Source organism: Nocardia sp. NPDC059229 (genome assembly GCF_042754165.1).
Classification (GTDB): domain Bacteria; phylum Actinomycetota; class Actinomycetes; order Mycobacteriales; family Mycobacteriaceae; genus Nocardia.
The window spans coordinates 222034-277314 of the sequence record NZ_JBHZAK010000006.1 but is presented as its reverse complement, the minus strand read 5'-3'; the positions used below and the strand labels follow the sequence as shown (position 1 = coordinate 277314).

Here is a 55281-nt window from a genome sequence, read left to right as displayed (position 1 = left end):
GAGCCTACGCCACCGCCCCGCACCCGGGCCAAACCCAGCCACAGCCACCCACCCGCCTCCGACAACCGCCTCACGGTGTACTACCAACCGGCGTCGCGAGCGAAAGTCAGGCGGTGGGTGGGGATTCGACGGCGGCGTGGCAGATTTCGACCGGGTCGGTGACCACGGTGATGCCGGTGGCGGCGGAGTGGGCGGCGGCGGTGTAGGCGGGGTCGTCGAGGATGCGTTTGACGGCGTCGCGGACGGCTTCGGGGGTAACGGGGCGGACCAGGATCGAACTGCCCTGGCGGGCGGCGCGATTGGCGAGTTCCCACTGGTCGCCGCCGCCGGGGACGGTGACGATGGGGACGCCGGCCAGCAGGGATTTGGCGAGCAGGCCGTGGCCGCCGCCGCCGATCACGACCGAGGTGTGGCGCAGGATCTCGTCCTGGCGGCCCAAACCGGCTGTGGCCCAGGATGGGAGGTCGGCGGGCGGGGTGTCGAGCATGGAGACGGCGACCCGGACGCCTGCGCCTTCGAGCGCCTCGAGGGCAATGTCGGCCAGGCCCGCCGTACCGGTCTGGGCGGTCGAGGGGGCGACCATGACCAGGGGGGCGTCACCGGGCGGTAGATCCAGGATGTGGTCGGTCGGCTCCCAGAGCAGCGGGCCGACGAGGTGCGCATTGTCCGGCCAGTCGGGGCGCGGCACCTCGAGGGCGGGCAGGGTGGCGACCAGGCGGGCGGTCGGGCCCGGGTCCTCCGGTGGCAGGCCGATACTGGCGCGGGCCTGCTCGCGTTGCAGTTCCCCGCGCCGGATGGCCCGCGACGTCAGCCCGCGCAGGACCGAGTCCCGGGCGCGCCCGCGCATGCCCTCCCCCGCGGCGAGCCCACTCCCGATGGGCGGCAAGCCCTTCGACGGCAGGTACAGCGGGTGCGGTGACAGCTCCACCCAGGGCAGCCGCAACCGCTCCGCCGCCATCCCGCCCCCGACGGTGAGCACGTCCGACACCACCAGTTCCGGCAGCATGGCGCTCAGATCGGGCAGGATCTCGGTCGAAATATGCGCGGCCCTCTGATGAATCCTGGCGCCCGCGTCACTGTCGTCGTCCTCGGCCCGGGGTGCGAGGCCCTTCAGCCGCCGCACCCCGATCCCGGCCTCCCTGGCCGCGTCGAACCACCGCGGGCTGGTGAACAGCACCGGCTCATCGCCCGCGGCCAGCAACCGCTGACACAACGCCATCGCCGGAAACGCATGCCCCGGATCAGGCCCGGCCACCACCGCTACTCGCACGGCCCCAGGGTGCCACACCCGACCGACGCCCCCGGCACCTTCACCCACTGTGGTGGCCCGTGTCACTCGACCACCAGCGCGCCCGGCGCTGGGACCGGCCGTCGGGCCCGGCCGCTCAGCCCGCGAAGTGGTAGAGCTCGAAGGTCAGGGCGTGGGCACCGGGGACGCCCTCCTTGGGGCCGGCGGTCATTTCCAGGACGGCGCGGGCCTGGGTTTCGGCCGGGTCGGGGCTGAGGGCCTCGAGGTAGCGGCGGTGGGCGGTGAGGGATTCGACGGCGGTCTCGAAGGTGTCGGTGACGTCGAGCCCGTGGCTGCCGTCCGGGACGCCGTAGACGGCGGCCCAGCGTGGCGACCAGGCGGGCAGCTCGGCGAGCTCGGGGTGGATCCATTCGTTGCCCGCGTCGGACACGGCGTCCAGGGCGGCGCGGCCGACGGCGCGGTGGTCGGCGGAGTTGGCGTAGCCGCGGGCCCAGGTGTCGCCGAAGTTGAACAGCACCACCATGTCCGGGCGGTGGCGGCGGATGGCCGCGGCCAGATCCCGGCGCAGGGCCAGGGATTCCTCGATCCGCCCGTCCGGGTGCCCGAGGAATTCCACCTCGCTGACGCCGACGATCTTGGCCGAGGCCCGCTCCTCGTCCTCCCGCAGCGGCCCGCACTCGGCCGGCGGCAGCCCCGCGATCCCCGCCTCGCCACTGCTGACCAGCACGTAGCGAATGTCCTTGCCCTGCCTGGTCCAGCGCGCGACCGCGGCGGCCGCACCGTATTCGATGTCATCGGGATGCGCGGCAATGACGATCCCGCGCTGCCAGTCCTCGGGAAGCTGCTCCATGTCCTGCATTCAACACCAGCCGCCACCGCCCACACATGGCCGACGCGAACTTCGCACCCCACCGCCACGCCGGGGCGTCACAGCATGGCGAGTACGCCCTCGAAGGCCGCTTCCGCCGCCCCGAGCAGCTTCAGATCCGGGCCCAGACGCGACTTTTCGATGCGAACCCCGCCGAAGGCGCGGCTCACCATGCTGCGGCGGTGGACCTGATCACGGACCCGGGTGATGGCCGGTTCGGGGAGCGCGGTGAAGAGGTCGCCGAGCACCACCAGTTCGGGCCCGAGGATATTGACGACATTGACCAGGCCCAGGGTCATCCAGTCGAGGTAATCCGCGAGCCTGGCTTCCCAATCACCCTGCAGCTCACGGAGTTCGGCGACGATCGCCCCGCGCGGGCCGTGCTCGGGCATGCCGAGGGCGCGGCACAGCGCGGCCTCGCCCACCTCGGTCTCCCAGCAGCCTTCGTTGCCGCAGTAGCACTTTCGCCCGCCCGGCCGCACCGTCATGTGGCCGATCTCGCCGAGATACCCCGCGGATCCGCGCAGCAGCGCGCGCTGCGCGATGAGCCCGCCGCCGACCCCGACATCGGCGGAGACGAAGACCGCATCGGCGGCCGTGCGCCCGACACCCCTGGCATGCTCTGCGAGCGCACCGAATTCGGCGTCGTTGCCGACGGTGACGGGCAGGTCCAGCACCGCGTGCAGCCGCTGTCCCAGCGCCACCTCACCCCAGCGCAGGTTGGCGGCATTGTGCACCAGGCCGTCCGCGCGCCGCACCACACCGGGAACGCACACGCCCGCCGCCACCGGCCGCAGGCCCAGATCCTCCGCGAGCATGGCCGCCGATTCCGCGACGTGGGTGATCACCTCGTCCGGTTCCCGTTGCCGCCCACGCAGATTCCAGCTGTTGCGTCCCATGACCTGCCCGCCGAAGCCGACCAGCGCGATCCCCACGTGCTCGACCTGCACATCCACCGCCAGCACCACCGCCGCCTGTGGTTGCGGCAGCACCAGCAGCGAGGGCCGTCCGGCGCCGCGCGCCAGCCGTGGCACCTTCTCCTCCACCACCCCGTCCTCGGCGAGCCCGTCGACGAGCATCTTGATGGTGGACCGATTGAGCCCGAGCTCGACCGCCAGCGCCGCCCGGGTGGCGGGGCCTCCGATGTGTAGCAGCCGCAGGAGGCTCGACCGGTTGAACCGGCGCACCTCGTCCGGTCGGGCGACGGTCATGGACTCGGTAATACCATTGCGCGGCTCAACGGCCCGTAATCGCCACGCGCCGTCTCGAGAGCGCGTCGACGGTCGCGGCGAGCAGCAGCACCAGCCCGGTCACGATGGACACCACGGCCGCGGGCTGTCGCAGCAGGCCCAGCCCGTTCGAAACCACGGCCAGTACCGCGCCGCCGATCACCGCGTCGGCCACCCGGCCCCGGCCGCCGAACAGGGAGGTGCCACCGATCACGGCCGCGCCGACCGCGAACAGCAGGGTGTTGAGCCCGCCCGCCTGCGGATCGACCGAGCCGACCTTCGAGGAGTAGACGATGGCGCCGACCGCCGCGCAGGCCGAGCAGATGACGAAAACACTTGCCCGCAACTGGGTTACGTTGATGCCCGCACGCCGGGCCGCCTCCAGGTTCCCGCCGACGGCATAGATGTGACGGCCGTAGGTGGTGCGGGTCAGCACATAGGTCCCCGCGATCAGCAGCACCAGCACGATCGGAACCACATACGGCACACCGGAGATCACGATCAGCTTGCTGGGTGAACGATTCACCGTGAGCAGCGCCGTCACCACGATCGCGAATCCGCTGAGCGCCACCACTTTCGCCACCACCAGCGGCGTCGGCGACGTGACCAGCCCGCGACGCCGGCGCCGCAGATGCCCGCCCAGCGTGACCGCCGCATAGCCACCGGCCGCCACCACGCACAGCACCCAGCTCCCGGCCGTGGACAGATTCCCGTTCGCCACCGCGTTGAGCACGTGCGAGGAATTGATCCCCAGCACCCCGCCCTCGCCGATGAGCTGCAGGATCACCCCCTGCCACGCCAGGAACAGCGCCAGCGTCACCACGAACGACGGCATCCCGATCTTCGCGATCAGGAACCCGGTGATGCATCCGATGGCCGCGCCCACACACACCGCGAGCAGCATCTCGATCCACGGATTCGCCTGAAACCCGATGACCGTCAGCACGATCCCCAGCACCGAGAACGCCACCCCCGGCCAGATCCGCAGCAGCCCCGCCAGGATCGCGGCCAGCACCAGCATGGCGTTGAACACGAAGAACACCGTGGATCCCATGCCGGTCAACAGGTTCCCGTTGTCGACGTAGTGCATGGCCAGCACCGCCCCCGCCACCCCGGACGCCGTGCCCGCCGACAGATCGATCTCCCCGATCAGCAGCACGAACACGATCCCGATGGCGATGATGGTCTGCCCCGCCCCCTGCGCCAGCAGGTTCGCAATATTGTTGAGCGAGAAGAACACATCCGACATCAGCGAGAACAACACCACCAGCGCGATCAGGCCCAGGATCGCGGGCAGGGACCCGATATCCCCGGCGCGCAGCCGGGCCGCGTAGTCGCGCACGGCTTCTCGCGTCGACCGGGTCGTGGTGTCGATCCCGAAGTCGGTGATGGCGGTACCCGGTTCGGCCGCCGCCGATTCCGAAACATTGGTCATAGCAGTGGCTTCCTCACAGCACCGCGGCTTCCGGCCGCGCCAAGCCCAGATCGCCGGAACGCCCGGCGGTGATCAACTCCACCACCTGGCCGGTGGTGACATCGGCGGTCCGCACCTGCGCGGCCATCCGGCCCAGGTACAGCACCGCGATCCGATCGGCGACCTCGAACACGTCGGCCAGGTTGTGGCTGATCAGCACCACCCCCAGCCCCTGTTCGGCCAGCCGTCGCACCAGATCCAGCACCTGCCGGGTCTGCGCCACCCCGAGCGCCGCGGTGGGTTCGTCCAGCAGCACCAGATTGCTGTTCCACAGCACGGCTTTCGCGATGGCCACGGTCTGGCGTTGCCCGCCGGACAGGGCTGCGACCGGGGTGCGCACCGATTTCACGGTGCGCACCCCCAACGAGGCCAGGGTGCGCCGCGCCGCCTCCTCCATGCTCGCCTCGTCCAGCAGCCACGGCTTGCCGCGCTCCCGGCCGAGGAACATATTGGCCACGATGTCGAGGTTGTCGGCCAGGGCCAGGTCCTGGTAGACGACCTCGATGCCGAGCGCCGCCGCATCCTTGGCGCCACGCAGGTGTACGGGTTCGCCACGGAATCGCACTTCGCCGGAGTCGGCGGCGTGGATTCCGGCAACACATTTCACCAGCGTGGATTTGCCCGCGCCATTGTCCCCGACGAGTGCGGTGACCTCTCCCGCCGGCACGGTGAGGTCCACGTCGTGCAGCACGTGCACCGGTCCGAAACTCTTGTTCAGGCCGGTGATCTGGAGCAGCGGCTCACTCATGTCTCTCGATCCTCAGGCGATGCCGAGTTCGGTGCAGGCGGACTTCACGTCGCCCGAGCAGACGTCGGAGGCCTTCACGAAGCCCGAGTCCACCACCTGCTTGACCTCTGCCCTGGTGATCAACTGCGGCTGCAGCAGCACCGATTTCACGTCGCGCTTGCCCTTGGGATCCTGACTCACGCCCTGCGCCAGGGCATCCGCGGCGGCCTTGTCGCCCTTGGCCAGGGCCACAGCGAGTTTCGCCGCGTTCTCGGCCTCCTCCTTGATGGGCTTGAACACGGTCATGTACTGGTCCCCGCGCAGCACCGCCTTGAGGCCGTCCACGGTGGCGTCCTGACCGGTCACCGGTACCTTGCCATTGAGGCCGTTCTTCTTCAGCACCGTGATCACCGCACCGGCCAGGCCGTCATTGGCAGCGACCACACCGTCGACCTTGCCGTTGGCGCCGGTGAGGATCTGCTCGAAGGTGGTGCCGCCCTTCTGGTTGTTCCAGTCGTCGATGGCCTGGCTGCGCACCAGCTTCAGCGCGCCCGAGTCGTACAGGGGCTGGAGCACCTGCTCCTGACCCTGGTGGAACAGGGTCGCGTTGTTGTCGGTCGGCGCGCCCTCGATCTCGACGACCTGCGCGCCCGGCTTGTCCTTCAGCGCGGTGGCCAGTCCCTGGCCCTGCAGGGCGCCGACCTTCACATTGTCGAAAGACACGTAGTAGTCGGAGGATCCGCCGAGGTTGAGGCGGTCGTAGTCGATGGTCGGAATGCCGGCGTGCTTGGCCTTGGCCGCGACCGCGCTGCCCACCTCGCTGTTGATGGAGGCGATGAGCAGCACCTTCACGCCCTTGGCGATCATGCCGTCGGCCAGGCTGGAGAACTTCTGCACATCGCCCTGCGCGTTCTGCACGTCGGCGTCGAATCCGGCCTCGTTCAAGGCTTTCTGCAGCAGCGGCTTGTCGAAGGATTCCCAGCGGGCCGAGGTGGCGGTCTCGGGGAGGATGACCCCGACCGTCCCATTGGCGCCGCCGCCCGACGGCGCACTCGACGAGGAGGTCGTGCTGCTGGAATTGGATCCGCAGGCGGTGAGGGTGAGCAGGCCGGATAGTGCGAGCGCGGCGGCGGCGTAACCCCGTCGGCGTCCGGACTTCGTCGGCGGGAGCGCGCTTTTCGTCCTCATCAGGGTGACCTTTCACGCGGCGGTCGCTGGGTTGCGACAGCACACACGGCATATGTTGTGGGCAACAACATATGCCGTGTGAGTCACTCATATGGGACGTTTCGCCAAATCGATGTGGCCCGGTTCAGGGCAGCAGGATGACCTTTCCACCCGCGTGCCCCTCGATGACCAGCTCGTGCGCCGCGGCCGCCTCCGACAGCGGGAACGTCTTGGCGATCGCCAGATCCAGCTTGCCCGTGGACAATAGCGGCAACAACTCACGCCAGGCATTGCCGCGGATCTCGGTGCCCGGATCGGCCCCGGGACCCATACCGAGGGCCTTGAACCCCTCCGCAGCCGCCCGATCGAAGGCCACGATGGTCGCGATCCGGCTCCGGTCGGCCACCAGTTCCAAAGAGACGTCGATCGCCTCCTCGGTGGCCACCGTGTCGAGCGCAACATCGATTCCGTTGGGGGCCAACGCCTTGACGCGATCAGCCAGCCCCGGGCCGTACGCGACCGGCTCGACACCATAGGCGCGCAAGCGTTCATGCCGGCTCGGCGAGGCCGTGCCGATCACCCGCGCGCCCCGCGCCACCGCCAACTGCGCGGCCAGCGCGCCGACGCTGCCCGCGGCACCGTGGATCAGCACGGTGTCCCCCGGCCCGACGCCGGTCGCGGCGAGCAGATGCACCGCGGTCCCGCCGACACTGAGCACGCCGGCCGCATGCTTCCAGTCCACATCGGCGGGTTTGGGCACGACCCGGGCGGCCGGCACGGTGACGGCGGTGGCGTAGCCGCCGCCCACCGTTGCGATCACCTCGTCGCCGACCGAGATCGGCCCGGCCGGCCCCTCGGCGTCGGGACCCACCGCGGTGACCACTCCGGCCACCTCCAGGCCCAGCCGGATGGGCAATTTACTGGGATCGGTGCCGAACGCACCGCTGTAGAGCTTGTAGTCGAAGGGATTCACCCCGGCGGCCCGCACCGCAATGCTGACCTCACCCGGCCCCGGCTCGGGCACCTCGACCTCGACCAGCGACAAGACTTCCGGTCCACCGTACGCGGTGGCAACGACAGCAGTAGCCATCCCGCGATCATACGAAAAAAGGACCGCCCGTCCCCGCTACCCGGGGCTGGACGGTCCGAAAGTTTCGACCGATCAGAACTTGCTCAGCGGCGACTTGTCCTTCGAGCCCGACACCGCCTTGTACAGCACGTACAGACCGAAGACGATGGCGCTCACCAGCAGAATCGGGAACAGTGCCTTGATCAGCCACCCGAGCACCGCGAAGGCGATCCACACGAGGACGACGACGCCGAGAATCTTCCAGAACATTACTGACCTCCCTAGTCTCCGAACCGCCGTCCGCGCGATCCGACACCATCCATACTGCGTCGCCCGCCTGAGAAAATCACCAGGTCAGCAGCGAAATCCGGGACAGATCAGGGTTCTCCCCGAGTCCCCCGGCCGAGGCAGCAGGCCGCGTTCGCCGGGGCCGCAGCCCGCCGACCTGCAACAGCTCGAGCCACGCCCCGGGAAAGCCCGGTTGACAGCGATGCGGACAGGTCAGGGATTGGCGCGGAAGCGCTGGTCGGCCAGATCGGTGAGGGCCTGGGCCCAGCCGTCGAGGCGGTCGGCGGCGTCGCGCAGGCCGACCATGGCCCAGCCGAGATCGTCGGCGATGGCCGCGCTCTCGGGGACCGCCAGCACCCGGGCCGCGGCCGCGACCATGCCCTCGTATTCGACGACTCCGCCGTCAAGGCGGGTGGAAACGGCCCGAACGTGCTCGCCCAGTGGCGAATTCGCGCCGAGCGCACCGGCGGCCCGCTCCATCGCGACCACATCCTGTGCCAGCGCGTGCAGTGCGGCGGCTCCGGACACGGCTGTTTCCAGGGTGTCGTTGAGATCGTTCTCGGGAAGCCGGCCCGTCCGCGCGATCTGCGAGTGCAGCCCGTGCAGCGCCCGCTCGGCCCGGACCAATCGGGCGATCGACGCTCGCGCCGCGGACCGGATCGGCGGCAGCTTCCGAGGCACGAAAGCGGCCTGCGGCAGCGGCTCCCGGCGCATCACCAGATACCGCCGGGCCGTCACCGCGGTCCCGGTGACCAGCGCGACCGCACCACCACCGACCACGACCACCGCCCAGGCCGGCGCCGAAATCAGCACCAGTCCAACGGTTCCGGCCGTCGTCAACCCCGAAGCCGTTCCCAGCCGGAAACTCCGACGCCGTGCCCGGCGCCGCTTCCGCAGCTCACGCTCCCGCGGATCCGCCCACTTCCGCACGGCCACCAACGCCTGTTCCCCCACACCCCGCAACGTATCCGGCAGCCGCTGCGCCAACTCCTCGGGCTCGAACCCGGTGGGCGCCAACACTTCTCGCACCGCCTCGGTGGCCCGCTCCCGCCGCGCCCGCTTCCGCCGGCCGCCACCCGCAGCACCTGCGCGTGGGCCGCGTCCGGACACGGGTTGCGAGTGAACCGGTGGCTGCACCGTGGATTCACGCGGCGCGTGACCAGCACCCAGTGGCGATCCGCGGTCGATTCGCGGCGCCGTGGATGGCTGCGGCACCGGCGTAGCGGATGCCGAGTGATCAGTGGACCCGGCCGGATGGGGCGAGTGGTGCTCCGGCGCTGACGAAATACTCGATGCCGGTGTGGAAGCCGTTTCAGGCCCGGCGGTTTCGGAGTGCGCCGGAGGCTGCGCGGTTGCGGGCGGCGGGAACGGGGAGGGGAAACCCGGGATGGGGTCGGCGGTTCTGGTGCGGGTGCGGCGCAGAAAACGGGCAGGGGAGGTCGCGGGACTGTTGTCGGCCCGCGATCTCCCCATCGTGCACTACCTTTCGCGCAGCAGTTACTGCTGGGCGGCCTGGCCCTTGTTGAAGTTGGGCTGGGCGGCCGGCTGCGCGGGCTGGCCCTGCGGGATCTGCTGCTGGGTGCCACCGGCGGGCAGCGAGTCGCCGCGCATGGAGGCGCGGATCTGCTCGAGGCGGTTGTGGCCCGCCATCTGGACGCTGGCCTGCTGAACCTCGAGCATGCGGCCCTGGACCGAGTTGCCCGCCAGCTCGGCGGCGCCGAGCGCGTTGGCGTAGCGGCGTTCGATCTTCTCGCGCACCGCGTCCAGGCTGGGGACGGCGCCGGGGGCCGACAGGGTGGAGTCCATCTGCTGCAGCGAGGCCGAGACCTGCTCCTGCATCTTGGCCTGCTCCAGCTGCGAGAGCAGCTTGGTGCGCTCGGCGACCTTCTGCTGCAGCAGCATGGCGTTCTGCTCGACCGCCTTCTTGGCCTGCGCGGCGGCCTGCAGCGACTGGTCGTGCAGCACCTTCAGGTCCTCGACGGACTGTTCGGCGGTCACCAGCTGGGCGGCGAAAGCCTCAGCGGCATTGGTGTATTGGATGGCCTTCTCGGTGTCACCGGCACCGCTGGCCTGGTCGGCCAGCATAACCGCCTGGCGCGCATTGGCATTGAGCTTCTCGACCTCGTCCAGCTGGCGGTTGAGCTTCATCTCCAGCTGGCGCTGGTTGCCGATCACCGACGCGGCCTGCTGCGACAGGGCCTGATGCTGGCGCTGGGCCTCCTCGATGGCCTGCTGGATCTGAACCTTCGGATCCGCATGCTCCTCGATCTTCGAATCGAAGAGGGCCATCAGGTACTTCCAGGCCTTCACGAACGGATTAGCCATCGATTGATCCCGCCTCCATATGACGTGCCGCGCCCCGTAGCGCGACAGTAGTGCGCGACCGTCGCGCACCCCTGTTGTCCCATATCTCCACTGTGCAACGGCCGTTCCGGAGATTTCGGCAACAGCGCGACGCCTCCGGCACGAAGCCTACAGAGAATTTATCCCTTTCGGCTCCACAGCACAGTGATCACTTGGCAGCCACCAGCACCAGACGATCCGACTTCGGGGCCGGAATCACAATGCGGGGGCCGAAAGTTCCATCCCCTGCCAGGGCCACGTCGCCGTCGCCACCCCTCGGGGTAACCTTCGCGGCCACCTTGGCGAGCCCGGCTTTGGCGGGCACTTTGCCGGCTCCCACACCCGCGGTGGCCTTGTCGGCGGCCAGCGCGGTGGCCTTGTCGGCGTCGGCCATGGTGGAACTCACGTCGAAGAGCACCTGCGCCAGTGGCACGTCCAGCGCCTGGCAGATGGCGGCCAGCAGTTCACTGGACGCCTCCTTGCGGCCGCGCTCGACCTCCGACAGGTACCCCAGACTCACGCGCGCGGAGGTCGAGACCTCACGCAGCGTCCGGCTCTGGGCAACCCGAGCGCGCCGCAGGCTTTCCCCGATGGCTTCTCGCAGCAGCGTCATCTCGTTCTCCTCACACTCGTCTCGCCGGACCCAGCGTTTGACTGGACAACGTCCGGCGTCGGCCGCGCGTTCCCGGCCTCGTCACTCGTCCCTGACGATGCGGACGAGCTCGGTGACCGCGGCGCGAACCGCGCCCACCCTGATCGTCCACCGGTCCCCCGACAACTTCAACCGAAGTACCTCGGTGGACTCCGGACCCGCTATACCAAGGAATACCGTGCCGACCGGTCGCCCGTCCTGTGGTTCGGGTCCGGCGACTCCGGTGAGCCCGATTCCCCAGTCCGCTTCGCAGCGGTGACGAGCCCCGACGGCGAGCTGTTCGGCGGTGGTCGCGGATACCGGTCCGTCGGCGGCCAGGGTGTCGGCACTCACACCGGCGAGCGACTGCTTGAGGTCGGTGGCGTAGACGATCAGTCCACCCCGCAGCACCGTGCTGGCGCCCGGAATTCCCGCGATGGTGGCGCTGAGCAGTCCCGCAGTCAATGATTCCGCGGTGGCCACGGTCTGACCGGCGGCGGCGAGCGCGGCCACCAGCTCGGCGGCAGGCGCCGAGGTGACGAGCGGGTCGGGCGGAATGGGCGGAACGGTGGCTACGCGGGACAGCGCGGCCTCGACGTCGGGCCGCACGTCACGCGGCACGGCTGCCGCCCGGCGAGCGGAACCAGAGGCGGGCCGCTTGCACGACGTAGTCGAGACCGGTGACAACCGTCAGCACGACGGCCACATACATCAAGTCCATTCCGGCCGAAGCGAATCCGCCGGAGAGCGGCAGCAACAGCACGGCAATGGCGACGGACTGCACCAGCGTCTTGAGCTTGCCGCCCCGGCCCGCGGGAATCACCCCGCGCCGGACCACGGCCAGCCGCAGCAGGGTCACGCCGAGTTCGCGGGCCACGATGACGATCGTGATCCACCAGGGCAGATCGTGCAGCATCGACAATCCGACGAGCGCGGCCCCGACGAGCGCTTTGTCCGCGATCGGGTCGGCCAGCTTGCCGAAGTCGGTGACCAGGCCGTATTTGCGAGCGAGTTGCCCGTCGATGCGGTCGGTGATGGCGGCGACGCCGAACAGCCCGGCCGCGATCCAGCGCCACTCGGTGTCGTGCCCGCCGTGGGCGAACAGCGCCAGCAGGAACAGCGGCACGATCAGGATGCGCAGCACCGTCAGCACATTGGCGATGTTCAGCAGTGGCACGGCCGGCGGTTCCGCCGCCTCCGGACGGGGCACGGGGGCGAATCCCGGACGCGCTGCGGGACCGGCATCGGTCCAGCGACCCTCCAACTCGTCACGTTGCACGGTCACCAGCGCCCCCACCGGCCGAGACACCGGCCATGGTTTCCGGACCATGCCGGTATGTGGGAGAGCTGGATGTGCGACACACCGATAAGCCTATCGGTACGCGGGCCGACTACTGTGCACCCCATGACAACACGGGCACCTGACAGTGGTTCGATCGGCGGGCATGCGGCGATGGCGCCGATCGTCCGCCGAGCGCGAACCTCTGACGTGCCCGAGATCAAGAGCCTCATCGACATCTACGCCGGCCGGATCCTGCTCGAGAAGAACCTGGTGACGCTGTACGAGGCGGTCCAGGAGTTCTGGGTGGTCGAGCGCGACGGCCAGATTCTCGGCTGCGGCGCGCTGCACGTGCTGTGGGCCGACCTCGGCGAGGTGCGCACGGTCGCGGTGCATCCGGACATCAAGGGCACGGGCGCGGGGCGGCTGATCGTGGAGCAGCTCATCGCGGTCGCCCGCGAGCTGGAGCTGAAGCGGGTGTTCGTGCTGACCTTCGAGGTGGATTTCTTCGCCCGGCACGGGTTCGCGGAGATCGAGGGCACGCCGGTGACCGCGGAGGTGTACGCCGAGATGTGCCGGTCCTACGACACCGGTGTCGCCGAGTTCCTGGATCTGTCCTACGTCAAGCCGAACACGCTCGGGAATACCCGAATGCTGTTGACGCTCTGACCTTCTCCGTATCAGTACCGACTTCGATCAGGAGCGAGAGCCCATGGCCGTCTTCGCCGTCCACTACGTCTACTCCGAGGCCACCGTCCCCGGCCGCGACATCCACCGGCCCGACCACCGGGCCTGGCTGAACAGCCTGGTCGACGCGGGCACCGTGCTCACCAGCGGTCCGTACCCGGACGGGTCGGGCGCGCTGATCCTGGTCCAGGCCGACGACCTGGAGGCGGTGACCACGCTGTTCGAGAACGACCCGTTCAACCGCGAGGGTCTGCTGACCGACAAGCGCATCGTCGAATGGCAGCCGACCATGGGCGCGTTCGTGTCCTGATCAGGCTTCGACCGCCTCGCGCCGGCCGGAGTCGGCGCTGCGGCGGATGACGTCCAGGACGCGATGCATGTGCAGGCCGGTCCCGAAGGACGGGACCAGGTGGAGGTTGCGGCGGAGGTCGCTCGCCAGACGGTCGTAAAGCCTTGCCACATTGCGGGATTCGATCGGCAGCGTCGCGAAGGGTCCGGCCTCCTCGGGGGTCAGGTCCTGCCACGCGCCGCCCGGGCCGTTGGATCCCAGCAGGCGCAGGTCGCTCATCTGGATGCCGCCCGCTCCCGAGGGGCCGTCGCCGACAATCACCAGATCGCCGTCGGTGCCGGAGATTTCGATGCGGGTGCGGCCGTCGGTGACCTTGCCGTCGTGGATGTGAGCCGATACCGGTATGCCGGTGTCGGTGCGGCCGGTCAGCAGCAGGTGGTCCGGGCTGGTGACCGATACCCGCTCGCCGGTCTCGTCGATGACGGCGAGCGGGTGGCGGATCGCGAGCTCGGCCGAGACCTCGGTGAGCGGGCCGACCAGGGATTCGACCGTCGCGAGGGTGTGACCGCCCGCGACCTCCAGCATTCCCGCGCCATTGTCGCGGTCCAGGGTGTAGGCCGCCCACTGCGGGATGCGGCCGCCCGCGCCCTTGCCGCGGGCCGCGTAGACCGTGACCGAAACCACCTTGCCCACATAGCGACTGTTGACCATCAAGGTTCGCGCGCGCTGGACGGCGGGGGCGAGCCCGGCCTGCAGTCCGACGACATGCAGCCCGGGAACGTCGGCGGCCGCGGCCACGATGGCCTCGGCTTCGGCGGTGGTCCGGGTGAGCGGCCATTCGGAGTAGACGTGCTTGCCCGCGGCCAGCGCGGCGCGGATCAGTTCGGCGTGCGCGGGGACCTTCACGGTGATGACGACCAGGTCGACGTCGGGATGCTCGGCCAGTTCGCGCGCGTCGGTGAAGGCGTGGTCCGCGCCGAAGCGGCGGGCGGCGCGTTCGGCGCTCTCGCGACGGCTGGTACCGACCGCGGTCAGCTCGTAGTCCGACAGGGCCTGCAGGGCCGGGACGTGGGCGCGGGTGGCCCAGCCCCGGTCCGGGTTCGCGCCGATGATTCCCACTCTGATGCGGTCCGACATCACTCACTCCTCCATCAAGCGGACTCGATGCGTCCGCTTTGGACGCTAGTCAAACGGACTCGGAAAGTCCACTTTTGCTAGAGTGCGGTCATGACAGCCGTCGATCGCCTGCTGGCCCGGGATGCCGCGCCGACTCCCCGCGCCGATGCCCGCCGCAACCTCGAACGGCTGGTCACGGCCGCGCGGGCAGCAGTGGCGGAGGTCGGGGTGGCGGTCACCGCGCAGGAGATCGCGCAGCGGGCCGGGGTGGGCAAGGGGACCTTCTATCGACGGGTGCCCTCGCTCGACGCACTGCTGACGGCAGTGCTGGAGGAGGTCCTCGACGAGGGCATCGCCGCCGCCGACCGCGCCCTCGCCCAGCCGGACCCGTGGCAGGGGTTCACCGAATTCGCCGGCGTGTACGTGGGTTTGCGGGCGGAGAGCTGCGGGGTCAACGATGCACTGGGCGGCGCGGGCAGCGGCGAGGTGGACCGCTGCATCGGCGATCTGCGCGACCGGCTGCGCGAATTGGTCGGCAGGGCACAGCAGAACGGCTCGATGCGGGCCGATATCGCCTGGGAGGACGTGGCTTTCGCGCTGGCCGGGGTCGGCACCGCCGATCACACCGTCGGCCTGCGGGCGGCCCCGGATCAATGGCAGCGCACGCTGCGCATCGTGCTGGACGGGCTGTCCGCACGCCGGTGACGACCGGTCCGGCGGTGGCGCACTACGACCGGCGGTCTACCGTCGATCTCGTGCGATCGGATGATGCCACGGCTCTGTCCAGGTTCCGCGCCGCCCGGGTGGCGCGGCTGGCCACCGCCGATGCCATAGGCGTGCCGCACCTGGTTCCCGTCACGTTCGCGGTCTCCCCCGCCGATTCGCCGCTGCTGGTGGTGATCGCGATCGACAACAAACCGAAGACCACCACCGATCTCCGCCGCCTCCGCAATATCGCCGCCAACCCTCGCGTCTCCGTCCTCGCCGATCACTACGACGAGGACTGGAGCCAGCTGTGGTGGACGCGTCTCGACGGCATCGCCGACATCCTCGACGACACGGTGGACCGTGAGCTGCCGCTCGGCTGGCTGGTCGCCAAATATCCGCAGTACCAAGCAGATCCGCCCACGGGGCCGATCATTCGGATCGCGGTCGACTCGGTGCGCGGCTGGTCGTACGCCCGATGACGTAGCCGCTCGCCAGGATGTGGAGCAGGACATAGCAGCCCGCGTAGGTCGGCACTGTGATGTACGCGAACCACACCGAGTTGTCGGCGCGCGGCATCATGAACAGGCCGATTCCGATGGGGTGCGGCGAATCCTCCATGGGCGGCCGGTCGGAGAAGGTCCACCACCAGCTGAAGGCGACCAGGACGACGACGGTCGGGGCAAGCCAGGTCCAGCGGGTAGCGGCGGTACGGGCGTGATGCCAGGCGAGAATCAGCAAGGGCACGAACCACACCCAGTGGTGGCCCCACGAGAACGGTGACGCGCACGCGGCGGTCATGCCGGTGACCGTGATCGCCAGCAGCTCCCGGTGGGCGCGATGGGCAAGCGTCGCCGCGGTGAGCCCGAGGGCCACGACCGGGAGCAGCGCGAGGAGCCACATCCAGGTGGGCGGCTGGAACACGGTCGCTCCGAACGCATTCGACGCGTAGCGCTCGACGTCGAAGAACCGCAGCAGCTGCGCGAGCAGCCCGTTGACGGACTGGTTGCCCGGCGAATCGACCGCCCCGACGCGGCCGGCGGCGGTGACCTGTCCGCGCCAGTACGAGTACGCGTCGGCGGGCCGGGCGAGGAAGCCGAGGGCGATGGTCGCGGCGAACGCCCCGGCCGCCACGCCCAGCGTCCGCCATTGCCGGGTGCAGGCGAGATAGACGAGGAAGAACGCGGGTGTCAGTTTGATCCCGGCCGCGATGCCGACCCCGAGACCGCGCAGCCGGGCCGCCGGCGGGCGGGTGAGGTCCCAGACGATGAGCAGGACCAGGAAGACATTGATCTGCCCGAGCCAGATCGTGGACCGCACCGGTTCGAGCACCGTGGAGATCACCGCCAGCACCAGTGCGAACATCCAGGTGCGCAACGTATTCGGGTATTTCAGGGTGCGCAGGCAACACCCGGTCAGCGCAATCAGGGCCAGTACGATCGCGGCGGACCACAGCGCCTTGGCGGTGACCAGGGAGATGCTCGTGAGCGGAACGAAGACCAGGGCCGCGAACGGGGTGTAGGTGAACTCCATGCCGAACACGACGGGCCCGTCGTAGAGCCCGGTCCGATTCCGCAGGGCCGCTCCGCCCGCCTGATACACGTCCAGATCGAGCCCGTTGTTGAACAGGCCGTAGTACGGATTGCCGATGGGTATGGCGAAGACGTGCCACAGCAGCGCGGCCACCATGAGGATGAGCCCGCCGACCAGCATCCGGTCGGTGACACAGGGTTCGGTGCTCCGGCGACCGATCCGGATGATATCGCGCTGCCCGGTGAACTCCTCGGCAAACTCCTTGGCCCCCAAAACCATCTGGCTACCATAACCAAGCCCGCCTCGGCGGATCCTCCCAATCACGGTGCTACACCACGGTTCTCGCGGCGGAACCGGCTGCGATCAGCTCGTGGGCGCCGGCTCGGTGGTGGTCGATGTCCCGCAGACCGCGGGCGGGCTGCCCTGCACCCGCAGCAGGTCGCAGAAGGTCTGCTCAGTGACCTTCCCAGCCGCCGTCGACGTGCAGCGCCGTGCCATGGTGGCTGAGCAGCAACGGAATTCCGTGCTTCTTGATGGTGAAGGTCACCGCGGCGACGCGAACTCTCCGCTCTTCGGCGGTAAAACCGCTGGGAAGCACGGGTATTCGGAAGGCGGGCAGACTGTTAGGGTCGGCGGATGAGCGATGGCACGCAGCTTCGGATCGGGATTCTCGGTGCGGCGAATATCGCGCCGACGGCGCTGATCGGTCCGGCCGGGCGAAATCCGGAAGTTGTCGTGGCCGCGGTCGCGGCACGGGACCGGGCACGGGCGGAGGAGTTCGCCCGCAAGCACGCGATCGGGCAGGTCTACGGCAGCTACGAGGCGCTGGTCGGGGCGGACGACCTGGACGCGGTGTACATCCCGCTGCCGAACGGCCTGCACGGGCGATGGATCCGCGCCGCGGTCGAGGCGGGCAAGCATGTGCTGTGCGAGAAGCCGTTCACCGCCGATGCCGGAGAGGCGCGGGAGATCGCCGCGCTGGCAGGCGCATCGGATCGGGTGGTGATGGAGGCGTTCCATTACCGCTATCACCCGCTGACGCAGGCGGCCGAGAAGATCATCGCCTCAGGTGAATTGGGGACGCTGCGGCGGGTGGAGACCGCGCTGTGCTTTCCGCTGCCCAAGTTCTCCGATATCCGCTACAACTACGACCTCGCGGGCGGGGCGCTGATGGACGCGGGCTGCTACGCCGTGCACATGGCCCGGACCTTCGGCGGTGAGCAGCCGGAAGTGGTCGCGGCGCAGGCGAAGTTGCGCGATCCGCGCATCGACCGCGCCATGACCGCGGAGCTGCGCTTCCCCTCCGGGCACACCGGCCGCATCCGCTGTTCCATGTGGTCGTCGGATCTGGTCCGGATCAGCGCCACGGTGATCGGCGATCGCGGCCGGATGCGGCTGCTCAATCCGGTGGCGCCGCAGTTCGGGCACGTGCTGTGGCTGAGCACCGAGAATGGCCGCAGCCTGCGGCAATTCGGGCGGCGCGCGTCGTACGACTATCAGCTCGACGCCTTCGCCGGGGCGGTGCTGCGGGACGAGCCGATCCCCACCACGCCCGCCGAAGCCGTCGCGAACATGAGCGTCATCGATGCCGTCTATCAGGCGGCCGGTCTGCCGCTGCGCCGGCCGAGCTGACATTACGACCGCCGCTCCGGGACTGGGCGGGCCCCCGGCTGCCGAGCGCGGAGCGCGAAGGCACACCATGTCCGGTGTGAATACCCAGACTTGCGACGTCATTGTCATAGGGGCCGGGCCGGTCGGCGAGAACGTCGCCGACCGCACCGCCGCGGCCGGGCTCGGCACGATCATCGTCGAGTCGGAGCTGGTCGGCGGCGAATGCTCCTACTGGGCTTGCCAACCCAGTAAGGCGCTGCTGCGCCCGGCCCTGCTGTACGGCGAGGCAGTGCGCTTCCCCGGGGTCGGCGCCGCGGTCACCGGGCCGCTCGATACCCGCGCGGTGCTGGAACACCGCGACCGCATGGCCTCCGACTGGAACGACCACGGCCAGGTCGAATGGGTCGACAAGGCCGGTATCTCACTCCTGCGCGGCCACGGCCGGCTCGACGGGGTGCGGCAGGTGACGGTGCGGACCCCCGACGGCGACACGGTGCGATTGCAGGCCCGGCACGCGGTCGCGATCTGCACCGGCAGCCGCGCGGCACTGCCGCCACTGCCGGGACTGGATGCACTGCGGCCGTGGACGAGCCGGGAGGCCACCAGCGCGTCCGAGGTTCCGGGGCGGCTGGCCATCGTGGGCGCCGGGGTGGTGGCGACCGAAATGGCCACGGCCTGGCGGGCACTCGGCTCGCAGGTCACGCTGATCGCGCGGGGTGCGCGCCTGCTGGACCGGATGGAACCCTTCGCGGCCGACCTGGTCGCCGATCGGCTCCGGGCGGCGGGCGTGGACCTGCGGTTCGGGCGGACCATCGCAACGGCCGAGCGGGCGGGTGGGCCCGATGACAGCATCCACCTCACTCTCGACGACGGTGCGCGGATCGTCGCGGATGAACTACTGTTCGCGACCGGTCGCGCGCCACGCACCGCGGACATCGGCCTCGACACCGTCGGACTGGCCCCGGGCGCGTGGCTGGCCACCGACGACACCTACACGGTGACCGCCGTCGACGGCGAATGGCTGTACGCCGCAGGCGATGTCAATCATCGGGCGCTGCTCACCCATCAGGGCAAGTATCAGGCGCGCATCGCGGGCGCGGTGATCGCCGACCGGGCCCGCGGCCGCACGCTCGAGACGGGTCCGTTCGGACGGCATTCGGGCACCGCCGATCTGGTCGCCGTGCCGCAGGTGGTGTTCACCGAGCCGGAGGTCGCGGCGGTCGGGCTCACCGCCGCGGAGGCCGCGCGCCAGGGCCGGGCCGTCGATATCGTCGACTACGACCTCGGCCGGGTTGCCGGTGCGGTGCAATACGATCCGGACTATCGCGGCCGGGCCCGGGTGCTCGTCGATCCAGAGCGCGGTGTGCTCGTCGGGGCGACGTTCGCCGGGGGCGGGGTGGCCGAGCTCCTGCATTCGGCGACCATCGCCATTACCGGCGAGGTCCCCATCGACCGGCTCTGGCACGCGGTGCCCGCGTACCCCACGATCAGTGAGATCTGGCTGCGGCTGCTGGAAACCTATCGCGATCAACAACATTCGCAGGTGCAGGCCGCCGGGGACTCGGCGTCCTGACCAAGGGTCGCGGAATCCCTAGTTGCACCACCGATTCCGGCGCCGGGCCACGGTGAGGCCCGGCGCCGGAGGCGTTTACAGGGAGCCGCGTTGCCGCAGGTTCCCCGCACGGTCGAGCTCGACGACGGTGTCGATGCCGATCCGGTGCAGGAACGGGTAGTCATGGCTGACCACCAGGATCGCGCCGCGATACTCGCCCAGCGCCTCGACCAGTTGATCGACGCTGGCGATATCGAGGTTGTTGGTCGGCTCGTCGAGGATCAGCAGCTGTGCCGGTGGATCGGCCAGGAGCAGGCGCGCCAGCGACACCCGGAAGCGTTCACCGCCCGACAGCGTCGAGACCGGGCGTTCGACACTGCTGCCGCGAAGCAGCAAGCGGGCCAGCTGATTACGGATCGTGGCCGGTGCGGTGGTGGTGGCCACCGCGTGCACATTGTCGAGCGCGCCGGCCTGCTCGTCGAGATTGTCCAGGCGTTGCGGCAGGTAGCCCACCCGGTCGGTGAGCAGGGTGCCGCGTTCCGGGTGGCGGCCGCTGAGCAGGTGCTCGATCAGCGTCGACTTGCCCGCGCCGTTGGGGCCGATCAGGGCGACCCGTTCCGGGCCCTGGATGACGATGGTGCGGTCGCCGTCGCCGAGTTCCGCGATGCGGCGGCTGCGCGGCACATCGGGGTCGGGCAGGTCGAGATGGATGTGCTCGTCGCGACGGACCCGCGCGGCCGCGGCGTCCAGGACATCCTGGGCGGCACGGACTTTGGCGTCGAGCGTGGTGCGCATGGCCCCGGCCGAGCCCTGCGCCCGGCTGGCCCGGTTGCCCGCGAGGATGCGCGGAATGCCGCCGTCCCGCTGCGTCGCACGCGCGGTGCGCTCGCGCCGGGCCAGCTTGGTCTCGGCCTCGATGCGCTGCCGCTTCTCGACCTTCAATGCCTGCTCGGCGGTTCGCGCCGCCTGCTGGGCCGCGGCCTGTTCCTGCTCGACGTGCTCCTGCCACGCGCTGTAGGGACCGCCGTACACCTCGAGGGTCGCGCCGTGCAGTTCCGCGGTGGCGTCCAGGCGCTCGAGCAGTTCCAGATCGTGGCTCACCACGACGAGCGTGCCCGGCCAGGAATCCACGAATTCCGCCAGCTTTGCGCGGGTTTCGCGATCGAGGTTGTTGGTGGGCTCGTCGAGCAGCGTGATCGGGGTACGCCTGATCCGCAACCCGGTGACGGCGATGAGAACGGCCTCACCACCGGAGATCTCGCCGACCCTGCGGTCGAGATCGGCTGCGCTGAAACCGATCTCGTGCAGCATTTCGTCGGCGCGGGCTTCAATGTCCCAGTCGTCGCCGATCGTCTCGAAGTGCTTCTCATCGGTGTCGCCGGCCTCGATCGCCCGCAGGGCCGCGAGTGCGCCCGCGATACCGAGCAATTGCGCGATGGTGTCGTTCCGGGCGAGCGTGAGGTGCTGCGGGAGATACCCCACGTCGCCGCTGGTTTCCACCCGCCCCGAGGTCGGGGTCAGGATCCCGGCGATCAGACGCAGCAGCGTGGACTTCCCCGCGCCGTTACGCCCCACCAAACCGGTACGCCCGGTGGTGAACACACCATCGACCCCCGCGAGAGCGACGGTCCCGTCGGGCCATTCGAATGACAGATTCTGCAGCGTGATCGCTGCTTGCATGGATGAAGACATGTGTCGACAGACTCTTCCTGCTCATGGGATTACCGACGCCGCCGACACACACCAGAAAGCAACGGCCCATTCCCGATTCGGAACGCCGTGCAGCAGGTGTGATCGCAACGCCGCCTTCGAGTAGGCGGCTAGAGTCTGTCGACCTCGATGAGCATCCGGCCACCCTACCAGGCCCCGCACCACCCAGGTCGACGGCAATCAAGCCGTCGTGACCGCAGCACCCCGCTGACAGTCGTCGAGCTTCAGAATGAATCGCGGCAGGTGGGGATCGGTGGCGGGCAGGCCGTCCGGGTCGAGGTCCCACCACTGGCCGCCGTCGAACTCGGTCGGGTCGAGCGGATAGTCGCGGGTGCGGTCGCCGCGGATCACGTACCAGAGCGACACATCGATGTGGCCCGCCGCCTGCCCCACTGTCGTTGTCCGGGTGAGGAACAGCGGATGCTCCCCGGCCAGGTCGAAGACCGGTTCGATGCCGAGTTCCTCCCCCGCCTCGCGTCGGGCGGTCTCCCGTGGATGCTCGCCGGCCTCGACGTGGCCGCCCATCGGCAGGTGCAGACCCGCCATGCGATGTCGGCCGAGGAAGATCCCGCGCTCGCGGGGATCGACCAGCACCACATAGGCGACAAGATGCGGTGACGGCGTGGCGGGTTTGACGCGCCGGAAGATATCGTCGGTCGACGCGAGCCACTCCAATGTGGTTGCGCGGTGCTGCCGTTCGAGTTCGTCGAAGGGCGTGATCGCCGCGACGACATCCGCGACCATGGCGGTAGCAGGCTGCATACCGGCGAACCTACCTCTGGGGTACGACACCGAGGGGACGGGCCTGTTCCCGCTCGGGCGGACGATCGTCCAGTCCAGATTGCTGGCGCGGACGAGTGTCTCCATCCGCCGCATCTCGTCGTAGAGGGTCTTGCCCAGCACTCGAGTCACATAGGGCAGCAGTACGCGGTTGAACAGGATTCCGGCTTCGGAGTACGGGCGCGGGTCGACTCCTGTCGAACTGACCACGGCGAGCCTGCGCACCCCATGCCGTTGGTTTTGGCGGTTAACGATCGGGTTCGGTGGGACGACATCAGGGCAGCGGATCCGTTGTGGATCGTGGTCGGGGTGATTCGGGTTCAAGGTCAGGGGCGACCTATGCGCAGCACACATGTCAGCCGTCGGTCGATCGCGTTCGCGCTGGTGGGGCAGCGGGCGGGGGTGACCGTTCTCGGCGTCCTCACCTGTGCGGCGGCGGTTGCGGGCTGCACGACGACGTCGACGGTTTCGCCCACCAGCCAGCCATCGACGACGGCTGCCGCCACCGCGACGACTACTGTCCCGGGCTCGGTACCTGAAACAACCCTCGTGCCGACAACGTCATCGGTGGCCGAGCCCCCGGTCGTGCCGACTCGGGCACCGTCGAAGCAGCCGGAGTCGAGCACCGAACCGCAAGCCGGGAAGACATTTCCCGGTGAGGGCCTCACCGCTCAGCAAGCCCGTGACCTGCAGCAGGGCGTGGACAGCGGGCACCAGCCGTGGCGCCTGGATCGCGTCCAGGTCGCAAAGGCCTTCGTGCAGCAGCGATTCGGATGGGCCACTGTTCAGGCCGCCGCGGACGGTCCGACCAGCGTCGTGGTCACCAATCAGGACGGCAGCAAACTCACGCTGCAGGTCGGTCAGCCGGTAACACAGGGCAGCCGAGGCATCTGGGTCGTCGACAGCGGCGCCTGGGACTGACTCCAGCGGGAAGGCACTCGGCACCGGCGCGTTCACATATCGGCGGGCGCACACAAATTTGCTGATTCCTGTTCGTACACAACATATTTCGGTCCGCGCACGGTAGGGAACGGCCGACAGCAACCGGTTTCGGGAGCGCGCAATCGGGAACCCGATGGACAGGGCAGTGTACGAACCGGAAGGAGCGCGCTCCTATGCCACCACGCAATCTCCACCCCGAAACGGTCCGTGAGCCACCCGCGGGCGCCACGGTGCCGACTCTCCTGGACGGTGTGTCGTGGCCCGGCTTCGCCTTGCTGCTGGCCGGTGTCATCGCGCTGGCGATGACGCCCGGTAGCAGCTGGACCGATCTGTGGGCCGCCGCGGCCGCGATCGCACTGATCGTCGGCGTCGGCTGGATCGCTGTCGAACATCGGCGGTACCTGGCTCGGCGCGAGCCGCCGACGGCTGGAACGGGAACGATGGGCCGGAAGCCCAACGTGACCGATCGAGCCCCGGACCGGTCTGCGTCGGCTCGGGGCTCGCTCGGGGGTAATCGCCCATGATGATCGCTCAGCATGTTTGACGGCTCTGGACAGTACCGGGCCGGAGTGCCGCCGATCCAGAGCTGTGGCCTGAGACACGCACACTGTCCAGTGGCTGTTGCCGCTGCCGCCCGGCGGAAGGCGGTCACGGGTGGTCGAGCAAGATAGGTGGCGATTTCCCCGAGGTACAAGGAGAAGTAAGTGCAACGCATCGGCGTGATCGGCGGCGGCACCATGGGTGCCGGCATCGCCGAGGTGGCCGCCCGCGCAGGCGGGTCGGTCCTGGTTCTCGAGCGTGACACCGCGGCGGCCGACGCCGCCGTCTCACGCATCGAGAAGTCCCTGGCCCGCGCGGTCAAGTCCGGCCGCCTCGAGCAGGCCGCGGCCGACGAGGCCCGCGCCCGCATCACCCTCACCACCTCGATCGACGACTTCGCCGACCGCGAGCTGGTCATCGAGGCGGCCCCCGAGATCGAGACGCTGAAGACCGAGTTCTTCGCCAAGCTGGACGCCATCGTCTCCCCCGAGACCATCCTGGCCACCAACACCTCGTCCATCCCGGTCATCCGGCTGGCCAATGCCACCGCCAACCCGGGCCGCGTCGTCGGTGTGCACTTCTTCAACCCGGTCCCGGTGCTGCCGCTGGTCGAGATCGTGGTGACTCTCAAGACCGACCGCGAGGTCGTCGACAAGGTCACCGCCTACGCCCGCGACATCCTCGGCAAGCGCACCATCGAGTCCAAGGATCAGGCCGGCTTCATCGTCAACGCCCTGCTGATCCCGTACCTCTGCAGCGCGATCCGCATGTTCGAGACCGGCTTCGCCAGCGCCGAGGACATCGACGAGGGCATGGTCAGCGGCTGCGCCCACCCCATGGGCCCGCTCCGCCTCACCGACACCGTGGGCCTCGATGTCACCCTCGCGGTCGCCGAATCCCTCTACGCCGAATTCGGCGAGCCGCAGTACGCGCCCCCGGTGCTGCTGCGCCGCATGGTCGACGCGGGCTACCTCGGCCGCAAGACCGGCCGCGGCTTCTACACCTACTGACGCCGTAAGGGCCGCCGCCGGGCAACCGGCGGCGGCGAGCACCTAGCGTGGTCGGCATGACCGGCAACGAGCTCGGCGATTTTCTGCGCGCCCGCCGCGCGGCACTGCGTCCCGAGGACATCGGGCTGATCTCGCACGGCCGCCGCCGGGTGGCGGGGCTGCGCCGCGAGGAGGTCGCCGAGCTCGCCGGAATGAACAACGACTACTACACCCGCCTCGAGCAGGGGCGGGAGCGCCACCCGTCGGCGCAGATGCTGGAGGCGCTGAGCGGTGCGCTGCGACTGAACGAGGCTGTGCGCGAACACCTCTACCGCCTCGCGGGGGTGGCCCCGCCCGCGCGGCAACCGAGCCCGGACGAGACGGTCAGCCCCACGCTGCGCCGCATCGTCGACGGCTATCCGGCCGCACCGGCCCTGGTGCTGAACCCGGCCATGGACATCCTCGCCGCCAATGCCATCGCCCGCGCGTTCTTCTCCGGATTCCCGTGCGTCGACAATCTGGCCCGCATGACTTTCCTCGAACCGGCCGCTCGCCGGTTCTGCGTCGACTGGACGTGGACGTGCCAGGCCATGGTCGCGGGCTTCCGGCAGGCGGGGGCGTTGTATCCGGGCGATCCACGCCTGCGTCACGTGGTCGCCGAACTCACCACGGCCAGTACCGAATTCGCCGAGCTGTGGCATTCCTACACGCTGTGCACCGCGACGACCGAGCCCCGGGAGTTCTGCCATCCCGACGCCGGTCAGCTGTTCCTGACCTATGAGTCCTTCGATGTGCGCGGCGCCGCGGGCCAGCGGCTGATGGTCTATCAGGCCGAGCCCGGCAGCCCGACCGCCGCACGCCTGGTACGCCTCGGTGCTGCGCGAGCCTGGGTATAACGCACCCAGGCAACCGATCGGTTCTGGTACCTACCATCACCGACCGTGAAGCCATTCCCCCACACGCACACTCGGCCGCATCGGATCGCCACGGCGGGCGCGACCCTGCTCGCGGTGGCGGCCGCCGGTCTGGCCGCGCCGGGAACCGCGCGGTCCCAACCGGTTTCATGCCCAGCTGTCACCGTATCGACCGTTGCCACCGCGGTGATCCCGTTCGTCGACTGGGCCGAGAACCTCGGATTCGACGCGCAGGGCAACCTGTGGGTCGCGCGGCTGTACCGGAATGACGTGCAGCGCTACGACAGTGCAGGCCGGGTCACCGCGACCGTCCCGGTCAGCTCGCCGGGCGCGATCCGCCTCGGACCCGATCAGCTGCTGTATGTCGTCTACGGCGACAACTCGGTGAACCTGCTGCCCGGCCGTCACGACAGCGGTGTCGTCCGTTTCGACCCGACTGCCGCCACACCGGTTCCCGAGACCTTCGTCGGCGGCCTGAGCATGGCCAATGGTGCGGCCTTCGACACCGAGGGCAGCCTGTACGTCGCCGATACCGGGTCCGGGGTGGTCCGGGTCCGGCGCGATGGCACCGTCGACACCGAGTGGTCGGCACAGGCGAAGATATTCGGCGTCAACGGCATTGCCGTCCATGGTGATTCGATCTACACGACGGTTTACCTCACCCCGCAGGGCAGGCTCGTCCAGATCCCGATCGCCGACCCGTCCCGCCAGAGCACCACCACCGACACCCCACTCGCCGACGACCTGGCGGCCGGCCCCGGCGGATTCCTCTACACCGCCACGACGTCCGGCACCCTGCTCCGCGTCGACCCCGACACCCACATCAGCTGCTCGCTGTTGAGCAGGGACCCGCTGGCCGCGGTAGCGACAGTCCCCGGCTCAGACCGGGATCTCATGGTTGCCACCGGCCGCGGTGACGTGCTTCGCGTACGCCTCGACGACAGAGTCGGGTGACTCCTGCCGGCAGGAGCCGGCTCCGCCGGCGGTCTGTGCGGGCGCGTCGTGGGAGGTTCAGGGCCGCCGAGCGGGTCCGTCCGGCGGTGGAAGATCGCGGTCGCTGCCGCTGTCCGGTGCGGATCCCTCACCCGCGGCGGGTCCGATTCTGCGCGGTCGAGCTACGGGTCGAATACCGGTGACCGGGGCATCGTCACCGGCTCGCTTGCGCCGCACGGCGCCGAGGTCGATGACACTCCCATCCTGCTCGGCACTACCCGAATCGTTGACCGGAGCGGGGTACGGCCCCGGGCCGGGGTCGACCGGCCACCACCCGGTCTCGCGCTGCAGCTCGGATCGCAGCACCGGCCTGGTCGGTGCCGGATCGTAGACCGAGCCGCCTTCCGGACGCCACGGCTGGTGCGGACGCTCGACGGCTTCTTCGTTCTTGCGCCGCGGGCGACGCGGCAGCCTGGTGATCTTCGACGAGCCATCCCCGGCGTCAGCGTTGCCGCGCTCGGCAGCCTTCAATGCCTCCAGCTGCCTGCGTAGCCGTTCCACCGCATCGAACCTGTTCCCGCCGGGTCCCGGCAGGGATCCACGTCCTGGTACTTCCCGATCCGACATCGACCTAGCCGCCGACGGGTGCCGCGGCACCCGCTCCCGCCACGACCGCCCGAATGCCGAGCCGGTCTCCGAACTTCTTCTTCATTGCGTCGCCCACGCCCCCATTCTCCCTCAGTCCCGCCGCAGCCGTTTCGCCCGCTCGGTTCCGGCGTTTCCGAGCACACTTTCCGATACGAATCTGGCCAGTGGGTGGTTCGCACCTGGGCCTGGCGATCGAGGGTTGATCACTCGCGCCGGTCCGGGCTGTCGGCCGCGCACGTTACGCGAGGTTCGAGAGCGGCAACTGCTCGCGCAACGCACGGGAATCCCGATCGCCGAGGCGTTGGTCAGGCCAATCCCTAACCGGCGCGCGCCTTTCGGACCTCGGCGCTGTGCACACGTCCGCGGAGCAAGCGAACGTAGCCGCTGTGGACGCTCCTCGGCGGCGTGCCCGGAATCAAGGCCGTCTCCGCGAGGTCGAGGGAGTCTTCCAGCAGGGCGTCGTGCAGCCATCGCCACACGAGTGGCCAGGCGAGCCGGTCCTTTCCGTGCGTCCGCATCACCAACTCGTGTGTCAGGCGGGTGTGCGTGGCATCCACTTCTTCCACGACGAATCCGTGCGTTCCGTCGAAGCCGAGCGGGCGACGGAAGCGGAACAGCACCTCACGTCCCGGAACGTACTTCACGCAGGTGTACCGGATCGGACCATGGCCGCCCGACGCGTCGACTCCCAGTGGCCGATCGAATCGCATCGCGGGCCATCGATCGACCGGCCACAGCCGGTCGTCGTCGGTCGCCAGCGTGTCGAGTAGCCGGCCGACTGCCTGGGCATCGGCCGCAATCACCCGGCTGTGGACGTTGCGAATCATGATTCCTCCATTTAGCGATTACTCTCCAATTCCAATTGGAGGCTACTCTCTAGAACGTGTCGAGGAAACCTGCGCACAACGCGGACTCACTACTGGACGCCGCGGCGAAAATCGCTGCGGCAGCAGGCGCCGGCGCGGTCACGATGAGTGCGGTCGCGGCGGCCGCGAGCGCCCCGAGTGGCTCGATCTACTACCGATTTCCCGACCGGGCGGCACTGCTGGCAAGCCTGTGGCTGCGCACGGTCGATCGCTTCCAGAGCGGATTCCTCGCGGCCCTGGAAGTCGATCCGCCACAGGAGGCCGCCGTACAGGCCGCGCATCACGTCATCGACTGGTCGCTCCACCACCCGACGGACGCGGCAGTCCTGCTCGCCGGACCGGAGTCGTTCGGATCCGCACAGTGGAGTGCCGAAGCCCGCGAGGCGGCCGCGGCCCGGCAGGCCCGGCTGAACGACGCCGTGCGGAATCTGGGCGATCGCCTGCACTACCGCAGTCGAGCCGACCGCGAACGCCTGGCGCTGCTGATCATCGAGTTGCCGTACGCGGCCGTGCGCCGCAGCGCACGCAATCCCGATGCCGACCTGGCCGGGACCGCCGAGGCCGTCGACCGGATCGTCCGTGACGCGTTGACTCCCGAGTCGCCGACCGCGACCGGGGACTGACGCACCGGTCGGCGCACGGCGATCAGGCGAAGGTCGTGTGCATCTCCCAGATCAGCAGTTCACTCGGCTCGACAGCGGTGACCCGATGGCCGCCGGTGGCGGTCAATCGCACGGCGTCGCCCTGGGTCAGCATGCCGGAGCCCTCGAATTCGACACTCCCCCGCGCCACGAAGACGTGGCCGTAGGGCGCGTCCGGAATCTGCACCGTATGGCCCGGCTCCAGGCGCGCCGCGTGCAAGGCCGCATACCTGTTTCCGATGACGATCGCTGTACGGTCGCGGTCGCGTGGGATGCCCGATGCGACGGTGATCAGCGAGTTCCCTGCCAACTCCGCGGTGATGTCCCGCTCCTGGTATCCGGGCGCGGCTCCGGGCTCGTGGGGTGGCACCCACATCTGGACGACGTGCAGGCGCTGCCGCTCCAGCAGGCCGGCGCCGTTGCGCTCCGAATGCAGAATCCCGGTGCCCGCGCTCATCCGCTGCGCCATACCGGGATGAATCAGACCCGAGTGACCCGCCGAATCCTGGTGGACCACCGTCCCTTCCAGCACCCAGGTCACGATCTCCATGTCACGATGCTGATGGGTGTCGAACCCCTCGCCGGGGTCGACGATGTCCTCGTTGTGGATCATCAGCAGCCCGTGGGCATTCGCCGCCAGATCGAAATTGCCGGTGGCCGGAAAGGACTGCCGGGAATCGAGCCACTCGTTCCGCCAGCGCCCGCGATCCGCGCCCGGCACAACCCGAACACCCGCTTCGCTCACCGCCACCGCTCACCTCCGCAACCGATCCCTCCCGCCTCTGTAACCCCGCGGGCGAACCAGCATTCCCGACCGTGACGTCGAAGCGGGCTCCGCGGATCGAGTGCTGAACGGGTCACCGTGGCAGCGGCAGCAATTCGACCAGGGTGCCGCGGCCGGTTCCCGGAGGGAGGAGTGCCAGGGCGTGGGCGTTCAGGAGGTTGGCCAGGTGTGGGGTGCCGACGGCGCCGATGGCCCGCCACACTCCGCCTTCGACCTCCCGGACGGGCACGATACGGGTGCGGTCGTGGTCCGGGGTCGCCGCGTCGGCAATGCGGCCCCAGGACACCGCCGGATCCTGGCGGCCGGTGAGGATGTGCGCCAAGGCCCGGCCGGTCACCAGTGTGGCGGCGACGGCCGAAACGAAACAGGTGACGTACGACAGGGAAATCATCGCCTGAGCTGGGTGGATTCCAGGTTGAAGCTGCTGGTAGCCTGACTGCTCGAAGGGCACTTCTGTGCCGACACTGAAGCCCCGGCTCATCCGAGCGGGGCTTTTCTCGTTCTAACCCTCAAGCCCTCGGCGCTCGCCGGGGGCTTTTTTGCGTTCAAAGGAGATACGTTGTCCGCGTTCATTTCTGCTGCGGCGCAGTCCGGAGGCTGGGTCATCGTATGGCTGCAGCTGCCCCTGCTGGTGGTTGCAGCCGCGGTCCTGGTGGGCTCGGTCATTGCGTTGATCCGCGCTAGGCCAGAGGATATTCCGAGTGTATTCGGCATGCTCACAACGGGTTTCGGGCGCTGGCCAGAGTGGTTCCGCCGGAACAGTGCCCACGAGCGCGAATCCGCGGCACAGCTGGAAATCGAACCTCTGCAAGAGACTGCGAAGGAGGAGTGGTGAGCAGACGCCGAAACACCCAGCGGCGCCCAGTCGAAGACCGTGCCACCGACCTAGTCGAATACGAGACTTTCGACGAACAGTTGCAGGTTGTGCTGGCGGTGGCGTGGCCTGACTCGCGTGATTTTGGGCCTGGGGCGACACTGTGAAGCTGATCCAGATGGTCGAAAAGGCCCAAAGACACATCCGGACGTCGCGAACTCCGCTCACGCCAGCCGATCTCGATCGACTCCTGCGCCACGCCGATTGGCTGCCCAGCCCCACCGTGGCGGACCTGCACAACGACGTTGCCACGCTGATGCGGTGTCCGGTATCGGCTCACGGCTGGACCCTGCGGCCCCCGGCCTCACTCAACGCCGACATCCCCCAGTGTGCGCACTGCCCATGTCCGTTACCGCGCAAGAACACTGGTCGCCGTGCGAAGTACTGCACTCCGTAACACTCGCAAGCCGCTACCGCTTGCTCTAATGGTCAGCCTGAACACCCGATAACACGGTGCGTTTCGCCTGTGCCGCCGACGGGCGACCTTATCGAGGTCGCCCTCTTTTCCTGCGTTCCCGGGCTACGGCTGGTCGGTGGTGGATGGCAGGGTAGGGAGATGGAGAACAACGGATGAGCCGCGGTGTGTTGGTGACAGGGGCTTCGCGGGGGATCGGGCGGGCAATCGCGATGGCGTTCGCGGAGAACGGTGATCGGGTGGCGGTGCACTACTCGTCCGGGCAGGCCGAGGGCGAGGAGACTTTGCGGCGGTTGCCAGGTGACGGACATGTGCTCATCGACGGGGATATCAGTTCGCCGGACGCGGCCGAGGGGATTGTCGCGGCGGCCGTGGAGGCACTCGGCACCATGCATGTGCTCGTCAACAATGCGGCGGTGAATCTGGCGCATCCGCTCGCGAAAACCTCATATGCCGAATGGCAGGAGACTTGGCGCAAGACCGTGGACGTCAACCTGATCGGTACGGCGAACGTCTCCTATTGCGCTGCCCGCCACATGATCGACAAGGGTGTCCCCGGCCGGATCATCAATATCGGCTCCCGTGGCGCGTTCCGCGGCGAACCCGACTACCCCGCCTACGGCGCCACCAAGGCGGGCGTCCACGCCCTCGGCCAATCGCTCGCGGTCTACTTGGCTCCTTACGGAATCGCGGTCGCGTCGGTGGCACCCGGCTTCGTGGCGACCGAACGCGTCGCCCACCGCGTCACTGACGGTGTCCGGGCCCAGAGCCCCTTCGACCGCGTCGCCCAACCCGAGGAAATCGCCTCGGCCGTACGCTATCTCGCCTCCCCGGAAGCCACTTGGAGCTCCGGCGCGGTCCTGAACGTCAACGGAGCGTCATACCTGCACTGAATCTCACCGGTCATTCGGGTAATCAACAGGAATCGTGTCACCAGCGGCAAAACGAGCGGATTCAGGCAGGTAGCGGCGGCTGATCCCAATAGCCCTGTGTGGCTACCGTTCTCGTCGGCGGTCGGGTCCGAGCTCGGTGCGGTGGTCCAGGGCGTAGACCCGGCGCCCCAACACGGCGAAGGCCTCCCGGCTCAGCTTGTCCAGCTCGCCGCGGCGGGTGTCGGCGGGGACGGCCGCTACCGCCTGGTCGGGGGCGGCCAGTTCATTGCGCAGTTCGTCGTCCAGCGCTCACTCCACTTCCGGCCACCCGACGACCCGACCGTCGCCGCCATCATGATCGGCCCCGGCACCGGTGTCGCCCCTTTCGTCGGATTCCTGGAACACCGGCAGGCACGCGGCGACCAAGCCCCCAACTGGCTGTTCTTCGGCGAGCAACACCGGGCCACCGACTTCTACTACAGCGAGGAACTCGAACAACTACAAAAGCAAGGAATCCTCACCCGCCTCGACCTCGCTTTCTCACGCGACCAGCGCACCAAGGTCTACGTCCAGGACCGCATGCGCGAACGCGGCGCGCAACTATGGAAGTGGATCAACTCCGGTGCCCACTTCTATGTCTGCGGCGACGCCGCGCGCATGGCCAAGGACGTCGACACCGCGCTGCGGGAGATCGTCGCTCATCACGGCGACATGGATGCCGACGACGCCGATGCTTACGTCAAGAAGCTCGCCGCGGACAAGCGCTACGTCCGCGACGTCTACTGAACCCACCGACCTGGTCCGAAACAGTCACCTCCGACATCCGAGAATCGCACTTGCGGTGTATCAGGGCCGGTAGAACCTCATCCGCGGAAGAATCGGCTCTCCGGCGCCGCACATTCGCCTACGCTTGGTGAATGAACGTGCCGGACCTACCAGCGGAACTGGTCGATCTGATCGGCCAGTACGAGTTCGCCTTCCTGGTCAGCATCGGCGAGCTCGGACCGCACACCACTCCGCAGCACCCCACCCTCACCGGCGGCAGCTTCACCATCACGGCACCCGGACCCGTGACCTGCCGCAATATCACCGCCAACCCGGCGGTCACCCTGCTGTGGCCACCATCCGCCTCCGACGGTCACGCCCTCATCATCGACGGCCACGCCACCCTGCGGGACTACACCCTCGAGATCGCGCCGACCCTGGCCGTACTCCACCACACGGCCACCTCGACCGCGACATCACGGCGATGCGCGGACTGCCGGCGCTTCAACCTCGCCCCGCCCACCCAACTCAGCCGCCTCGGCCAACTCCCCCGCACCGGAAGCTGACCGCCGAACCTCCACCCCCAACTCCGAAAATCGTTTTACCGCTTCGGATCCCGTCGCTACCGTAGTTCCACCACTTCCACCCGACGACACCGGAAAGGCGGCCCCATGACCGAGCTGATTCAGCCCGCAACCACGTTCGACCTCGCCCGCCTGCTCAGCGTACGGAGCGTCTCCTAGCGGCCTCGGCATCACCGACCCGCCAGGGCCGCTTCCGGGCAAAACGCCACGGAGAGCGGCCCTTTCCATATCCCCTCACCCCACCCCCATTCCCTCGTAGCCCAACGGTAGAGGCAACGGTCTCAGGTGCCGTCAAGTGTGAGTTCGAATCTCACCGAGGGAACCCACCTTTCACGACCCGCGCACCTGAGTACACGATCTCGGCTGCACCGATGAATTTCGGGTGGATCCGTCGTCGATTCCTCTGAACAGCCCGAATAACAGGAGTCCAGATATGACGAGACCGTTTCGATTCGGGGTCGTTGCCCCGCTCAGATCCGACCTGCCGACGTGGCGAGATCGCGTGCGCCGCATCGCCGACAGCGGCTACTCGACGCTGCTGGTGCCCGACTTCCCACAGATGCAACCGGCGCCCGCCCCCATGCTGGCCACCGCCGCGGCCCTGACCGACCTGCGCGTGGGCACCTGGGTGTACGCCTCTCCGCTACGCCCGGCCTGGCTGACGGCGTGGGAGGCGCACTCACTGTCGCTACTGACCGACGGTCGCTTCGAGATGGGCATCGGCACCGGCAGACCGGGAATCGAGGACGAGCTCCGCGACAAGGGACAGCCCGCCGTACCGCCGCCTCACGAGCGGCTGGCCCAGATCCGCGAGACCGTCCAGAGGCTGCGAGATCTCGACGGCCCCGACCGTCACACGCCCGTGGCGATGGCCGTACTCGGTCCGAAGGCCCGGGCGTTGGCGGCCGAGGTCGCGGACACGGTCACCTTCGTGCTCGGGGATCAGCCTCGGGGCGAAGTCGAGCGCCTGGCACGCGACTTCCGCACCACCAGCGACGCCGAGCTCGCGCTCGCCGTACCGGTTATCGGCGATACTGTCGCGCCGCACATGGCGCCCCCCGACACCGACACTGCCGCGCTTCACGCGGCGGACGCGATGACCGTACTTCCGGATGACCCGGCCGCCGCCGCCGAGGAAGTCCAGCGGCGACGGGAGGAGATCGGCTTCTCCTATTTCGTCTTCGGCGCCGACTTCGCCGACAGGTTCGCTCCGGTCGTCGCCGAGCTCGCCGGACGTTAGTTGCCTGAACAGCTATTTCAGCCTCGAGCGATCCACTGTTGCATAGCGGCTGCGACCATCGAGTCGCCGTGCGCGCTGGGATGCCAGGGGAACCCGAGCGGTTCGGTGTGTGGGTCGAACGCTCCGTCCACCCAGGGATCCGCAGTGCAGGCGCCGTGCCCGGCGGTGACCGCTCGGGTGTCGAGGAAGTTCACGTTCAGAATGCCGGCGGCCTCGCGCTGGGCCGTGTCGATCCGGTCCAGGAACCCGGTGACCGCGCCGGCTCGGGGCTGGACCACATCGATGCCGAGGATGCTCGCGCAGGCGGAGTCTTGGCCGGGAGAGTGTATCTCCGGGTATCCCACCAAAACGATGCGCGCGTTCGGAGCGTAGTAGCGGATGTAATCCACCGCTTGCCGGACTCGATCGGCATAGGCCTGACCGGTGACGGTGTCGAGGTCGGGGGCGCGGCCTTCCGCTGCGGCTTCCGGACCGCAACCATCGATCAGGTCGGTCAGGCACGTGAAGGCACGAGACAAGGCGACCGGGTTGTCGGTTCCCCAGGCGTCGTTCATGCCGAGCTGAATCGTCACGGTCCGGGTGCGTGGTCCGAACGCGCTATCGGACATGGCCCGTTTCACCTGGTGCACCAGGGTCCAGCCCGAGGTGTCGATCGTGCCGCCCTGGCACGAGGTGTCCTCGACGTCGTCCGGCGACAAGCCGATACGCTGCGTCAGCTGCGTCGGCCATGATGTAGGCACGTGCTTGCAACCGGGATCCCCGCCCGCGTTCAGCAGGTCGAGGATTTCCCCGTTGGCGGAGAAGGAATCACCGATCACCACAAGGGTTTTGCCGCCGGGAGTCTCCGCAGTGGTCGGCGGCGCCATCGCGGCGAGCACCGCTGCGGTACCGCAGACCGTGAACGCTGCAAGCAACCGCAACCGAGCCGAACTTTTCACTAGCTGTCTACCTCTTATCGATCCGTTGCGAAACATGCGAAGCGCGACCGCTTCAGATTCGAACGCCTACTGTAGCTGCGCGCCGATAGCGCCGCCGATCGATCGCGAATTCGGCGGACATCCGACCGAGCCTGCTCGACCGATGACTTTCGCGCTGCAATCGCCTCTGTATGAGTAGGAGGTAGGAAAATGTTGCTGGAAAACAAGAACGTGGTTGTCTACGGCGCGGGCGGAGCGGTCGGCAGCGCGGTTGCCCGCGGATTCGCCCACGCAGGCGCCAGCGTCTTCCTGACGGGGCGAAATCCCGACATCCTCAACGCCGTCGCGAAGGAGATCTCCACCGCGGGCGGCGCCGCCGAGACCGCTGTGGTCGACGCCCGGGACGAGAAGTCCGTCACCGAGCACCTCGACGCCGTCGTCGCCGAAGTCGGCGGCATCGACGTGTCGTTCAACGCGATCGGAATCTCACCGCGGGGACTGCAGGGAATCCCGCTCACCGACCTACCGGTCGACAATTTCATGCGACCCATCACGACATACGCCCAGGCTCACTTCGTGACCGCGAAATCCGCTGCACGGCACATGATTCCCCGAGGATCGGGAGTGATCATGATGCACACACCCGAACCCGCCCGCGTGCCGATGCCCCTGGTCGGCGGCATGAGCGTCGGCTGGGCGGCGATGGAAGCCCTCAACCGCGCGCTGTCCGCCGAATGGGCCCAGCACGGCGTCCGCTCGATCTGCCTGCGCACCACGGGCATGGTCGAGACACCGGTCATCGACGTCGTTTTCGGGCTGCACGCCGACGCGCTGGGCATCCCCGAAGACCAATTCACCGCCGCCGTCAGCGCGATGACCCACCGCAAACGCCCGACCACACTGGCCGAACTCACGGCTGTCGCGGTATTCCTCGCCTCCGACCGAGCATCCGCGATGACCGGAACCGTCGCCAATCTGACCGGCGGAATCATCGTCGACTGACCATCACGGAGGAGCAGGGCAATGAACGATCTACTCGCGAGCGCGGTTGCCGCGCACGGTGGTTCGGACCGATGGAATCGGATCCGGGCGATCCGCGTCGACGCCGCCATCACCGGGGCCTTCTGGCAGGTCAAGGGAAAAGGCGATGCGCTGAGGGACATCCGCTTCGAGGTGGACACCACACGGGAACGGCTGACCATGGACTTCGCCGATCGAGACCGACGGTCGCTCTTCGAGCCCGACCGGGTCGTCCTGCAGCAACGCGACGGCACGGTGGTCGACGCGCGCGACGACCCGGAACGGTCGTTCGACGGCCACCAGTTCCAAACGCCCTGGGACGAACTACATCTCGCGTACTTCACCGGGGAAGCACTGTGGACGTACTTGAATACGCCGTTCCTGTTCACGTGGCCGGGGTTCGTCTGCGAAGAGATCGCGCCCATCGAGGCCGAGGGTGAAATATGGCGGCGGCTACACGTGACCTTCCCCGACCACATCAAGAGTCACACCCGTAAACAAGTGTTCTGCTTCGGCCCGGACGGGCTGCTGCGCCGCCACGACTTCGCCATCGACATCGTAGACCCGGCCACCGAGTCACAGCTCTACGCCGCCGACTACCGCGACATCGACGGCATCATCATCCCGGCCACCCGACGGGCCTACGCCACCGTGGGAGACGACCGGATCGTCCTGGTCGCCATCGACATGGCCGACATCACCGTTTGTTGATCACGATGAACAACACCCACAGCAGGATCGGCGGATCATGCACACAGTGACTGAAGCCACGACCGGCAGCGAGGATTTCGGACGGCTGAGCGAACCGTTCCGACGCGAGCTGCTCGCCTACTGCTACCGCATGCTCGGTTCGGTCGACGACGCCGAAGAAGTGGTGCAAGACATCTATCTCGACGCCTGGCGGGCCTACGACGGCTTCGAGGGCCGATCGTCGTTGCGCACCTGGCTCTACCGCATCGCGACCCGGGCGTGTTTCAAAGCGCTGGAAAAAAGCAGACGCAGGCCGCTGCCCGCCGATCTCGGCGACCCCGAGTCACATCTGGAGGCCAGGCTGATCGAGCGAAGCCCGGAGGTGTCGTGGCTCCAGCCGATACCCGACTTCCTGTTCACCGCCGCACCGACCGACCCGGCAACCGTCGTGGTGCAACGACAGACCATGCGGCTCGCCCTGATGGGGGCACTCCAACAGCTACCACCGCGACAACGAGCCGTGCTGATCCTGCGTGATGTGCTGCAGTGGCGGACCACCGAGGTCGCGCAACTGCTGGAGATGACAACGGCGGCCGTCAACAGCGCGCTGCAGCGAGCGCGAGCCCAGATTCCGCTCAGCGAGGACGGTCTGACCGAACCGGCCGAACCACGGCAGCGCGCCCTGCTCGACCGATACGTCACCGCATTCGAAACCGCGGACGTCGATCAACTCGTCGCGGTCTTGACCGAAGACGCACGATGGGAAATGCCGCCGATCGCAACCTGGTTCGAGGGCCGCGACACCATCCTCGCCTTCCTGGCCAGACAGATGCGGATGATCGGTCCGGCCGAACTGGTCGCCACCTCCGCCAATGGACAGCCCGCCTTCGCGGTGTATGCCCGCGGCCACGACGGTGCGCACCATCCACACGCACTGCACGTACTGACAGTCACCGCCGAGGGCGTCAACAGGATCGTCGCGTTCCACGGCTCCGGGCTGTTTCCGCTGTTCGGACTCTGACCAGGTAACGGCATGTCCGAACAGGAAAACATCGCCCGGCACGACGCCGAGCTGCACGCACAGCTCCGGCTGTTCTGCCAACTCATGCTCGGTTCAGCGGACGCCGCCGACTGCATGATTCAGCAGATCTACCAAGAGAATTGGCCATCGGAACGCCTTCAACTGTTCCGTATTGCAGCCGCCCGCTGTGGGATCCGCCGATAAGCGCACAACGGATCGGCGTTGTTGTGGATGCTGCCCACCACCTCACCCCAGCGCCGAAACGACTGCGGCGTCGCTGATTTCGAGCAGGCGGCGGCGCGCCTTCGGGTTGAGGGCTTGCGTGTGCGGATGGGTCTGCCCGGTGCCGTTGAAATAGCGGCCCGTCGTCTGTGACAGGTCCGGATCGCAGATCAGGCGGAGGGTCGCGGCCGCGCCTTCGTCGATGGTGCTGATCGGCGTGATGCCGGATTCCAGCACCATGGTCGTCGCCATGAGGGTGGCCGGGTGCAGGGCGTTCACGGTGACACCGGTTCCGTCGAGTTCTTCGGCGTACTCGATGGTCGACATGATCATCGCCAGCTTGGCGCGGCAGTAGGCGGTGTACACGTCGTAGTCGTGCTCGGGGGTCGGATCGTCGAGGTTGATCTCCTGCTGCCCGGCCGAGGCTACGTTCACCACCCGCGCCGGTGCCGAGGCCCGCAGCAGCGGAAGCAAGCGCCGCGTCAGCCGATACGGGGCCAGATGGTTGACCGCCCACAGTAATTCGTTGCCGTCGGCGCTGAGTTCGTGTCTCCCGTCCGGCCGGCCGCCGGTGCCGGCATTGTTCACCAGCACGTCCAATCGTGAAGTGCGGGCGATGATCTCGTCGGCCAGCCGGTCCACCTCTGCGAGTCGTGACAGGTCGGCCAGGATGATCCGCGGAGCGTGTCCACTTGCGGCCGTTATCTCGGCCGCGACCGCGGCGGCCCGATCGGGGTTGCGGCCGTGCAGGATCAGCCGGGCGCCCGCCGCGCCGAGACGCACGGCGAGTTCGCGGCCGAGTCCGTCCGTCGCACCCGTGATCAGCACAGTGCGATCAGCCATGCGGTCGATACCTTTGTCGCTCATAACCTTTCCTTGCCGTCCGACCTCGTCAGGATGCTCGAGCGGAATTCACGGCAGTGCCTCCGCCGTGGCGACGAGCGTCGCCCGGCCCAGGATGTGGCCTGCGATGGTGAATCCGAGCAGAGCAGGCGTGGAGTCGGCGGCGATGCCGATGTCGTCGACATCCAGAGCGTGCACGGTGACGAAATAGCGGTGCTCACCGTGCCCCGCCGGCGGCGCCGCACCGATGTATCGGGGTAGGCGCGCGTCGTTCGGCAATTGGAAGGAGCCGGTCGGCAACCCGCTGCCCGCGTCGTCTCCGGCGCCCTCGGCAAGGCTCGTGGTCGTGGCCGGGATGTTGGCGACAGCCCAGTGCCAGAAGCCGGAGCCCGTGGGGGCGTCGGGGTCGTACACGGTGACGGCGTAACTCTTGGTGCCCGCCGGGGCGCCACTCCAACTCAGTTGCGGGGAAACGTCTTTGCCGCCGGGGGCGCCGGAGGACCACTGTGCGGGTTGCCAGGCGGCGCCGTCGCTCACCGTGGTGCTGGTGACCGTGAACGAGGCTGCCTCGGGGAGCCGGGCGAAGGGATTGTTTGCGCTCATCGTGTCGTGCCTTTCGAGTCGTACCGGACAAGCAAGATCGACGATATCAGAAATAATCGATTATTTTGAAGATCGTCTATCATCGGACCATGACCAGGGCAGCCAACACCCCCACCGCACCGGGAAAGCAGATGCTGTCCGAGCAGATCTACGCACACCTGCGGCACGCGATCATGCGCGGCGAGTACGCGCCCGGTGACGCGCTCAAGCCGCAGGATCTGGCCAAGCAACACGGTGTGAGCCTGGCTGTGGTGCGCGAGGCGCTGGTGCGGCTGGTCGGTGAGGGCTTGGCCGAACGGCTGACCAATCGCGGCTTCGCGGTCCCGGCCTTCTCCGATCGCCGCTGGCAGCAGATCGGCGAGGCCCGCCGGACCATCGAGCCGGTCCTGCTACGCATGTCGATCGAACGTGGTGACGTCGACTGGGAGAGCGATGTCCGAGCCGCCCACCACCGCTTGGCGCGCACACCGGTATTCACCCCGGAGGACGGCGAGTACTACAGCGAGGCCTGGGCCGAGGCCCATCGGGTGTTCCATCGCACCCTCTTGGCAGGGTGCGGAAACCCGGTGTTGCTGGAGACCTTCGACCGGATGTGGGTCGCGAGCGAGCTGGCTCGCCGCTGGTCGGCACACCGCGCCCCCGACCGCGACGGCATCGACGAGCATCGCCGATTGGAGGAGGCGGCGCTGGCCCGTGACCCCGATACCGCCGCCGACCTACTGACCCGACACCTCACCCTGACGACGGCCGCACTCACCGAGCAGGAAAGCTGACACCGACCATGACGTAGGTCGCAATCCGACCGGCCCGGGCGTCGTCAGCCGAGGAAGTGCTCGGTGGGCGGGGTGCATGCGTTCAAGCGCTCGGCCGAGAACGAGTGTTGGACAACGACCTTGATACGCCGTTGCGCATCGCGTGAATTCCGTTCATTCCGAAGGCTGTCGCATCGAGCCCGCGATGACGGTCGAAGCCGGTGTGGGTGAACGCTTTCGCGGTCCGGATCAGCGTTTGCCGTCGCCGACGGGCTCGATGGGCCCGGGCTGATCGCCGAGGCGGGCGTGTAGCCGGTCTCGGATCTGGTCCGGGGTGTACGCGCGGCGTTTGCGTTCGGACCGCACGATGACCACTCCGGTCGCCGCGACACCCGCGGCCCCTGCCAAGCCGAGCACCTTCCACCAGCGCATGCGCCTAGGCTAGTCGCCGTGCCACGTGAAGCGCCTTCGAGTATCGGTTTGGATGACGCGGTCGAGCTCACGCGGACCGGCGATCTGTGGCTGTTCCGCGGGCATACCGGTGCCGACCGCGCAATCCGGGGGCTGACCAACAGCCCGGTCAACCATGTCGGCATGGCGGTGGTCATCGATGACCTCCCGGCCCTGATCTGGCACGCCGAGCTCGGCCGGGCGCTGCCGGACGTCTGGTCGGGCAACCACCATCGCGGTGCACAGCTGCACGACCTGCGGGCCGCGATCATGCGCTGGGCCAACGATTACGGGCAGCAAGCGTGGATTCGCCAGCTGGATCGGCCGGTTACCCACGAGATGGAAGATGCCGCGCTGCGGATGGTCGCACGGCTGGACGGCATGCCCTTTCCCTCCACCAGCGCGCTGGCGGGGCGGTGGTTGCGGGGCCGGGTAGCGCTGCCGAAGCAATCGGGAACGCGGGAAGCCGACGCCGGTCTGGAGAACGCGTACTGCGCGGAGATCGTCGCCATGACTTATCAGGCCATGGGTCTGCTGCCGGAGAAGCGTCCGAACTGGTATGACCCGGGCAGGTTTTGGAGTGGCGACAATCTGCGTTTGGCCGACGGCTATCACCTCGGCGGGGAAATCACGGTGCACGTTCCCGTACGTTGACGCACCGGCATCACCCATTGCATCCCCGGTCGAAAATCGTTTTACCCCTTCAGAACTCCGCTGCTACCGTGATTCCCACCACCTCCCCCGACGACAGGAAAGGCGGCACCGTGACCGAATTTATGCAGCGCCCGAACACGTTCGACCACAACCGTCCCGTCCGCGTCGGTGTACGGAGCTGCCCCTGAAGGTCTCGACCACCGCAGACCGCTCAGGGGGTCGCTCCCGGCATTCGCCAGGAGCGACCCTTTCTCATCCAGCCCGAAAGCAAGCCACCCAGCCCATGCACCTCAACGTCGAGCGGGCGTCACCGTTGACGCATGCATGGGCGAAGGCTTCCGCAGCCCCTCATCGAGAACCGCTTTCGGACCTTCGACAGCGACGCCGAGCCACTCCGATCTCAACGGAAATCCGCAATTCACGGCGGGTCGGCGTTGTTGTGGATGCTGTTCGAACCACACCGAGGGAACCCACCGATCCAGCTCCGCGCACCTCGGCGCCGAGTAGATGTCAACGCCGACATCCGCGCGGAGCCACATGCCCGTAGCTCAACCGGACAGAGCGTCTCCCTACGAAGGAGAAGGCTGGGGGTTCGATTCCTCCCGGGCATACCAGGTCATCTACGGGTTGTAGATTTCCACGTAGGCGTTGGTGGCGACCGCGAAGACGCCGGGTCCGGCGCCGGTGCAGGCCGCCGTAATACGGTCACCCGACGGGGTGAAGGGGTAGCTGAGCACCTTGTAGGGGCCGACGGCGTACAGCGGGAACGGCCCGCTGGCGTAGAGGCCGACGCAGTCGAGGTGAAGTACGTAGTTGGATCCACCGTCGGGCCCGCAGACTGCCGACGCGTCGAACACCCCCTTCGTCACGGTGCAGTCCTGCGGCGCGGCCTGCGCGGTCCCCGACCCGACGACGGCCGCGAAACCCAAACCCGAAATGCCCGCGATCGCAACCCGTCCGGCGACACTCAACGACCTTTTCATGAAGACCCTTCCGATTGGCGTTGTGTTGTTCGTCGTAGCCGAGCCCAATTTTGTTTCCATTCTGAAGTTTTTGGTCGTACCGGGCCCGCATCACGGAACGGTACAGCCGTGAAATACGGTCGGGGTTGTGACAGGTCATGGCGATTCGAGGGTCGGTGGAGTCGATCATGGGTAAGCCGAATCGGAAGCATCGGGCAGCCAAGCAGCGGGCACGATACGGCGGAACCGACTTTCCGGGCATGCCCGGTGGGGCCGAGGGGCGGCCGCCGACCGCTGAGGAGATCGGCAATGCGATCCTGGCGGCCGCCATGGAATCGGCCCAGCGTGGGGCTCGGGCCGGATCGGTACAGCGTGATCCGGTTGTCGTGTTCGCCGGCCGGCTCGCCGCTGACGACCCGCTCGTTCACCACGTGGAGCGGGGTGTGCACCTTGCGGGGCAGCACCTCATGACGCGAGCCTTCCGGAATGGCTGGTTGCCGGCGGACATTCAGCAGGCGGCGCGACGGCGGGTCGACGACTTCGCGGTCAGCTTTCTGATCGACACCATGGCGGACTCTGTGCGGCCCTTCGCGCCTGCGACCGTCGACGAAACCTGGTTTGCTCAGCTCGGTGAATTGGCCGCGGACGCCTGGTGGTCGGATTCCTCACCGCATTTCGGCCAGTGGGCAGCGAAGCACATGCTGACCACCGCCGAAGCGCTCACCACCGTCATCGAGGCCCTCGCACTGCTGATCCTGCTGCCGAAACTGGAACTCATCAGGCCCCTGCCCGGTACCGCACGTCCGACGGCCGCTGTCCCCCATCATGTCGACGAGAAGGTGCTCGGCCGCGTTCGTGGACTGCTCGCCAAGGCGGAGTCCACGTCCTTCCCCGAAGAGGCCGAGGCCCTGTCGGCCAAGGCACAGGAGCTGATGACCAAGTACGCGCTCGATCGGGTGCTCGTCGACGCCGACACCGCCGTCCCGGATCTGCCAGGGGCACGGCGAATGTGGCTCGATACCCCGTACACCGACGCGAAGGCCCTGCTGATCGACGTCGTCGCCAAGGCCAATCGATGCCGCGCCGTCTTTTCCTCGGCATGGGATTTCATGACCATCGTCGGCGACGACGCGGATCTCGACGCGGTGGAATTGTTGTCCACCTCGCTGCTCGTGCAGGCCACCAGGGCGATGATCGCGAACGGCGACAAAGCGTCCCGAACCGAGGAGGCACGCAGCCGGACGTTCCGGAAGTCGTTCCTCGTCGCGTATGCCACCCGCATCGGGGAGCGCCTGGATGCGGCCACCGCGGCCACCATCGCGGAATCGGCTGAGCCGGAACGACTGCTGCCGGTCTTGGCCTCACACCAGATTGCGGTCGACGCGGCTTTCGACACCCTGTTTCCACAAGCCCGGAATCGCGGGATCACAATCCGCAGCGCCGCAGGCTGGGACGCCGGCCGAGTAGCCGCCGACCGCGCACGGCTCGACCTCAGGCCTCGTCCTGATGCCGGGTGAGCAGCCGCTCGGCGGCGTCGTACTCGTAGAGCTCGGCATAGCGTCCCCAGTCGATGGCGATCCGCAGTTGTCGCCGCGCGGCGTCCTCGGTGAAGCCCCGCCGCAGCAGGTCGAGGAAGAAGCCGTCGCGTAGCCGCTGGTTGCGCGCACTGGTCAGCGCGTGGTCGATCGCCGCGACCAGGGGCGCCTTGGCTCGCGCCAGCCGCGCGAAAATGGCCTTGGCACTGTCGATATCGGCCTCGGCGAACAGGGTGCCGTCGACGGTGAGCTCGATATCCCCGTCGGCGGTGGTGGCCAGCCCCAGCATGGTGGCGGCGTCGACCAGCGGCATCAGATCGTCGATCTCGAAGCGCAACCCGCCCGCCAGATCCGGCAGGTCGGCCCGCCCGCCCTGGGCGGCCACAAAATCCAGCATGCCGCCGATTCCGTCCACCCCGGCATCGGGCAGCGGCCGGGTGGTGGGGGTGGGGGTGATGCTCGGCCAGCTGCCCTCGAAGGTGGCGTCGGTGAGCATCCGATAGGCCTGGTCCACCAGCGCCTGGAACCCCGCGCCGCGCGGGTCGCGCGGCTGCGGGAGACGCACCTGGATCTCACCTTTGATTCGCCCGGGATTGTTGTCCAGCACCAGGATTCGGTCGGCCAGCTGCACGGCCTCCTCGATGTTGTGGGTGACCATCAGCATGGTCTTGGTCGGGAAGGCGGTCTCCGCCCACAGTCGCATGAGCTCGCCGCGCAGGTTCTCGGCGGTCAAGACGTCCAGCGCCGAGAACGGTTCGTCCATGAGCAGCACCTCCGGCTGCACCACCAGGGCGCGGGCGAATCCCACTCGCTGGCGCATACCGCCGGAAAGCTCCTTGGGATAGGCGTTCTCGAAGCCGTCCAGGCCGATCATGTCGATGGCGTCGGTAACCCTCTCGCCACGCTCCCAGGCCGAAATCCCTTGGGCGCGAAGGCCGAGTTCGACGTTCTGGCGCACGGTCAGCCACGGCAGCAACGCGAAGGTCTGGAACACCATGGCGGTATTGGCATTCGGCTCGGTGATCTCGGTCTGCCGGATGCGCGCGGACCCCGCAGAGGGGAGCATCAGGCCCGCGATGATCCGCAGCAGCGTGGACTTGCCGGAGCCGGATTTGCCCAGCAGCGCGACGATTTCACCCTCCTGCAACTCGAGGCAGACATCCGAGAGAACCGGCAGCTGCTCGCCGGAGGGGTTGGTGAAGTTCTTGGTGACACGATCGACGGTGATGATGGGGGCCGACACGGTGTGTCCTCCTTTCGAAAAGTGTTTCAGCTCAGCGAGAATCGCCGTTCGGCGGTGCGCTGCAGGCGTCGCCACAGCAGGCGGTTGATGGTCACCGTGACCACGCTCATCACCACGGTGCCGAGCAGCACCCTGGCGAAGACGTCGTCGGTGGTGGCATTGGTGATGTACGCGCCCAGGCCGTAGGCCTCCATATGCGTGTTCCCGGCCTCCACGACCTCGCCGACCAGCGTGGCGTTCCACGCGCCGCCGAACGCGGTGATCGCGCCGACCACGTAGCCGGGTGCGATCGCGGGCAGTATCAACGACTTCCAGCGCTGCCACCCGTGCACGCCGAGATCGTCCATGGCCTCGCGCAGGTCCGTCGGGATCTGCCCGGCCGCCGCGATCACGTTGAACAGCACGTACCACTGCGCACCCAGTGCCATCAGCGCGATGCCGCCGATATTCAGTGAGATGCCGGTGTAGGTGAGCGCCGCGATGACGAAGATGAACAAGAACTGGGCCGGGAAACTGGCCAGCACCTGCACCACCGGCTGAGCGAACCGGCAGATGCGCGGATTCATCCCGATCCACACGCCGACCGGCACCCACACGATGGTGGAGACCACCAGCAGCACTATCACGCGGCCGAGGCTGGCCAGCCCCATCAGCGAGGTCGGCCCGAATTCGGCCAGGCCCACGGTTCTGTCGAAGTAGGAGGCGAGTGCCCAGGTGCCCCAGGCGAGCGCGGCGAAGAGCAGTCCGAAGAAGAGCACATCGCCGATGCGGCTGCCCGCGCGCTCGTCGTAGGCGGAACGGGTGCTGCGCCCGAAGACCCGCATGAGGCGATCGACCCGCTCACCGACCGGCCGTAGCACCCGAGCCAGCCGGCCCGGCACCGTGCTGTGCCGCAGCAGGTCGAGCACCAGACTCCGTGGGGCCTGCGCACTTTCGGTGTGCTCCACCCGGAATCGCTCCGACCACGCCGTGAGCGGCCGCCAGAACACCACGTTCACCAAGACGATGGTGAGCACCATGACCAGCGCACCCACTATGAGATTGCCGACCTCGGCCTCGGAGGTGGCCGCCGCGATGAAGCTACCCATGCCGGGCAGCGCCTCGTCCCGGCCGGATACCGTGATGACCTCCGAGGCCGCGAGCATGAACCACGCGCCGCCGAAGCTCATCATGCCGTTCCAGATCATCGGCACCATGGCCGTCGGCACCTCCAGCTGCCACAGCCGCTGCCAGCGGGTGAGCCGCATCATGCGGGCCGCATCATCCAGCTCCCGGGGCATATTGCGCAACGCCTGGTAGTAGGCGAAGGTCATGTTCCAGGCCTGCGCGGTGAAGATGGCGAAGATGCACGCCGCCTCCGCGCCCAGGTACGAGCCGTGGAACAGGCCCACGAACGCGGTGACCGTGATCGAGACCAGGGCCAGCACCGGCACCGACTGCAGCACGTCGAGCGCCGGGATGAGCACCTTCTCGGCCCGTCGCGAGCGCGCCGCCCACTGGCCGACGATCAGCGTGAAGAGGATGGACGCCGCCAGGCCGATGAACATGCGCAGCGTGGTGCGGGCCGCGTAATAAGGCAGGTTCGCGGGATCGGTTGATACGGCCTCGGTTCCGGTATCCGGCGTCCAGGGCACCGACATGTCCCGAAACAGCCTCAGCACCAGCAGGATCAGCAGCACGCCCGCGCCGATGATCAGGTAGTCCACCGCTCGGAGCCGGCCGCGTGCCCGCGGCACCTCGGGAGTCGTCTTGGGGCGGTCCGGAATTGCCAATTCGAGAGTCATTGCTGTTCACCTCGCTCCGAGCGGCTTCGTCGCAACTCAGTTGGTCGATTCGGCGGCGACCGCGGGCGGTGCGGTCATGACGTTGTAGGCGTGCACGGCCGAGGCCAGCACCGCCGGTGCGCCGATGAGCAGGTTGAAAACCACGACGCCTATTCCGGCCCCGGCCACCGCGCCCTCGAGACAGCCGGTGACGGCGCCGGGAATCGCCAACGTGCCCAACGTCAATGCGCCGACCGCGAGACCCTGACCCGCGCCCAGCAGGACGCAGCCCAGCGGCGCTCCGATGACGGCACCCAGCAGCGTGCCCACCGCCAGGGCCACGGTGAGCTCGTTGTTGACATTCTGGAAGACGGTATTCATCCGATCCTCGAAGCTGTCGGGATCGGCAATCTGCTGTGCCGCAGGGTCTTCGGCTTGCGTCTGCGCGGCGGCGTGCAGCTCCGCGGCGATGCGTCGTTCCTCGGTGCTGACCGGTCGTGCCCGATCCGGGCGCGGGGTGAGGGTGGCGCTGTCGCCGTCGATGCGGGCGTCGATCGGGTACGTCGTGTCCTGCTTCGTGATGGTCAGCGGGATCGCCCCCACCACCACGCCCTGCGGGTCGAGGATCTGCAGCTGGTCGGTGGTGGTTCGGAGCGTGCCGAGGTCGGTGCGCAGCACCACCGATCGGTCCACGATCCGGGCGTCGCCGGACACGGCCTGAGCTGTCACAGCGTCGGCGAGCCGGACGTCCGGTCCGGGTGCCGCGGCCGAAGCGGCGGCAGGGGCGACCAGTCCGGCGGTGGTCATCGCCGCGGTGGCGAATGCGAGCAGGCGAATTCTCATCGGGATGTTTCCCCTCGGGATACCGCTGCCCGCATCGGTTTCCGGGCAGCGTCGAATACCGTCGGGCACGGTGGTGCCGACGGGTCGGATATATATGCGAATCTCCGAATTCATTCGTAAAATGTGCATGCGAATAGTCCGGTGCCGCGCGGGCGGCATCGTGATATCGGAGAATTACGTGCGTCGAAATATCGACGCGGTGTTGGTGTGCTGGCTAGCGGCCCGGACCGAGGCGGAGGGGCCGACCCGGAGATCCCGGGTCATCATCGGGTGCCATCGTGCTACCCGACCTCCTCACTGGTAGAACGCGATTCGTCAACGCACGGGGGAGGTCGCCCGGAACTCTCGGGGCGGACGCACACCCCTCTCGTCAGAGTTTTGGCACTGCACGACGTGTTCCGAATCGCAGTGTTCCGAATCGGAAAGCCACTTTGGATTACCCCTTGATCCGGAGAAATCTGTCCTAACCTTGGGCGTCTCTCGACGTCGTCAGATCAGTGGCCTGTGTTCGTGCAGGAGCCTCGCCTATCGAGGTGCAACAGGGAACCTAGTTAAAGACTCGTTAAAAGTCAAAACCGCGCCGGATTCGGCGGTCCGGTGGCTCCGACGATCACCATTCTCATTCTTCGACTGTGGCCGACGTCGCTGACAGGGCACCGGCACGCCGCGTCAGCTGCCGCCCGCCGATCATGACCGCGGCGATGGCGGTCACGCCGAGCAGCGCGCCCGTGACGAGGACGCCGGTCACCGATGTGAAGCTGACGATCACGCCGCCGGTGAGCGCACCGAGGGCGACGGCCAGGTTGTACATGGCGGTATTGAGGGCGGTCGCGGCCTCGGGATGGTCGGGGGCGGCCTGCAGGATCCAGGTCTGCACGCCGACCGGAATCGCACCGAATGCCGTGCCCCACACCAGCAGTGCTGCGATGCCGCTGACCGGTGTGGTCGCGATGAGCGGGAAGAGTGCGAGTGTCATCGCCAGCAGGGCGGCAGCGGCGACCAGGGCGCGCCGCGGGTCGCGGCCGGCGGCGGCGCCGCCCGCGAACGTTCCGGCCACGCCCGCCAAGCCGAAGGCCAGCTGCGCTGGCCCGATTGCCCCGGCGCCCAGACCGGAGATGTCCTGCAGCATGGGCCGGACGAAGGTGAATGCCGCCCAATGCCCACCCACCAGAAGGAAGGTGGCGATGACGCCGGCGCGGACGGCCGGTGTGCGCAACTGCCGCGCCAGGGCGCGGGGGCGGACCACCTCGGTGGCGGGCAGGGGCGGCAGCAGCAGCCGCAGCGCGAGGGCGACCACCGCGCCGAATCCGGCCAGTGCGGCGAAGGCGACGCGCCAGCCGCTCAGATTGCCGATCAGCGTCGCGGCCGGCACGCCCAGCACGTTGGCCGCTGTCGCACCGCCGAACGCGAGCGATATCGCTCGTGGAATGTGGTGCGCGTGAACCAGTCTGACCGCGCACGAGGCGGCCAGCGCCCAGAAGCCGCCGATGGCGATGCCGGCGACGGCACGTGCGGCGAGCAGGATCGCGAAGTCCGGTGCCAGCGCCGAGACCGCTGTCGCGGCCAGCATGAGCCCGATCAGCCCGAGCAGGACCGTACGCCGGTCCGATCTTCCGATCGCGACGGGCAGGGTGGTCGCGGCCGCCGCGGCCATGAGTCCGGGCAATGTGATCGTCAGTGCGACCGCACCGGGAGAGACGTCGAAGGTGTGACCGATGGGGGTGAGCAGGCCGACCGGCATGGCCTCTACGGTGACCATCGCGAAGGTGGCGGTGGATACCGCCGCGACGGCGAGCCAATTGCGGATCGGGGTTCCGGCGCCGGCGGATTCGTGGGTGGAAGCGATGGGGGCTGCCATTACTTCCACCTGCTCGTGTCGGATGAGGAGGTGGTGTTCGCCATGCTCGCAACACTTCCGGGCGGCGCTGATGCGACGCTGGTGTCAGCTGACAGCGCGCTGGTACAGGGCCTGCTCGAATAGGACGCTGACCTGGTCGCAGGGGGTGCGCCGGCCTTCGTTCAGGGCGGACAGGAATCGTTGCTGTCCCAGGGCTTTCCGGGCGAGGGCGTACGCCTGGCGTACGTCGGGACCGGGATTGCCGTTCGTGATGCGGCCGGTCACTTGGTCGATGGCTCCCAGCAGGCGCGCGGCCGGCTCGGGTGCGCCGATGGCGAGGGCGGCCAGCGCACAGCCGACGGCGACGACGGGGAGCAGTCGTGGTGCGGCGGTGGCGGCGAGGTCGCGGGCGATCTCGAGTTGCCTTGTCGCAATGCCGATTCGGCCCGTTCCGACCAGTGCGATCGCATAGTGTGTGCGCCCCAGGATTTCGTCGGTGGCCAATGCTGCGGCCGGACTGCGGTCGGCACCGCGCAGCGGACCGTCGTCGCCGAACAATCGACCGTACAGCTCGATCGCCGTGCCCGGTTCGCCTTGCCGCAGCGCCAGATCGGCCTCGGCGACGCGCAGCCACTGCGCCGTTCCCTCGGGCACCTGGGCATCCACCCACCTCCGGGCGGACGCGAGGTAGGCGGCGCCACCGTCCACGTCGTTCTCCCGCAGATGCAACTGTGCGGCGCGGCGCAGCACACCCACGACCTCCTCGGCCCCCAGGCCCGGGGTCAGCAGTTCGGCGGCCCGGGCGATGAGGGGAGCACCCGCGGCGAGCCCCGCGGATTCGATCCTGTGGTGGGCCAGGTGCAGCAGCGCCCGGCTCACCCCGCGCGGCTCGCCCAGACTCTCCAGCATGCTGATGGCCGCCTCGAGGTCGGCTACGCAGCGCTCGAACGACTCTGTGTCACCGCCGATTTCGTCCAGTGCGCGCAGCACCAGCGCATTGCCGCGCAACCAGGTGTCGTCGGCGGTGAGGCACTGGTTCAACAGCTCGCCGGCACCACGGTGCCGGTCGCGAAGTGCCAGCAGCAGCACGAAGATCGGATGCGGCGGCCGCGACTCGCCCATGGCGGTCCGCACCAGTTCATCGAATTCGCCTGAGCGATCGGGTATTTGGCCCCACCACAACGGCTCGTGGTACGCGGGCAGCTGGTGGGCGTAGCGGACGGCGAGAAAATCCGCGGCTCGGCCCGGCGGCGGACCCGCACCGAACAGCGCCAGCACCCGCGGTTGCCAGGCCAGGGCCTCGCCACGGAGCCCGCACAGCAGCCAATGCCAGATCAGGCCGCCGTACAGACCGACCGCACACTCGCCGTCCCCGGTGCGCACCGCCCATTCCAAGGCGGCCAGGCAGTTGGCGTGTTCGATGGTGAGCAGGCGCGTCGCCTGCTGCTGCCGCGCATCGAGCAGCCGCGGTGCCGCGTCCCGCACGAGAGCGAGGAAATGGCCGGCGTGGGCGTCCGCCAGTCGCCGGCTCTCGCCGGCCGCGTCCAATTCCGATGCGGCGTAGGCGCGAATCGTTTCCACCATCCGGTATCGCGCGCCGTCGAACTCGACGAGGGACTTGGCGACCAGCGCCGTCAGGGTATCCGCGGTGTCCTCGCCGCCGCATACCGTGAGGATGGCGTCGAGCGTGGCGCCATCGGCGAAGACGGCCAGCCTGCGCGCCAATTCGACCTCTGCACCGGTGAGCAGGTTCCAGCTCCAGGACACCACGGCATGCAGCGTGCGATGCCGGGCTGATACGTTGCGGCCGAGCGAGTCCAAGAGGCGGAATCGGTGGGGCAGCCGGTCGGCCAGATGACGTACCGGCAGGGCGTGCAGGCGGGCGGCGGCGAGTTCGATCGCCAGCGGCAACCCGTCGAGGCAGCACACGATGGACACGATATCGGCACATTCGGAGTCGGTCAGCCGGAAGTCCGGTCGCACCGCGCGGGCACGGTCCACGAATAGCTGGACGGCGGCGGATTCGGCGGCGATCTCCACCGATGCTCCGGGCTCCGGCACCGCCAAAGCCCTTACCGGGTACAACTTTTCGCCGTCGATGCCGAGCGGCTCACGACTGGTGGCCAGCACGGTCAGCAGAGGAAAGTGGCACAGCAGGAACGCGGCCAACTCGGCGGCCGCGTCGATCACGTGCTCACAGTTGTCCAGGATCACCAGCATTCGGCGCTGCCCCACGGATCGGTGCAGCACCGCGCGCCAGTCGGCGTCGTCGCTGGATTCGCCGAGACCCAGGGCGGACAGCAGGACGGCCGGAACCGCGGTCGGCGTCGACGCGTCGTGCTCGCGCTGGGGTGCGATGCCCGCGAGGTCGGCGAAAACGCAGCCGTCGGGCCAATCCGACTGGACCGCAGCGAGTTCCGTCGCCAGCCGGGTCTTGCCGACGCCGCCCGTCCCGGTCAGGGTCACCAGCGCGGAGTCGCGGAGCATCCGGGTGAGCTGGTCGATATCGCGTTCCCGGTCGACGAAGCTGGTCCAGCGTCGCGGCACTCCCCGCTCCCGCACGAGGGGCCCTCCCGCTGATGATTCCGGCGATCCGACTGCGGATTCCGGCACCGATCGCGCCGAATCCTGTTGTGTCCGTATTGAATCCCGCACTACCCGTCCAGGTCGGGCCGGCGCCGGATGTGGCGGGTGGTCCGATTCGGCGGCCGCACCCGCATCGATGGAGGTCAGTGCCGCCTGCAACGCCGGGCCAGGTTCGGCGCCGAGTTCACGGCGCACCAATTCGGCTGTGTGCCGGTAGACGTCGAAGGCCTCCGATTTCCGGCCCGCAGCGGCGAGTGCTGTGATGCGCCGGGCGGCCAGGGCTTCCCTGTAGGGGTGCGCCGTGCAGTGGTGAGCCAGTTCGGGCAGGGCCTCGCCGGCCCGGCCGAGCGTGAGCAGGAGATCGGCGCGGAGCTCGATCGCCGCCAGTCGCCGCTCGGTCAGTTCGGTGACCGTCGAGCGCATGTCGGCCGAGTCGACCACGCCGACGAGCGCGTCCGAACGCCATTGCGCCAGAGCCAGATCCACGGCACGGACGGCGGGCTCATGCCGCCCGGCCGACCCCAGCCGCCGAGCCTCACCGAGCAGCCGGCCGAACCGGCACACGTCGACCGCGTCCGGTTCGACCGCCAGTTGATAGCCCGCTCCGTCCTTCACGACGCGATGGGAGCCGACTGCCGCACGCAATCGGCTCACCAGGGCCTGGAGCGCATTCTCGACTCGCGCCGGCGAATCCCGGTCCCAGATCCCGTCGATCAGCAGCCCGGTCGGAACCGTCGTCCCGGCGCGAAGTGCGAGCAGCGCCAGCAAGGTTCGCAACCGTGGCCCGATGATCGCGAACTCGCGCCCGTCGGCCGCGACCACCGAGACCGGGCCGAGCACCCTCACCTGCACCACGTGACACCTCCACATGACCTCCCGCCCATGATCACTGGAATCCGTAGCCGCTGTCGAACGGAATTCACACGACGGGGTGGCCACCGACGACACTGGCGGGCACCCGTTCTCGGACCTGCCAGTGTTCTACGATCAGGTCACCCTGGATGCGGAAGACATCCACGACCACCGTGCCGCGATCCCCCGGTCCGGTTGTGAAGAGGCTGTGCGCGAACACCAGATCTCCGGTGGCGGCGATCCGGCGCAGGTCGAACCGGGCGTGCGGGAACCGCTGCCGCACACCGCTGATCAGCTCGATCAATGCCCGGCGGCCGTCGGGCAGGCCCGGACCGTGCTCGACCAGCTCGTCGGCGACGAAGCGATCGGCCAGATCGGCACGGCCCCGATTCCACAGCAGTTCGAGGTAGTCGACGACGAGTGCGGTCATCTCGCTGCGGCCGTGCGGTGGTCGAGCGATCAAGCGCCCGTCTCGATCATGACGGTCTTCTGCTCGGTGTAAGCCTCCAACGCGGTGCGCCCGCCCTCCCGGCCCAACCCCGAGGTCTTGTACCCGCCGATCGGGGCGTTGGGCATGAAGGTGTAGCCGTTGATGCCGACCGCTCCGGCACGGATACGGCGGGCCAGCCGGAAGGCGCGCCCGATGTCGGCGGTGTAAATGCCGGAGGCCAGGCCGTATTCGGTGTCGTTGGCGATACGGACCGCCTCGTCCTCGTCGGTGAACGGGATGACGGCCAGCACCGGCCCGAAGATCTCCTCCTGTGCCAACCGGATGCCGTTGTCGACCTGGGTGAAGATGGTCGGGTTCAGATAGTTGCCGGCGCTGAGCGCATCGCTCGGCCGATCGCCGCCGAGCAGCAGGTGCGCCCCCTCCACGGTGCCGGACTCGATGTAGTCCAGCACCTTCACCAGTTGCTGCTTGTTGATCAGCGGTGACGCGTTCGTGGCCGGGTCGAACGGGTCGCCGTACCGCACCGATGCCGCGATCTCCCGTGCGCCGTCGAGGAATTCGTCGTAGCAGTCGACGTGCACGAGGGCCCGGGTCTGGGCAGTGCACTGCTGTCCGGACATGCCCAGCGCGATCATGCGCATCACCGTCCTCCCGGCCTCGCGGACATCCGCGTCGGGGAAGATCAGGCTGGGGCTCTTGCCGCCGAGCTCCAGGGTGACGCGTTTGATGTCCTGCCCGCTGGCCTCGAGAATGCGCCCGCCGACCCGGCGACTGCCCGTGAAGCTGATCTTGTCGACGCCGGGATGGGTGATCAGCGCCTCGCCGGACTTGGCACCGACGCCGGTGACGAGATTGAAAACGCCGGGCGGCAAATCCAATTGATCGATGAGTTCGGTGATCGCGAGGCTGCTGAGGCTCGCGTATTCGGAGGGTTTGAGCACGACCGTGCAGCCGGCGGCCAGCGCGGGCGCGACCTTGTTGGCGAGCTGCAGCACCGGCGCGTTCCAGGGCACGATGGCCCCGACCACGCCGACCGGTTCGCGAAAGCTCAGGTACTGCAGGTCACTTCGCTCGGTGTACTGCGGATAGGTCTCCCCGCCGAGTTTATCGATCCAGCCGAGGTGGTGATCGAACACGTCCGCGGCGACCTCGGCCGAGAGCCGGTACTGGGTGGTGAAGGAGATCGGCATGCCGTTCTCGAGCGTCTGGATCCTGCTCAGGCGTGGTGCGACCTCGCGCAGCAACCGCACCAGGGGTTCGAGGATCGCCTTGCGCTCCTTGGCCCGCAGCCGCGGCCACGGGCCCTCGTCGAAGGCTCGCCGCGCCGCGCTGACGGCCCGATCGACATCGGCGGCCGAAGCGTCGGCAATGGTGGTGACCTCCTCGTTGGTCGCGGGGCTGAGGTGCTGCCAGCGCGCATCGGAATCGGAATCGACCCACCGGCCGTCGATGTAGAGCCGCCCCGGGGCGATCTCGAGAGCATCCCGGTGCGGAAGAACGGAAAAGTCGAGCTGGCTGACATTGTCGATATTCGTCATACCGACCACACTCACCGGCCCCGCGGACACGCGACTGGCACGCGGCGACAGTCCGGTATCAGTGGCCGCGATCAGTCTTGCGGGCATGGTGGACAATATGATCCGGCCCGGCCCCGGGAGGGCTGCCCGTGCCGCGAGCTATCGACTTCCGCGCATGGCGGCGTTCTGGCTACTGGTGGCCGCAC

At 68.3% G+C, this 55281-nt stretch carries 57 protein-coding genes, 2 tRNA genes, 1 pseudogene and 1 riboswitch (1 of these 61 only partly in view); of the genes and pseudogenes, 27 read left to right on the top strand and 33 right to left on the bottom strand.

The features are described from left to right. Positions 1-106: 106 nt before the first annotated feature. From ACFXHE_RS16795 to pgsA, 13 genes are all read right to left on the bottom strand, one after another. The gene (locus ACFXHE_RS16795) at positions 107-1270 is read right to left on the bottom strand and encodes a glycosyltransferase (RefSeq protein WP_379383916.1); all 1164 of its coding nucleotides are present in this window, start codon (positions 1268-1270) and stop codon (positions 107-109) included. 115 nt (positions 1271-1385) lie between these two features. After that, positions 1386-2099: a PIG-L deacetylase family protein gene (locus tag ACFXHE_RS16790; protein WP_379383914.1), complete on the bottom strand. Its 714-nt coding sequence runs from the start codon at positions 2097-2099 to the stop codon at positions 1386-1388. Positions 2100-2176: 77 nt separating this feature from the next. Further along, positions 2177-3328, bottom strand: a complete 1152-nt coding sequence (locus ACFXHE_RS16785; protein ID WP_379383912.1) for an ROK family protein — start codon at positions 3326-3328, stop codon at positions 2177-2179. Positions 3329-3353: 25 nt separating this feature from the next. Continuing rightward, entirely contained in the window at positions 3354-4781 is a 1428-nt protein-coding gene (locus tag ACFXHE_RS16780; RefSeq protein WP_379383910.1) for a sugar ABC transporter permease, read from the bottom strand. A gap of 13 nt (positions 4782-4794) precedes the next feature. Beyond that, a complete protein-coding gene (locus ACFXHE_RS16775; RefSeq protein ID WP_040859440.1) occupies positions 4795-5568 on the bottom strand; it encodes an ATP-binding cassette domain-containing protein in 774 nt (257 codons plus the stop codon). 12 nt (positions 5569-5580) lie between these two features. After that, positions 5581-6735 carry a sugar ABC transporter substrate-binding protein gene (locus ACFXHE_RS16770; protein ID WP_379383908.1) on the bottom strand — a complete coding sequence of 385 codons (1155 nt, stop codon included), beginning with the start codon at positions 6733-6735 and terminating at the stop codon, positions 5581-5583. Between the two features lie 124 nt (positions 6736-6859). Further along, positions 6860-7804, bottom strand: coding sequence for a zinc-binding alcohol dehydrogenase family protein (locus ACFXHE_RS16765; protein ID WP_379383906.1), 945 nt, complete (start codon positions 7802-7804; stop codon positions 6860-6862). Positions 7805-7876: 72 nt separating this feature from the next. After that, positions 7877-8053 (bottom strand): hypothetical protein, encoded by a 177-nt coding sequence (locus ACFXHE_RS16760; RefSeq protein WP_379383904.1) that lies wholly within the window; start codon positions 8051-8053, stop codon positions 7877-7879. 231 nt (positions 8054-8284) lie between these two features. Then, complete coding sequence (locus ACFXHE_RS16755; protein ID WP_379383902.1) at positions 8285-9181, bottom strand: hypothetical protein; 897 nt, start codon at positions 9179-9181, stop codon at positions 8285-8287. A gap of 387 nt (positions 9182-9568) precedes the next feature. Then, the gene (gene pspA, locus ACFXHE_RS16750) at positions 9569-10396 is read right to left on the bottom strand and encodes a phage shock protein PspA (protein ID WP_379383900.1); all 828 of its coding nucleotides are present in this window, start codon (positions 10394-10396) and stop codon (positions 9569-9571) included. A gap of 187 nt (positions 10397-10583) precedes the next feature. After that, positions 10584-11027, bottom strand: a complete 444-nt coding sequence (locus ACFXHE_RS16745) for a helix-turn-helix domain-containing protein (RefSeq protein ID WP_379383898.1) — start codon at positions 11025-11027, stop codon at positions 10584-10586. A gap of 81 nt (positions 11028-11108) precedes the next feature. Next, positions 11109-11603, bottom strand: a complete 495-nt coding sequence (locus tag ACFXHE_RS16740; RefSeq protein WP_379384182.1) for a CinA family protein — start codon at positions 11601-11603, stop codon at positions 11109-11111. Positions 11604-11655: 52 nt separating this feature from the next. Continuing rightward, the gene (gene pgsA, locus ACFXHE_RS16735; protein ID WP_379383896.1) at positions 11656-12330 is read right to left on the bottom strand and encodes a CDP-diacylglycerol--glycerol-3-phosphate 3-phosphatidyltransferase; all 675 of its coding nucleotides are present in this window, start codon (positions 12328-12330) and stop codon (positions 11656-11658) included. 120 nt (positions 12331-12450) lie between these two features. Here pgsA and ACFXHE_RS16730 point away from each other — a divergent pair, with 120 nt between their 5' ends. Both ACFXHE_RS16730 and ACFXHE_RS16725 read left to right on the top strand, forming a co-directional pair. Continuing rightward, complete coding sequence (locus ACFXHE_RS16730; RefSeq protein ID WP_364615080.1) at positions 12451-12993, top strand: amino-acid N-acetyltransferase; 543 nt, start codon at positions 12451-12453, stop codon at positions 12991-12993. A gap of 43 nt (positions 12994-13036) precedes the next feature. Next, entirely contained in the window at positions 13037-13321 is a 285-nt protein-coding gene (locus ACFXHE_RS16725; protein WP_354839554.1) for a YciI family protein, read from the top strand. On the opposite strand, the gene ACFXHE_RS16720 is transcribed toward ACFXHE_RS16725, so the two are convergent. Then, positions 13322-14437 carry a Gfo/Idh/MocA family protein gene (locus ACFXHE_RS16720; RefSeq protein ID WP_379383894.1) on the bottom strand — a complete coding sequence of 372 codons (1116 nt, stop codon included), beginning with the start codon at positions 14435-14437 and terminating at the stop codon, positions 13322-13324. It abuts the gene before it with no gap. A gap of 90 nt (positions 14438-14527) precedes the next feature. Here ACFXHE_RS16720 and ACFXHE_RS16715 point away from each other — a divergent pair, with 90 nt between their 5' ends. Together ACFXHE_RS16715 and ACFXHE_RS16710 are read left to right on the top strand one after the other, a co-directional pair. Beyond that, positions 14528-15121 carry a TetR/AcrR family transcriptional regulator gene (locus ACFXHE_RS16715; RefSeq protein ID WP_379383892.1) on the top strand — a complete coding sequence of 198 codons (594 nt, stop codon included), beginning with the start codon at positions 14528-14530 and terminating at the stop codon, positions 15119-15121. Positions 15122-15171: 50 nt separating this feature from the next. Next, complete coding sequence (locus ACFXHE_RS16710) at positions 15172-15603, top strand: TIGR03668 family PPOX class F420-dependent oxidoreductase (RefSeq protein WP_379383891.1); 432 nt, start codon at positions 15172-15174, stop codon at positions 15601-15603. Here the strand turns inward: ACFXHE_RS16710 and ACFXHE_RS16705 are convergent. Next, positions 15554-16933 carry a glycosyltransferase 87 family protein gene (locus ACFXHE_RS16705; protein ID WP_379383890.1) on the bottom strand — a complete coding sequence of 460 codons (1380 nt, stop codon included), beginning with the start codon at positions 16931-16933 and terminating at the stop codon, positions 15554-15556. The genes ACFXHE_RS16710 and ACFXHE_RS16705 overlap by 50 nt on opposite strands. Before the next feature lie 357 nt (positions 16934-17290). Between ACFXHE_RS16705 and ACFXHE_RS16700 the strand changes: the two genes are divergently transcribed. Together ACFXHE_RS16700 and ACFXHE_RS16695 are read left to right on the top strand one after the other, a co-directional pair. After that, entirely contained in the window at positions 17291-18286 is a 996-nt protein-coding gene (locus ACFXHE_RS16700; protein WP_379383888.1) for a Gfo/Idh/MocA family protein, read from the top strand. A gap of 67 nt (positions 18287-18353) precedes the next feature. Then, positions 18354-19838 (top strand): dihydrolipoyl dehydrogenase family protein, encoded by a 1485-nt coding sequence (locus ACFXHE_RS16695; RefSeq protein ID WP_379383887.1) that lies wholly within the window; start codon positions 18354-18356, stop codon positions 19836-19838. Positions 19839-19913: 75 nt separating this feature from the next. Here ACFXHE_RS16695 and ACFXHE_RS16690 read toward each other — a convergent pair whose 3' ends face one another. Together ACFXHE_RS16690 and ACFXHE_RS16685 are read right to left on the bottom strand one after the other, a co-directional pair. Next, on the bottom strand, positions 19914-21509 hold the full coding sequence (locus ACFXHE_RS16690; RefSeq protein ID WP_379383885.1) for an ABC-F family ATP-binding cassette domain-containing protein: 1596 nt from the start codon (positions 21507-21509) through the stop codon (positions 19914-19916). A gap of 198 nt (positions 21510-21707) precedes the next feature. Next, complete coding sequence (locus ACFXHE_RS16685; protein ID WP_379383883.1) at positions 21708-22517, bottom strand: NUDIX domain-containing protein; 810 nt, start codon at positions 22515-22517, stop codon at positions 21708-21710. Between the two features lie 129 nt (positions 22518-22646). On the opposite strand from ACFXHE_RS16685, the gene ACFXHE_RS16680 reads away from it, so the two are divergent. From ACFXHE_RS16680 to ACFXHE_RS16660, 5 genes are all read left to right on the top strand, one after another. Beyond that, complete coding sequence (locus tag ACFXHE_RS16680) at positions 22647-23228, top strand: acyl transferase (RefSeq protein ID WP_379383881.1); 582 nt, start codon at positions 22647-22649, stop codon at positions 23226-23228. A gap of 194 nt (positions 23229-23422) precedes the next feature. Next, complete coding sequence (locus tag ACFXHE_RS16675) at positions 23423-23773, top strand: hypothetical protein (RefSeq protein ID WP_379383879.1); 351 nt, start codon at positions 23423-23425, stop codon at positions 23771-23773. A gap of 180 nt (positions 23774-23953) precedes the next feature. Then, positions 23954-24799: a 3-hydroxybutyryl-CoA dehydrogenase gene (locus ACFXHE_RS16670; RefSeq protein WP_354839518.1), complete on the top strand. Its 846-nt coding sequence runs from the start codon at positions 23954-23956 to the stop codon at positions 24797-24799. 56 nt (positions 24800-24855) lie between these two features. Further along, the gene (locus tag ACFXHE_RS16665; RefSeq protein ID WP_379383877.1) at positions 24856-25674 is read left to right on the top strand and encodes a helix-turn-helix transcriptional regulator; all 819 of its coding nucleotides are present in this window, start codon (positions 24856-24858) and stop codon (positions 25672-25674) included. A gap of 45 nt (positions 25675-25719) precedes the next feature. Continuing rightward, the gene (locus ACFXHE_RS16660) at positions 25720-26646 is read left to right on the top strand and encodes an SMP-30/gluconolactonase/LRE family protein (RefSeq protein ID WP_379383875.1); all 927 of its coding nucleotides are present in this window, start codon (positions 25720-25722) and stop codon (positions 26644-26646) included. A 57-nt stretch (positions 26647-26703) separates the two neighbouring features. On the opposite strand, the gene ACFXHE_RS16655 is transcribed toward ACFXHE_RS16660, so the two are convergent. Together ACFXHE_RS16655 and ACFXHE_RS16650 are read right to left on the bottom strand one after the other, a co-directional pair. Continuing rightward, positions 26704-27186, bottom strand: coding sequence for a hypothetical protein (locus ACFXHE_RS16655; RefSeq protein WP_379383873.1), 483 nt, complete (start codon positions 27184-27186; stop codon positions 26704-26706). 404 nt (positions 27187-27590) lie between these two features. Further along, positions 27591-28100 (bottom strand): SRPBCC family protein, encoded by a 510-nt coding sequence (locus tag ACFXHE_RS16650; RefSeq protein WP_379383871.1) that lies wholly within the window; start codon positions 28098-28100, stop codon positions 27591-27593. Positions 28101-28156: 56 nt separating this feature from the next. Between ACFXHE_RS16650 and ACFXHE_RS16645 the strand changes: the two genes are divergently transcribed. Then, positions 28157-28762 carry a TetR/AcrR family transcriptional regulator gene (locus ACFXHE_RS16645; protein WP_379383869.1) on the top strand — a complete coding sequence of 202 codons (606 nt, stop codon included), beginning with the start codon at positions 28157-28159 and terminating at the stop codon, positions 28760-28762. A gap of 22 nt (positions 28763-28784) precedes the next feature. On the opposite strand, the gene ACFXHE_RS16640 is transcribed toward ACFXHE_RS16645, so the two are convergent. After that, the gene (locus ACFXHE_RS16640) at positions 28785-29525 is read right to left on the bottom strand and encodes a pirin family protein (protein ID WP_379383867.1); all 741 of its coding nucleotides are present in this window, start codon (positions 29523-29525) and stop codon (positions 28785-28787) included. A 112-nt stretch (positions 29526-29637) separates the two neighbouring features. Further along, a complete protein-coding gene (locus ACFXHE_RS16635; protein WP_379383866.1) occupies positions 29638-29955 on the bottom strand; it encodes a hypothetical protein in 318 nt (105 codons plus the stop codon). A gap of 168 nt (positions 29956-30123) precedes the next feature. Between ACFXHE_RS16635 and ACFXHE_RS16630 the strand changes: the two genes are divergently transcribed. The 6 genes and pseudogenes from ACFXHE_RS16630 (at position 30124) to ACFXHE_RS16605 (ending at position 34314) form a co-directional block, all read left to right on the top strand. Then, a complete protein-coding gene (locus ACFXHE_RS16630; protein ID WP_379383864.1) occupies positions 30124-30399 on the top strand; it encodes a hypothetical protein in 276 nt (91 codons plus the stop codon). Between the two features lie 609 nt (positions 30400-31008). After that, positions 31009-31746 (top strand): SDR family NAD(P)-dependent oxidoreductase, encoded by a 738-nt coding sequence (locus tag ACFXHE_RS16625; RefSeq protein ID WP_379383862.1) that lies wholly within the window; start codon positions 31009-31011, stop codon positions 31744-31746. A 279-nt stretch (positions 31747-32025) separates the two neighbouring features. After that, positions 32026-32511, top strand: a pseudogene (locus ACFXHE_RS16620) (reductase); the annotation flags it as partial. Between the two features lie 131 nt (positions 32512-32642). Continuing rightward, a complete protein-coding gene (locus ACFXHE_RS16615; RefSeq protein ID WP_379383860.1) occupies positions 32643-33056 on the top strand; it encodes a pyridoxamine 5'-phosphate oxidase family protein in 414 nt (137 codons plus the stop codon). A 267-nt stretch (positions 33057-33323) separates the two neighbouring features. After that, positions 33324-33396: transfer RNA gene (locus ACFXHE_RS16610), tRNA-Leu, on the top strand. 111 nt (positions 33397-33507) lie between these two features. Then, positions 33508-34314, top strand: a complete 807-nt coding sequence (locus tag ACFXHE_RS16605) for an LLM class flavin-dependent oxidoreductase (protein WP_379383859.1) — start codon at positions 33508-33510, stop codon at positions 34312-34314. Positions 34315-34331: 17 nt separating this feature from the next. Here the strand turns inward: ACFXHE_RS16605 and ACFXHE_RS16600 are convergent, their stop codons facing one another. Then, a complete protein-coding gene (locus ACFXHE_RS16600) occupies positions 34332-35192 on the bottom strand; it encodes an SGNH/GDSL hydrolase family protein (protein WP_379383857.1) in 861 nt (286 codons plus the stop codon). 249 nt (positions 35193-35441) lie between these two features. Between ACFXHE_RS16600 and ACFXHE_RS16595 the strand changes: the two genes are divergently transcribed. Genes ACFXHE_RS16595 through ACFXHE_RS16580 form a run of 4 tightly spaced genes read left to right on the top strand, consistent with a single transcriptional unit; the run spans position 35442 to position 38166 of the window. After that, the gene (locus ACFXHE_RS16595; protein ID WP_379383855.1) at positions 35442-36233 is read left to right on the top strand and encodes an SDR family NAD(P)-dependent oxidoreductase; all 792 of its coding nucleotides are present in this window, start codon (positions 35442-35444) and stop codon (positions 36231-36233) included. Between the two features lie 21 nt (positions 36234-36254). Then, entirely contained in the window at positions 36255-36962 is a 708-nt protein-coding gene (locus ACFXHE_RS16590) for a hypothetical protein (protein ID WP_379383854.1), read from the top strand. 37 nt (positions 36963-36999) lie between these two features. Next, entirely contained in the window at positions 37000-37962 is a 963-nt protein-coding gene (locus ACFXHE_RS16585) for a sigma-70 family RNA polymerase sigma factor (RefSeq protein WP_379383852.1), read from the top strand. A 12-nt stretch (positions 37963-37974) separates the two neighbouring features. Further along, entirely contained in the window at positions 37975-38166 is a 192-nt protein-coding gene (locus tag ACFXHE_RS16580; protein ID WP_379383850.1) for a hypothetical protein, read from the top strand. A gap of 42 nt (positions 38167-38208) precedes the next feature. Here ACFXHE_RS16580 and ACFXHE_RS16575 read toward each other — a convergent pair whose 3' ends face one another. Both ACFXHE_RS16575 and ACFXHE_RS16570 read right to left on the bottom strand, forming a co-directional pair. Next, positions 38209-39051 (bottom strand): SDR family NAD(P)-dependent oxidoreductase, encoded by an 843-nt coding sequence (locus ACFXHE_RS16575; protein WP_379383848.1) that lies wholly within the window; start codon positions 39049-39051, stop codon positions 38209-38211. A 45-nt stretch (positions 39052-39096) separates the two neighbouring features. Further along, positions 39097-39630, bottom strand: coding sequence for a YbhB/YbcL family Raf kinase inhibitor-like protein (locus ACFXHE_RS16570; protein ID WP_379383846.1), 534 nt, complete (start codon positions 39628-39630; stop codon positions 39097-39099). An 89-nt stretch (positions 39631-39719) separates the two neighbouring features. Here ACFXHE_RS16570 and ACFXHE_RS16565 point away from each other — a divergent pair, with 89 nt between their 5' ends. Further along, a complete protein-coding gene (locus ACFXHE_RS16565; protein ID WP_379383844.1) occupies positions 39720-40403 on the top strand; it encodes a GntR family transcriptional regulator in 684 nt (227 codons plus the stop codon). A 228-nt stretch (positions 40404-40631) separates the two neighbouring features. On the opposite strand, the gene ACFXHE_RS16560 is transcribed toward ACFXHE_RS16565, so the two are convergent. Further along, positions 40632-40814 (bottom strand): hypothetical protein, encoded by a 183-nt coding sequence (locus ACFXHE_RS16560; RefSeq protein WP_354839483.1) that lies wholly within the window; start codon positions 40812-40814, stop codon positions 40632-40634. 48 nt (positions 40815-40862) lie between these two features. On the opposite strand from ACFXHE_RS16560, the gene ACFXHE_RS16555 reads away from it, so the two are divergent. After that, positions 40863-41486: a hypothetical protein gene (locus ACFXHE_RS16555; RefSeq protein ID WP_379383842.1), complete on the top strand. Its 624-nt coding sequence runs from the start codon at positions 40863-40865 to the stop codon at positions 41484-41486. 537 nt (positions 41487-42023) lie between these two features. Further along, positions 42024-42100 (top strand) — tRNA-Arg (locus ACFXHE_RS16550). Between the two features lie 6 nt (positions 42101-42106). Here the strand turns inward: ACFXHE_RS16550 and ACFXHE_RS16545 are convergent. Further along, positions 42107-42469, bottom strand: coding sequence for a hypothetical protein (locus ACFXHE_RS16545; protein ID WP_379383840.1), 363 nt, complete (start codon positions 42467-42469; stop codon positions 42107-42109). Positions 42470-42636: 167 nt separating this feature from the next. Between ACFXHE_RS16545 and ACFXHE_RS16540 the strand changes: the two genes are divergently transcribed. Then, positions 42637-43965, top strand: a complete 1329-nt coding sequence (locus ACFXHE_RS16540) for a DUF2786 domain-containing protein (protein ID WP_379383838.1) — start codon at positions 42637-42639, stop codon at positions 43963-43965. On the opposite strand, the gene ACFXHE_RS16535 is transcribed toward ACFXHE_RS16540, so the two are convergent. The 7 genes from ACFXHE_RS16535 to ACFXHE_RS16505 all read right to left on the bottom strand — a co-directional run bounded on the left by ACFXHE_RS16535 (position 43940) and on the right by ACFXHE_RS16505 (position 55183). Then, positions 43940-45226, bottom strand: a complete 1287-nt coding sequence (locus ACFXHE_RS16535; protein WP_379383836.1) for a nitrate/sulfonate/bicarbonate ABC transporter ATP-binding protein — start codon at positions 45224-45226, stop codon at positions 43940-43942. The genes ACFXHE_RS16540 and ACFXHE_RS16535 overlap by 26 nt on opposite strands. Positions 45227-45252: 26 nt before the next feature. After that, positions 45253-47010: an ABC transporter permease gene (locus ACFXHE_RS16530; protein ID WP_379383834.1), complete on the bottom strand. Its 1758-nt coding sequence runs from the start codon at positions 47008-47010 to the stop codon at positions 45253-45255. A 36-nt stretch (positions 47011-47046) separates the two neighbouring features. After that, positions 47047-47832, bottom strand: coding sequence for a hypothetical protein (locus ACFXHE_RS16525; protein WP_379383832.1), 786 nt, complete (start codon positions 47830-47832; stop codon positions 47047-47049). A 355-nt stretch (positions 47833-48187) separates the two neighbouring features. Beyond that, positions 48188-48372, bottom strand: a riboswitch (M-box (ykoK) riboswitch). Positions 48373-48451: 79 nt separating this feature from the next. Next, positions 48452-49690: an MFS transporter gene (locus tag ACFXHE_RS16520; RefSeq protein ID WP_379383830.1), complete on the bottom strand. Its 1239-nt coding sequence runs from the start codon at positions 49688-49690 to the stop codon at positions 48452-48454. An 84-nt stretch (positions 49691-49774) separates the two neighbouring features. After that, a complete protein-coding gene (locus ACFXHE_RS16515; RefSeq protein ID WP_379383828.1) occupies positions 49775-53110 on the bottom strand; it encodes a BTAD domain-containing putative transcriptional regulator in 3336 nt (1111 codons plus the stop codon). Between the two features lie 64 nt (positions 53111-53174). Further along, positions 53175-53570, bottom strand: coding sequence for a nuclear transport factor 2 family protein (locus tag ACFXHE_RS16510; RefSeq protein ID WP_379383826.1), 396 nt, complete (start codon positions 53568-53570; stop codon positions 53175-53177). Next, the gene (locus tag ACFXHE_RS16505; protein ID WP_379383824.1) at positions 53567-55183 is read right to left on the bottom strand and encodes an aldehyde dehydrogenase family protein; all 1617 of its coding nucleotides are present in this window, start codon (positions 55181-55183) and stop codon (positions 53567-53569) included. The genes ACFXHE_RS16510 and ACFXHE_RS16505 overlap by 4 nt, the downstream gene beginning before the upstream one ends. On the opposite strand from ACFXHE_RS16505, the gene ACFXHE_RS16500 reads away from it, so the two are divergent. Continuing rightward, positions 55182-55281: the start of an MFS transporter gene (locus ACFXHE_RS16500; RefSeq protein ID WP_379383822.1), read on the top strand. The gene runs 1214 nt beyond the window's last position; the window shows 100 of its 1314 coding nt (coding positions 1-100); its start codon is at positions 55182-55184; the stop codon falls past the right edge of the window. The two genes, ACFXHE_RS16505 and ACFXHE_RS16500, sit on opposite strands and share 2 nt — an antisense overlap.

Excerpts from the sequence above, each read along its gene's own strand:
- ACFXHE_RS16760 (WP_379383904.1), bottom strand. The coding sequence starts at position 8,053 with ATGTTCTGGAAGATTCTCGGCGTCGTCGTCCTCGTGTGGATCGCCTTC.
- ACFXHE_RS16540 (WP_379383838.1), top strand. The coding sequence starts at position 42,637 with ATGGGTAAGCCGAATCGGAAGCATCGGGCAGCCAAGCAGCGGGCACGA.
- ACFXHE_RS16700 (WP_379383888.1), top strand. The coding sequence starts at position 17,291 with ATGAGCGATGGCACGCAGCTTCGGATCGGGATTCTCGGTGCGGCGAAT.
- ACFXHE_RS16585 (WP_379383852.1), top strand. The coding sequence starts at position 37,000 with ATGCACACAGTGACTGAAGCCACGACCGGCAGCGAGGATTTCGGACGG.
- ACFXHE_RS16745 (WP_379383898.1), bottom strand. The coding sequence starts at position 11,027 with ATGACGCTGCTGCGAGAAGCCATCGGGGAAAGCCTGCGGCGCGCTCGG.
- ACFXHE_RS16780 (WP_379383910.1), bottom strand. The coding sequence starts at position 4,781 with ATGACCAATGTTTCGGAATCGGCGGCGGCCGAACCGGGTACCGCCATC.
- ACFXHE_RS16725 (WP_354839554.1), top strand. The coding sequence starts at position 13,037 with ATGGCCGTCTTCGCCGTCCACTACGTCTACTCCGAGGCCACCGTCCCC.
- ACFXHE_RS16775 (WP_040859440.1), bottom strand. The coding sequence starts at position 5,568 with ATGAGTGAGCCGCTGCTCCAGATCACCGGCCTGAACAAGAGTTTCGGA.
- ACFXHE_RS16575 (WP_379383848.1), bottom strand. The coding sequence starts at position 39,051 with ATGAGCGACAAAGGTATCGACCGCATGGCTGATCGCACTGTGCTGATC.
- ACFXHE_RS16765 (WP_379383906.1), bottom strand. The coding sequence starts at position 7,804 with ATGGCTACTGCTGTCGTTGCCACCGCGTACGGTGGACCGGAAGTCTTG.
- ACFXHE_RS16650 (WP_379383871.1), bottom strand. The coding sequence starts at position 28,100 with ATGATTCGCAACGTCCACAGCCGGGTGATTGCGGCCGATGCCCAGGCA.
- ACFXHE_RS16675 (WP_379383879.1), top strand. The coding sequence starts at position 23,423 with ATGCCACCACGCAATCTCCACCCCGAAACGGTCCGTGAGCCACCCGCG.
- ACFXHE_RS16665 (WP_379383877.1), top strand. The coding sequence starts at position 24,856 with ATGACCGGCAACGAGCTCGGCGATTTTCTGCGCGCCCGCCGCGCGGCA.
- ACFXHE_RS16720 (WP_379383894.1), bottom strand. The coding sequence starts at position 14,437 with ATGTCGGACCGCATCAGAGTGGGAATCATCGGCGCGAACCCGGACCGG.
- ACFXHE_RS16520 (WP_379383830.1), bottom strand. The coding sequence starts at position 49,690 with ATGGCAGCCCCCATCGCTTCCACCCACGAATCCGCCGGCGCCGGAACC.
- ACFXHE_RS16785 (WP_379383912.1), bottom strand. The coding sequence starts at position 3,328 with ATGACCGTCGCCCGACCGGACGAGGTGCGCCGGTTCAACCGGTCGAGC.
- ACFXHE_RS16525 (WP_379383832.1), bottom strand. The coding sequence starts at position 47,832 with ATGAGAATTCGCCTGCTCGCATTCGCCACCGCGGCGATGACCACCGCC.
- ACFXHE_RS16715 (WP_379383892.1), top strand. The coding sequence starts at position 14,528 with ATGACAGCCGTCGATCGCCTGCTGGCCCGGGATGCCGCGCCGACTCCC.
- ACFXHE_RS16790 (WP_379383914.1), bottom strand. The coding sequence starts at position 2,099 with ATGGAGCAGCTTCCCGAGGACTGGCAGCGCGGGATCGTCATTGCCGCG.
- ACFXHE_RS16505 (WP_379383824.1), bottom strand. The coding sequence starts at position 55,183 with ATGCCCGCAAGACTGATCGCGGCCACTGATACCGGACTGTCGCCGCGT.
- ACFXHE_RS16565 (WP_379383844.1), top strand. The coding sequence starts at position 39,720 with ATGACCAGGGCAGCCAACACCCCCACCGCACCGGGAAAGCAGATGCTG.
- ACFXHE_RS16695 (WP_379383887.1), top strand. The coding sequence starts at position 18,354 with ATGTCCGGTGTGAATACCCAGACTTGCGACGTCATTGTCATAGGGGCC.
- ACFXHE_RS16605 (WP_379383859.1), top strand. The coding sequence starts at position 33,508 with ATGACGAGACCGTTTCGATTCGGGGTCGTTGCCCCGCTCAGATCCGAC.
- ACFXHE_RS16580 (WP_379383850.1), top strand. The coding sequence starts at position 37,975 with ATGTCCGAACAGGAAAACATCGCCCGGCACGACGCCGAGCTGCACGCA.
- ACFXHE_RS16770 (WP_379383908.1), bottom strand. The coding sequence starts at position 6,735 with ATGAGGACGAAAAGCGCGCTCCCGCCGACGAAGTCCGGACGCCGACGG.
- pspA (WP_379383900.1), bottom strand. The coding sequence starts at position 10,396 with ATGGCTAATCCGTTCGTGAAGGCCTGGAAGTACCTGATGGCCCTCTTC.
- ACFXHE_RS16560 (WP_354839483.1), bottom strand. The coding sequence starts at position 40,814 with ATGCGCTGGTGGAAGGTGCTCGGCTTGGCAGGGGCCGCGGGTGTCGCG.
- ACFXHE_RS16570 (WP_379383846.1), bottom strand. The coding sequence starts at position 39,630 with ATGAGCGCAAACAATCCCTTCGCCCGGCTCCCCGAGGCAGCCTCGTTC.
- ACFXHE_RS16625 (WP_379383862.1), top strand. The coding sequence starts at position 31,009 with ATGAGCCGCGGTGTGTTGGTGACAGGGGCTTCGCGGGGGATCGGGCGG.
- ACFXHE_RS16705 (WP_379383890.1), bottom strand. The coding sequence starts at position 16,933 with ATGGTTTTGGGGGCCAAGGAGTTTGCCGAGGAGTTCACCGGGCAGCGC.
- ACFXHE_RS16730 (WP_364615080.1), top strand. The coding sequence starts at position 12,451 with ATGACAACACGGGCACCTGACAGTGGTTCGATCGGCGGGCATGCGGCG.
- ACFXHE_RS16530 (WP_379383834.1), bottom strand. The coding sequence starts at position 47,010 with ATGACTCTCGAATTGGCAATTCCGGACCGCCCCAAGACGACTCCCGAG.
- ACFXHE_RS16690 (WP_379383885.1), bottom strand. The coding sequence starts at position 21,509 with ATGTCTTCATCCATGCAAGCAGCGATCACGCTGCAGAATCTGTCATTC.
- ACFXHE_RS16545 (WP_379383840.1), bottom strand. The coding sequence starts at position 42,469 with ATGAAAAGGTCGTTGAGTGTCGCCGGACGGGTTGCGATCGCGGGCATT.
- ACFXHE_RS16680 (WP_379383881.1), top strand. The coding sequence starts at position 22,647 with ATGCGCAGCACACATGTCAGCCGTCGGTCGATCGCGTTCGCGCTGGTG.
- ACFXHE_RS16590 (WP_379383854.1), top strand. The coding sequence starts at position 36,255 with ATGAACGATCTACTCGCGAGCGCGGTTGCCGCGCACGGTGGTTCGGAC.
- ACFXHE_RS16615 (WP_379383860.1), top strand. The coding sequence starts at position 32,643 with ATGAACGTGCCGGACCTACCAGCGGAACTGGTCGATCTGATCGGCCAG.
- ACFXHE_RS16595 (WP_379383855.1), top strand. The coding sequence starts at position 35,442 with ATGTTGCTGGAAAACAAGAACGTGGTTGTCTACGGCGCGGGCGGAGCG.
- ACFXHE_RS16635 (WP_379383866.1), bottom strand. The coding sequence starts at position 29,955 with ATGATTTCCCTGTCGTACGTCACCTGTTTCGTTTCGGCCGTCGCCGCC.